The following is a 41,165-nucleotide window of genomic DNA, read 5'->3' on the forward strand; positions in this document are numbered from 1 at the left end:
TATAGCGTAAGTCAATAAATCCAATTCAGTATTAATTTAAAAATACAGGTATGAAAAAATTTACACTAATGCTATGTTTTTGGTTATTTCTACTTTCTGTTTACGCTCAAGAAAAGTTCGGTTCTGATGATTATAATTCCGATCTCACAAGTCTTGAGTACAAAATACAAAGTCCAATTGCCAATTTGGCGGTTATTCCACTTCATTATAATCTTTCTATTTCTAATGAGAATATGAATGTTTTAAAATTACAAACCACAATTCCTACGGCAATAGCCCAAAAATGGCTCCTTATAAATAACGTTAAAATACCAGTGATAAATGCGCCTTCAATTAGAGGTTATTCAAATGGTTTTGGAAATATCCAAATTATGTCCGTCATAACACCTTCAAAAATCAGCAATTTTACTTGGGGATTTGGCCCCGCTATTCTGTTTCCATCGATAAATAAATCTTTAGGGTTTGATAAGCTTTCTGTAAGTCCAACAGTTGTCATTATAAAACAAGCAAATACTTTTACCTACGGGGTTAGGCTACAAAACTTTCTGTCGATTGCGGGAAATAGTAATACAGAAAAGGTTAATTTTTTGAATTCTGAAATTATACTATCAAAGAATTTAAAAAACGGTTGGTATGTCTATTCTAGCCCCAATATTACTGCAAACTGGAATGCGGAGAGCAATAAGCAATGGACTATTCCATTAGGAGCTGGAGTAGGAAAATTAATTACCCAAAACCGCTATTTACCACTTAATTTAAAGGGGAGTGTTTATAAATATGTTGCAAATTCTTTGGATGCTGATTGGTTGATTCAAGTAGAAGCCAGCTTTATTATAAATTCGAAGTAGTACGCGACGCGTGATGCGTTTTCTTCATTGCAATTCAAATATAAGCATGTTCCCAAGTTTTTCCGTTAAAATGAAAAACGAATGTTTTTCTAAATGATTATCAGGTAACAACAAGCTGTTTAAAACGTTTTCTTATTTCTTTAACTCTAATTTTTCTGCAAAATAATCGCAAAAATCCTTCATAGTTGCGGTCATTTTCTCATCTTGAGTAGCCCGATTAAACGTATCACTCATAGCAACTAAAGTTTGATGAAAAAACAATTTCATTTCGTCTACAGGCATATCTTTAGTCCACAAATCAATACGCAATGTTTCTTGGTTTTTACTGTCCCAAACAGACAGTAGCATTGCTTTTGCCTCTTCATTATCTATACCTCCATCTTGGGCTGTCCATGTTAAATGTTCGGGCACACGATTTTCATCTAATTCAACTGTTAGCTCTATCGTTGATTTCAAATTAGCCATTATCTTTTGGTTTATATTTACTATTATTAAAAATTTCTAAAGGTTCTGCTGTTAACAAACTTTTTATTGTTACGTCATTATTCGCCATATAGGATTTAACTATTTGCCAGCCTATAAATTGACCAACTCTACCTGGTGACTCATTATCAACTTGCTCCAAATAAAACTTGGAAAAAGGCGCAGGATTAATAAATCTGGATGGTAATTTGGCATTGGTATCATACAGCAATTCTTCGCCAATAAAATAATTCCAAATAAACCATTCGTTCTCAACGGCCCATTCTAATTGCGTTTCTGTGTAGCCTATTTTATCAGCATCTGAAACAAAGGGAATCATCATATCTTTAAAATACAGCTGTTTACCATAATAAATCATTTCGTCCAACAAGGTTTTTCTCGCGGTTTGATAGGCCTGTTTTTCAGCATAAGCTGCAGCCAAATCTACCACCATTTGATTCCTTTCAAAATTAGCTTTTAGATAAGTTGAAATTCCATCATAAAACTTATGATCCTTCCCCAAATAGGTATCGATAGAAATTAATACCAAGGTATCTGTTACAATTACTTTGTTTCTATAATCTACAGATGATGTGGCTGTAATAACGCGCGGTATTCTAAATTCTGGGAAATAGTATTTTACATGCTTAAAAAGTCTGGTAATGTCATCTTTCTCTTGACTGAAATCATCAAAAATCTGACTACTTTCTGTCATTAATTGTTGTTGCAAAGTATCTTGCATTCGTGCCTCCCAAAACTCATCAGGATACTGCTTTGGAAACATAAATGGAAAAGCAGCTTTAAGTTTTGGCAATTCATCAGGGGTTGCATTTCCAAAAGCTTTATCAAAACGTTCTACTGTAAAATCAACCTCTATCTTTTCTATATCCTGTTCAACTTGACTTTCTTGTTGGCAAGAAAAGAGGCAGAAAACTAAAAGGAAACTTACTAAATACTTCATAAAAAACTTATAGGTTGTTAATTTTTATTAGTCCAACGATTGCCATATTTTTGTGAGGCAAAGGTACATCACTTTGTTTAAAAAATCCATTAAATGCAAACAGAAAAAATTATCGATTATATTGTAACATGGCTTACCAATTATGCTACAAACGCTAAAGTTAATGGTTTTGTTGTGGGTATTTCAGGTGGAATAGATTCGGCAGTGACCTCAACCCTTTGTGCCAAAACAGGTTTGGATGTTTTGTGTATTGAAATGCCAATCCATCAAGCACAAAGTCATGTATCGCGTGGACAAGAGCACATAGCCTTTCTTAAAAAAAACTATCCAAACGTACGCGATACCCAAACCGATTTAACGCCCGTTTTTGAAGAATTTAAAACCGAAGTTTCTTTAGAAGGCAATCAAGACATTGTAGATATGGCTCTAGCAAATACGCGCGCACGATTACGCATGACGACCTTGTACTATTATGCTGGACTGCAAAAATTATTGGTTGCAGGTACTGGAAATAAAGTTGAAGATTTTGGCGTTGGTTTTTACACCAAGTATGGTGATGGTGGTGTGGATTTAAGCCCCATTGCCGATTTAATGAAATCTGAAGTTTATACTATAGGTGAATTTTTAAACGTACCCGCTTCCATTATGAAGGCAGCACCAAGTGATGGATTATTTGGCGATTCCCGAAGTGATGAAGACCAAATTGGCGCCTCCTATCCCGAGTTAGAATGGGCTATGACCATGGATGAAGCCGGAAGAAACGAAACTGAATTTGATGGACGGAAGCACACAGTTTTCAAAATATATAAGCGCCTGAACAATGCTAATAAGCATAAAATGAATCCAATACCAATTTGTGAAATTCCAAATAATTTAAAATAATAATTAAAAATGTATCAGATATTTCCTATCTTTATGATATACTTTCAACAAATAGCAACGCCTCATTAGTATTAATTTTATAATTTAATAATTATGATCAAATTGTTGGTGGTAGATAATCACCCTATTGTTAGAAAAGGGCTCGAACTATTATTTGTAACATCACCACAGATTCAAGTTGTAGGAGGTGTCAATAATGGAGAAGCTATTTTTGACTTCCTAAAACAACACCCTGTTGATATTATTTTAAGTGAAATAGATTTACCAAAACTAAATGGTATTACGGCTTTGCGACGTTTAAGGAAAGAATTCCCGAAAGTTAAAACCATCATGTTTAGTGCACAACCAGAAGAAATTTATGCCATAAATACTATTAAGTCTGGTGCTGAAGGCTACCTGATGAAGAGTGTAGATATCATGACAATTAAAGAAGCTATTTTAAAGGTTCATGACGGAAGTGTTTATTTAAGCAATGATATTGCCGAGCAAATGTCCTCAAAAAAACGCGGTTCTAGATCGGGCAGTTATTACAAAAAACTCTCCATGCGGGAGATTGAAGTTTTAAAACTATTAGCTTCAGGCCGTAAAAACAAAGAAATAGCGCAAGAATTGAACATTAATGAAAAAACCGTGAGTACTTATAAAGCACGACTCATGAAAAAATTAAATGTCAGTAATATTGTTGATTTAATTAGTCGCGCTAAATTATTAGAGCTATAAAACGCGATTAAGTTTTCTTGAAAGCAGCATTTTTAAACTCGAATAATCCTTGACTTCTTCTAATATGTTTCGGTTTGTTTCCTGCTTATTACTTAACGTTTCTTGTTGAAATTCACGCACTTTTAAATCTATTAAATAGCAGCGTAAGCTTAAAATAGTTTCACTAACTAATTGTGCAATAGTCGTGTTTTTAGCTTTAGGGAAAATATTTTTACGTTCCCAATCAGACAATGAATGACGCTCGTCTTCCATTAAAATTGTAGTGATTTCTGACGCCATTAAAGGTTCAACTGTATTGACTATGTTCTCAATCTGTAAATCTGGGTTTTGATTTAAACTTTCAATAATGGTATAATATAAGTCCTTGAAGGTGTCATTGGTAAATTGCATTTCATCTTCCTGTAAGTCTAAATATATTTTTTCAAACACTTTAGCTTGATGCTTTACAGGTTCTAAAACCAATTCATTCGTATCGTTTTCCTTCAGAATTAAATCTTCAAAATCTTCCGTTTTATTCCCATAAAGTAAGAGTATTTGAATAATTTTCCGTTCTAATTCATATTGAACATCCACTTTTTTAGCAGACTGTTGTTCATTCTTAATAACATCAAAAGCTTTTTGCTCTTGCTTAAGCTGTTTATTAGTTTCTTGGGTTTCCTTTTTCGTTATTTGTGCCAAAGTGCTAAACAAAACCGATTCACTGATGTCCATTATTCGGGCACATTCCTGAATGTAAATCTCCGTTTTTATCCGATCTGGAATTTTTGCAATACTGTTTACAATATCACGGATGGTTTCGGCCTTTTTTATAGGATCGTTTTTTGCTTCTTTTACCAAAAGCGATGCTTTAAACTGAATAAAATCTTGGGCTTTATCTTCTAAATACGTGGTAATTTCCTCCAATGTATTTTGTTTGGCAAAACTATCTGGATCATCACCAGCAGGAAACGTACAAATCTTAACATTCATACCTTGTTCCAAAATTAAATCTATCCCTCGCAAGGAAGCCCGTAAACCTGCAGCATCACCATCAAATAAGACGGTTATGTTTTTGGTAAGCCTATTTATTAATCGAATTTGCTCTGGCGATAAAGCCGTTCCAGATGAAGACACAACATTTTTAATACCACGTTGATGAAACTGAATAACATCCGTATACCCTTCTACCAAATAACAATTATCCTCTTTGGCAATACTTTGCTTGGCGTGAAAAATACCATATAACACTTTACTCTTGTGGTACAAATCACTTTCTGGCGAGTTTAAATATTTGGCTGCTTTTTTATCACTGGTTAAAATACGGCCTCCAAATCCTAAAACGCGACCACTCATACTCTGAATAGGAAACATTACGCGACCCTTAAATCGATCGAATTGTTTTTCGCCTTTTACAATGGTTAAACCCGTTTTTTCTAAAAACTCTAATTGATAACCTTTTTTTAAAGCGTCGTCTGTAAAAGCCTGCCATTCATCTAAAGAATAGCCTAAATTGAAGGTTTTAATGGTCTCTTCTGTAAAACCACGTTCCTTAAAATAACTTAATCCTATGGCTTTTCCTTGATCTGTTTTATGTAAGATGTTTTGAAAATACTTGCTCGCATATTCGCTTACTAAATACAAACTTTCTCGCGCATCAGCCTGTTCCTTTTCCTCATTAGATTGCTGCGTTTCTTCAATTTCAATATTGTATTTATTCGCTAAATATTTTATAGCTTCCGGATAGGTAAAATGTTCATGTTCCATTAAGAAAGCCACGGCATTTCCGCCTTTCCCACTTGAAAAATCTTTCCAAATTTGTTTTACTGGCGACACCATAAAGCTTGGTGAACGTTCATCACTAAACGGACTTAAACCTTTGTAGTTACTACCCGATTTTTTCAATTGTACAAAATCGCCAATAACCTCCTCTACACGAGAAGTTTCAAATACTTGATCTATGGTGGATTTTGAAATCAAAAAGAAAGGGTTTTAGTTTAAAAAATTTAACGTGCTACAAATATAGTTTTAATACTGAAAATATGTTAAATCATTCTAAAAGAAAGGTCAAATAATAAGGCATTTGGTTATCTTAAATTTTTAAATTCTAAAAATGACTCCAAAAAATAAAAAGCCGGTTTATCGTAGAAAGCGTTATACTATTCCCATTATAATAATTGTCCTTTTAGTCGCTTTTCGCATGTATTTGCCTACGTTGGTTAAAAACCATGTTAATTCCATACTTAAAGATTTACCGGGATATTATGGTCACGTTGAAGACATAGACATTGCACTTATTCGCGGCGCCTATGTTATTGATGGTTTGTATTTGAATAAAGTAAACGCAGAAACCGAAATACCGTTTTTAAAATTTCCTAAAAGCGATATTTCTATCGAATGGAAATCCTTATTCAAAGGTAAAATAGTGACGGAAGTTATCATGTCTAACCCTGCAATTAGTTATGTTTTTGAGGATCAAGAATCGGAAGCAGGCACACCGGAGGCTGATGCAGACGATTGGACTAAAGCATTAACTGAAATTATTCCAATCGATATTAACCATTTTGAAATTCACAATGGAAAATTTTCATTTTTGCAAATGCAAGCAGAGCCACAAATTGATTTGAATTTCACAGAAGTTGAATTTACTGCTGATAATTTACGCAATGTGGTTTCTAAAGAAAAAACACTACCATCGCCCATTCATGCTACCGGAAGATCTATTGGTGCTGGAAACATGACATTGGATGGTAAAGTCAACTTAATTAAAGAAGTTCCAGATTTGGATATTGCCTTTTCTTTGGAAAATGTAGATATGACAGCTTTAAATGATTTTACCAAACATTATGCAAACATCAATTTTGAACGTGGAAATTTTGGTCTATTTAGCGAAATTGCTATAGCTGACGGGTATTTAAAGGGGTATATGAAACCGCTTTTAACAGACTCTGTGCTAATTGGTAAAGACGATAATTTTATTGAAACATTATGGGAAGGATTTATAGGATTCTTTAAATTCGCATTAAAAAATCAGAAAACCGATACCTTAGCAACCAAAATTCCTATTGAAGGAGATTTAAATAACGTAGGGACTAAAGTGTGGCCCACAATTACCAGTATTTTTAAAAATGCCTGGATTGAAGCTTTTAAAGGTGTCGTTGATGATGATATTGAATTTCAAGATGCCTTTCAAGAATCTAATGATGAATAACCTAATTTTGATGTGCCAATTAAAATACTAAATTGGTTACTCTATTTTTTTTAAATAATTAAACGCATTTTTATTATGAAACAACACGTTCAATGGTTTGTATATAGTATACTCTCCTTATTTAGTATTTCCTTGGTGAGTGCACAAGAAAAAGCCATCCCTGTTTTTGAAAATGGCGAAGCGCAAATAGTTGAAGCCTTTAGTAATACAGAGGATTGGATTCGTCATGACTTATGGGTTGAAACTACTTTTGACACGGATGGCGATGGTAAGATGGACCGGATGCACGTAGCAGTTACACGACCTAAACAAACCGACACTGAAGGTTTAAAGCTACCTATTGTATATGAATCTAGTCCATATTATGCTGGTGTTGCTGGCGAAGTTGACGGCTTATTCTGGAATGTAAATCATGAACTTGGTGAGGAAGAAAAGCCAAGAACCAAAGTAGAAGTAAAACGTACTGGTGAACGCCCTATAATTTCCAATTCGCAAATTCGGACGTGGGTTCCACGTGGTTACATTGTGGTGCATTCCTCATCGCCAGGAACGGGATTATCACAGGGTGCACCTACCGTTGGCGGCATCAATGAGTCTTTAGCACCAAAAGCGGTTATTGACTGGTTAAATGGTCGTGCAAAAGGTTATACAACACCGGATGGTAACGAAACTGTAGAGGCCTTTTGGAGTACTGGAAAAGTAGGTATGACTGGAACCAGTTATAATGGAACTATTCCATTGGCAGCGGCTACAACAGGTGTTGAAGGTTTGGAAGCTATAATTCCTGTAGCACCAAACACATCATACTATCATTATTACCGTTCTAATGGTTTGGTACGCTCACCAGGTGGTTATCTTGGTGAAGATATTGATGTGTTATATGATTTTATTCATAGTGGTGACGAATCCAAACGTGCTTATAATAATAGGACTGTTCGCGATACGGAGATGAAAAATGGTATGGATCGAGTGACTGGCGATTATAATGACTTTTGGGCTGGACGTGATTATTTAAATCAGATGAAGCCAATGACAGCTGCTTTATTAATGTCTCACGGTTTTAATGATTGGAATGTGATGCCAGAACATAGCTACCGTATTTATCAAGCCGCTAAAGACATGGGATTACCGGTACAAATTTATTATCACCAGTTTGGTCATGGAGGTCCACCTCCAATGTCTATGATGAATCGTTGGTTTACGCATTATTTACATGGTGTTAATAATGGTGTAGAAAATGATGCGAAAGCATGGATTGTTCGTGAAAATGACGACAGACTAAAACCTACGGCTTATGAAGATTATCCAAATCCTGATGCCAAACATATAACACTTCATTTAGGAAAAGGTGGCAAGACAGCAGGTCGTTTAACACCAATACCAGCAAAAAAACAAGGACAGGAAACCTTGGTTGATGATGCCACAGTTTCCGGAATAGATTTAGCACAAGCATCAGAATCTAAAAACAGGTTATTATATACATTACCAACTTTAACCGAAGACCTGCATATTTCTGGTTTAGCCAAAATATCCGTTACACTTGCTAGCAGTAAACCAGCTGCCAACTTATCTGTTTGGTTAGTGTCTTTACCGTGGAATGGAGAAAAAGGTGCCAAAATTACAGACAATATTATAACGCGTGGTTGGGCAGATCCTCAAAACCATAAATCTATTTCCGAGAGCGAACCATTAAAACCCGGCAAGTTTTATACAGTTAATTTCGATTTACAACCAGATGACCAAGTTATTCCTAAAGGGCAACACATTGGGTTAATGATTTTTTCTAGTGATAATCAATACACCATATTGCCAAAACCTGGAACGGAATTAACCATTGATTTGGATAAAACGACTTTACAACTTCCAATTGTAGGTGGTAAAATTGCTTTGGAAAAATCGATAAAATAAAGAGGTAATAAATTGGAGTTTTGTAAATTAAAAAGTATCGAATTTATCATGCATTATTGTCTTATTAGTTTTTTTGTAACATTTCCGAAACAACCTAATAATATGTTTTAGAGTAAATTAAGGAAAATTCACCTTAATGCTAATAAGGGTTAACGTTTGTTTAATATTTAAGTTTTATCGAGATTAATTAATTGATATAAAAAATAAATTATATAATTCGTAAATTATTAAAAAATTCCAATCCTGATTTTTTTTCCTTGACTGTTAAAGAACGTGAATTAATATTTACAACTGAAGTTGATAACCAAATTAACCAAAGGCTTGATACAGGTACTGGTTCTGGATCTGGATCTGGATCTGGAAGTGGAGATGGCTCAATTTGCGCAACCAATCGTGGGAAAACTGAAAACAGATGTTTAAGAAATTATTCTATTGCTACAGGAGCAGCTGCTATTCCTGGTGCTATATCTTTTGGAATAGGCACTCTAATAGGAATGGGTGCGGCAACAGGAGTATTTATTTGGTGCTTAGAGGATGCTCAAAATGATTCCGAGGCATGCATAGCCAATGGAGGATAGATAATAAAATTTTAACAATGAAAAAACAATACATTTACATACCGTTAGTAATAATATTAATTATTCAAATTTTTGATAAAGAAGATATTTTTTACCCAGTTCAGATTCTTCTGCTGGTAATTACTTTACTCTACGCAATCATTTTTTCCTATAAAAAAAATAAAGAAAAAAATTGATTTCGCTATTTATGATTAGATTTCAAATTCTACTTATTAAACATATATTATTAAACAAAAAAGGCTTCAATTAAATTGAAGCCTTTTTTATAATAACTAATTCAAATAACACTTAATATTAATCCATATCTAAGCGCAATCCTAGTGAAATATTGTTTTGGTCAATGGCTTGATCTTTAAATATGGTTGACAAATCATATTTAGCGTAAATACCAACATTTCCCCAAGACACATAACTACTTAAACCGTAAACAAAATTATTGGTGTTATAATCCTTAAATTTATCTTTTTGCTTACTGCCATTTTCATCATACTTTAATTTTTGTAAGGACTGCATGACAATGCCACCATAACCTCCTATTCCGAATTTGAATTTTTTGTACGTCGAGTACCTAAAATAATCATCACGCTCAATTTTTTTAGATGGCCCAAATTCAAAATGTAAAGGGACGACCAAATTGGTAGTTCTAAATTTAGATTTATTTAAGTTTAGTGGGTGTTCTTCCAATGTAACCACGTCATTTTCTTCCGTGAAATACAAATTATCTTTAATGTCTAATTTGTTCCATTGCACAGATAAACCGTATTTAAAACGAACGGCATTCGTGTTTTCAAAGATACGTGTCTTCCAAGCCCAACCTAATTCCACAAATCCTGAACCTCCTATTTTGTAAGGTGAATCGTTTAAGGATTGCCCTTCAATAATAGCATTATTAAACCCGATGGCAAAAACTAAATCACTCGTGGTTCTCCGGTCATAAACAACAGGCTTCTTTTTTGTTTTTGGTCCAATATAAATACTCTTCACGTCGTACTCATCAGAATCCTTGTTTTTGCCAATTTCCAATGTAAAACCGTCTAAATTAGCACCCGTATCCTGTGTAACATGCGCATTGCGTTCTAATAATGCGATACGATTTTCAATAATTGTTAAACGATTTTCAATATTTAATGCGTGCTTTTCCGCTGCAGCCGATTTTAATTTGGAGGCTTCTTCATAAGAAATTTCCTTATTATCCAAGCGGACATTAATAGCTTCCACAGCCTGTTTTAACTGTTCTTTTTCTTCATTTTGAACTAGCGTTTTCTGGTTCTCGAGCTGTTCAATTTTTTCGCTGTTATTTACTTCTTGTGCGTAATTAGCATATACGACACAGGTGAGCATAAAGCCTACTAAATATTTAATACTGTTTTGCATAACTGTTTGATTTGAAATTGATGAATTATTAATTATTACGGTCGGCCACCGCTGTTTTTACAATGGTGAAGTTTGTTTTTATGGTTTCAAAAACTTTATCTCGAAAGGATTTTTCCAAATCCATTTCCACGTCTTCTAATAAATTATTGGGGTTAATAGTATAATTTGTTTCATCTGAACCTGACACAGACGAAACCTTGGATGTTGCTTGTTTCAACAAGGCTTCTACTTCCAAATTTAAATCGGAATCAATAATCCCATTGGCAGTTTCGTTTTGGACAATCATATTTTCAGTCGCTTGGTTGTTAATTATTTGTTTGGCCTCTTCAGAGGTTTTCTCCACATCAGACGTATTGTTGGAAGTCACTTCACGCGACTCATCTTTATCCACAGCGGCATAACGTTTTGCTGATACTTTTTGTCTTTTTAAGGTTTGATTTTTAGCAGAACTCTTCGTAGCTAAATCTTCAACTAGACTACTGTTTTCTTTATCAGAACTAGTAACCATTTTTGGTGTTTCTACTTTGGAATCAATCTCCAGATTATTTTCAGAAGATGTTTCGACTACCACTGGATTTGATGTCTTTTCTATTTCCTGAAAAGGTTGAAAAGTATTCACTACAAACAACAAACCAATAATACTTGCAGCAATACCGATAAACCAGATATATGTATTTGATGATTTTTTATCTTGCTTATCCAATGATTCCGATAACTGATTCCAAGCATTAGACGACGGTTGAATTTGACGTTCCTCCAATGTTTTCTTTATATTATTTTCAAATTTATTTGGTGCCATATTGCGATGAATTAAGTACTTGTAATTGTTGTTGAAGCTGCTTTCGCGCTTTAAATAATTGCGATTTAGAGGTGCCTTCCGTAATGTTAAGCATATCTGCAATTTCTTGATGTTTGTAGCCTTCAATAGCATACATAACAAAAACTATTTTATAACCTTCGGGAAGCTGATCAATTAATTGTTGAATTTGCGCCACATCCATATTACTATGCACATTATTATAACTCTCTTGGTATTGATTTGATTCTATATCATCTACAGGAAATTCAATTTTTTTAGCTTGACGCAAATAAGAAATAGCTTCGCGAACCATAATTTTTCGCAACCACCCTTCAAAACTTCCCGTATCCTGAAATTGTTTTAAATGTGTAAATGCTTTAAGGAAACCGTTAAGCATGACTTCTTCGGCTTTTTGGAAATCTTTTACATAAAACCGGCAAACGCTTAACATTTTAGGCGCATGTGTATCAAAAAGCACCTGTTGGGCTTCGCGATTATTTTTAGCTGCCTTTTTAATAAGATTCGTGTTATTTTTATGTAGTTGAATAACCTTCAAAATTGCTTTCATTAGAGCTTCTATTAATAAAGACGCAAATTTTGTACTAAAGGTTGCCTGACGCTAAAAAAAAATTATTTTTTGCGCTGAATAACGTAATTCACCATAAGTTCTAATGAATCGCGAAAATCGGATTTGGGATAGGTATTAAGTATTTGTAAAGCTTCCTCTTGAAAAGCTTTCATTTTAACAATGGCATAATCTAAACCACCGTTTTCTTTAACAAATGCAATGACTTCGTTTACTCTTTTTTTATCTTTATTATGATTTTTTATGGAATTGATAATCCAATTTTTATCTTTTTTAGAAACGGTATTCAGCACATAAATTAAGGGCAAGGTCATTTTTTGCTCCTTAATATCAATACCTGTTGGTTTACCAATTTTCTCGGTACCATAATCAAACAAATCGTCTTTAATTTGAAACGCCATACCAATAAGCTCTCCAAATTTACGCATACGTTCTACATGATCTGAATCTGGTTTTACGGATGCGGCACCCAAGCTGCAACAAGCTGCAATTAAAGTTGCAGTTTTTTGACGGATAATTTCATAATAAATAGCTTCGGTAATATCGAGTTTTCGAGCTTTTTCTATTTGAAGCAATTCACCTTCACTCATTTCACGTACAGCAATAGAAATGATTTTCAATAAGTCGAAATCATTATTATCAATAGAGAGTAACAAACCTTTGGACAACAGGTAGTCCCCAACTAAAACGGCAATTTTATTTTTCCAAAGTGCATTAATAGAGAAAAAACCACGTCGTCTATTACTATCATCCACCACATCATCGTGCACTAACGTTGCTGTATGAATCAATTCTATAACGGATGCACCCCGATATGTACGCTCACTAACTTCGCCATTGGAAACCATTTTAGCAACCAAAAACACAAACATAGGTCGCATTTGTTTTCCTTTTCTATTAACAAGATAATGGGTAATCCTATTTAGCAGCGCCACTTTAGAAGACATAGCCAACTGAAACTTTTGTTCAAAAAGTTCCATTTCATAATCTACCGGCTGTTTTATTTGTTCTACTATTTTCAAAAGCAAATATGGCTATTGTGGAATGGCGAAATTACTAAAAAAGCCAGTGAAAAACTAACATTGATTCTGGTAGACACATATTTAAAAAAAATTCATAACAATTGTTTGTTAAGGGTGTTTTGAATTTGACGATTAAAACTCACACCTCGAATAAAACCGCCATAACTAACACGAAACCAATGAACTTCTACTTTCCTGATACAGGCCTTTCAATAAAAGGATTCGAGTAGCTTTTTAGAAATTTTTTTTGTAGCCAAAATCTTATGGGTTTTGTGAAAATAAACAATACCTTTGGCGTTAACTTTTTTTTAAAATTAAAATTAACAAACATGAAAAAAATTACTTTATTTTTATTTTTATTGTCTATTTCCTTTTCTTTTGGACAGGTTGTTTTAGACGAAAATTTTGATGCTGGTCTTTCTACACCAACAGGTTGGTCTAACACGGATTTAGCAGCTGGAGGCGTTTGGACTTTTGAAACAGGTGGAGAAGCGCCATTCTTCGGTGCGGCAAATGATGTTTTATACAGTGCGGCTGGATTTTCTGGCAGTTATGCCATGTTCAATAGTGATGCTTATGGTAATGATAGTGCACCAGAAAATGCGGCTTTAATAAGTCCTGCTTTTGATTGTTCAGCATTAACCGTTATAAAATTAACTTTTAATCATCTTATTCTTACGGAATATGGCGGAGAAGGTTATGTAGAAGTGTATAATGGTACATCATGGGTACAAGTTGCTGTTTATGATGAGACTACAGTACCTGCGCCTGACTATTTTACTCTTGGCGCTGTAACAATTGATGTTTCTGCTGAATTGGCTGGTGTAACTAATGCACAAGTTAGATTTAGATGGGTAGGCGACTGGTCTTATTATTGGACATTAGACAATGTAATGGTTCAGCAGCCAACAGGTTCTGCTCCTAATCCAGTAACAACTCCAACACCTGCTGACGGCGCAGTTGATGTATTTGTAGACCCTACAAATGGCGACTATCTTGTAGCTTTTGATTGGAGTCCTGCTACAACTGGCGATGCTGCAACTTCTTATGATGTTTATTTAGGTGATGCTGCCAACAATCTTAACTTATTAGGAAACACACCAAATGATATGGTAAATATTACTGGAATGGATTATTCTACAGAATACTTCTGGCAAATAGTTGCTAAAAATCTTGCTGGAGAAGCTGTGGGATCTAGCACTTGGAGCTTTACAACAGAAGAAGATCCATTATTATCTGTTGACACAAACACGCTTGAATTGTTTTCCATTTATCCAAATCCTGTAAACAATAATGTAACCATCAAGACGACTTTAAACATTAATGCTGTTGAAATAATCAATCAATTAGGTCAGCGTGTGTTACTTGTAAATGAAGCAAATATTGTAAATAATACGATTAATGTTTCTACATTAAGTAATGGTATTTACTTTATGAATATTTCTGCTGAAGGCAAAAAGCAAACAATTAAAATAGTTAAAGAATAACGACTATTTTAATTAAACAAAAAAGCGCTACTTTAATTATAAAGTAGCGCTTTTTTTATGGCTTTTTATCCGCCAACTTCAAACATTTACCATTAAATCAGATAATAAGCTATACCGTGGTTCCCATGTTCTACTAATTGCAAACAGCCATTAGGATTATTGAGAGAATGCGTAATTGAAAGAACTGCAAAAACACTAACATGATATATCTACGGATTAGGTGACATGTTAAAATCGTACGAAAATCGCTTAAATAATTTAAATTTTGTATTTTTATTGATTAATCCCGAAAATTATAACATTATGAAAAAAATTACTTTATTATTAAGCTTATTAATTTGCTACTCATTGAGTGCTCAAACAAATTTGTTTGAAGATGATTTTGAATCTTATACAGATTTTGCTATTACTGGTGTAGGATCATGGACTTTAATTGATGTAGACGGATTACCTACATATGGTTTCAATGGTGTAACGTTTCCTGAAAGCGCAAGTGCAAAATCTTTCCAAGTATTTAATTATACAGCTACCACACCCCCACTAACCTCTTCAGCTACAAGCAACTGGGAAGGGTACAATAGCACCAAAGGAATGGTTTGTTTTGCTGCTGTTCCAGCTGGAGGCGTTTTTAATAATGATTGGCTAATATCTCCACAAGTAACATTAGCAGAAAGCGGCAATAGTATTTCTTTTTGGTATAAAGCATGTGATGCAACGTATTCAGAAGAAATGTTTACAGTTGGAATATCCACTACAGATACAGCACCAGGTAGTTTCACCATTATATCAGCGAATCCAGAAAGTGTTCCACCAAATGACAATACCTGGAGACAGTTCACTGCTAATTTACCTGCCACTTACGATAATGCTTCAGTATATATTGGAATAAACTGTATATCTCAAGATCAATTCGGATTTATGATTGATGATTTTTCGGTTGACACCTCTTTGTTAAGCACTGACGAATTCGCATTAAACTCCATGTTTATTGGTTGTAAAGACAAAGTAGTAACCATTTATAATCTTCAAGGAGAGGCTAATTATCGCATTTTGAATATTGCAGGACAAGAAGTTCTTAACGGAAATACACGTTTAGAATCTCAAAACATTGATGCCGGCAATTTAGCTTCTGGAATTTATATTGTAGAGGTTACAGATGCTAATTCTAACGCACAAAAAAGAAAGAAAATAGTTATTGAATAATTATAAATAACTACTATTAAATTAAAAAGGCTACTTATAATTAAGTAGCCTTTTTTTTATGAACTCTTATTGGCTAACTGCCCGCAAGCGGCATCAATATCTTTACCTCGTGAACGTCTTACGGTAACTGTAATATTATTTTTTTCTAGCATGTTTACATACATATCAATAGCCTCATCATGTGCTTGTTGAAACATACCATCATCAATTGGGTTGTACTCAATTAAATTCACCTTACTAGGCGCAAACTTACAGAATTCTATTAAGGCATCAACATCCTTTTTTTGATCATTAATTCCTTTCCAAACCACATACTCGTAGGTAATTCTATTTTTTGTCCGTGCATACCAATACTCCAAAGCTTCGCGTAAATCCTTTAAGGGAAACGTAGCATTAAAAGGCATAATAGATGTTCGCACCTCATCGATGGCGGAATGTAAGGAAACGGCTAATTTAAATTTAACCTTTTCATCTGCCATTTTTTTTATCATTTTAGGTACACCTGACGTGGATACCACAATGCGTTTTGGCGACATACCTAAACCTTCAGGTGATGTTATTTTATCAATGGCTTTCAGCACATTGTTGTAATTCATAAGCGGCTCACCCATTCCCATAAAGACAATGTTGCTTAAAGGTCTGTCATGATAAAGTCTACTTTCATTGTCAATAGCAACCACCTGATCATAAATTTCATCTGGATTTAAATTACGCATACGCTTTAATCGTGATGTGGCACAAAACTTACAATCCAAACTACAACCAACTTGACTAGATACACACGCTGTTGTGCGCGTTTTAGTAGGTATTAAAACCGATTCCACAACTAACCCATCATGTAGCTTAACCGCATTTTTAATCGTGCCATCACTACTCCTTTGCATATCGTCCACCTTAATATGGTTAATGACAAAGTTATTTTCTAGCATAGCGCGTGTTTCCTTGGACAAGTTTGTCATATCCGCAAAACTATGTGCCGATTTACTCCAAAGCCATTCATAAACCTGATTACCACGAAATGCTTGATCGCCTTCTTTTTCAAAAAAGTCTCGTAATTGGTCTTTGGTTAAAGCACGGATATCTTTTTTATCACTCATATAAGATCTATAAAACGTAAAAAAATAAAATGAAAAAGCCTTGTAAAAACAAGGCTTTAATCATGTTTATTATATAATTAGCATGGCATCACCATAACTATAAAATTTGTACTTTTCTTTAACAGCCTCATCATACGCTTTCTTGATAAAGTCATGACCAGCAAAAGCGGAAGCCATCATTAAAAGTGTTGATTTTGGTGTATGGAAATTAGTAATCATGCAATTGGCTATACTAAAATCGTAAGGTGGGAAAATAAATTTATTGGACCAGCCATCAAACTCATTCAAGGTTCCACTGGACGAAACAGCACTTTCTACAGATCGCATTGCTGTTGTACCAACGGCACAAATGCGTTTTTTATCTTTAATTGCTTTATTAATTATATCTGTTGTTGGTTTCTTAATAATGATTTCTTCACTATCCATTTTATGCTTGGATAAATCTTCAACCTCAACAGGATTAAATGTTCCTAAACCAACATGCAAGGTTACATCCGCAAACTTAACGCCTTTAATTTCTAGGCGCTTTAATAGATGTCTCGAGAAATGTAAACCAGCTGTTGGAGCTGCAACGGCACCTTCATTTTTTGCAAAAATAGTTTGGTAACGCTCTTCATCTTCTGGTTCCACTTCACGCTTGATGTATTTAGGCAGTGGCGTTTCTCCAAGTTCGGTTAATTTTACGCGGAAATCTCTGTAAGAACCATCATATAAAAAACGAAGTGTTCTACCTCTAGATGTGGTATTGTCAATAACTTCAGCGACTAAAGATTCGCCTTCACCGAAATACAATTTATTACCAATACGGATTTTTCTAGCTGGATCTACCAACACATCCCAAAGACGCTGTTCTTCATTTAACTCACGTAATAAAAATACTTCAATACGCGCACCTGTTTTCTCCTTATTCCCGTATAATCTTGCTGGAAAAACTTTGGTGTCGTTTAAAATCATGACATCATCTTCATCAAAATAATCGATAATATCTTTAAACATTTTGTGTTCAATTGTTTGATCTTTTCTGTTTAATACCATTAAACGTGACTCATCCCTGTTTTCAGAAGGATATTCCGCTAATAACTCCTCTGGTAACTCGAAGTTAAAATGCGATAATTTCATTTTTTTGATAGACGTATATGTTTTAGAAGTTAATAATTTTACTCGCAAAGATTGCAAATATACAACCTGAAAGTAGGCGTTGTCAAGTATTTAGCCATTTATTATTCAGATAGCCTAATTCCAGTGGCTTTCAAGTCGTTCCAAAATGACGGATATGATTTTGAAACCACGCCAGCATCATGAATAACCAGGTCTGTTTTTAATGCTAATGGCGCAAAAGCCATAGCCATTCTATGATCGTTGTAGGTATCTATGGCAATATCTTTTTTTATGGTGGTCGTTGCTTTTAATTGCAAACTATCTTCCGTAATAATTACAGTAGCGCCTAATTTTTCTAATTCTGTTTTTAAAGCCACTAACCGATCCGTTTCTTTAATTTTGAGCGTATGTAAACCTGTTAAGTGACACGCTATTCCTAAACCGAAGCAGGAAACAGCAATGGTTTGAGCAATGTCTGGCGCGTTAACTAAATCTAATTTTATTTCTACAGAAGAATTTATTTTAGCTACTTTTTTTAGTGTGATGCTTTTCTCCTGAAATGATGTTGAGACTCCAAATTGTTTGTAAATTTTAGCTAAAACAGAATCGCCTTGTAAACTATCCATGTTATAGGATGTTAACGAAATTTCAGTTTCCATACGGCTTAAAGCTATCAAGCTGTAAAAATAGGAAGCTGAAGACCAATCGCTTTCAACGGTTAATTCGCTGTTTTTTATTTTTTTTAATGGTTTAATTTCAATAATATTATTTTCAAAAAAGGTTTCCACACCAATCTGATTGAGTAACTGAAGGGTCATTTTTATATATGGAATGGACGTGATTTCGCCATCTAACGTTACATATAATCCATTTTCCAATTTAGATCCAATAAGTAATAAAGCCGAAATATATTGACTACTTACAGCTGCTTTAACAGTCACTTGATTGTTAGTTAGTTTCCGACCTTCTATTTGCAAAGGTGGAAATCCAAGGTTTTCAAGATAAGAAACATCTGCTCCTAATTGATTTAAAGCATCAACCAGAATTTGAATGGGACGTTCTTTCATGCGCTTGGAACCTGTTATGGTCACCGTTCGGTTTTCTTGAACCGCAAAATAAGCCGTTAAAAATCGCATGGCGGTTCCAGCATGATGCACATCTATAGTATTTAAATCTGAAGACAACGCTTTTGCCATAAAAACCGTGTCGTCAGAATTGGATAGATTATGAATCTGAATTTCAGGATACAAGGCTTGCAGCAATAACAATCTGTTGGATTCACTTTTAGAACCCGTAATATTGATTGGATATTGCTGGTTTTTGATTACTGACTTTTGGAGTTTGAGATTCATAATCTACTTCAACTTCGGGTTATTCTGATGACGCTCATGGTCGCGTTTGGTTTTAATATCTAATTTTTTATCAAAAGCAGCTTGCAAGTCAATACCCGTTTGGTTTGCTAAACATAACACCACAAAAACAACATCGGCTAACTCTTCGCCTAGATCCTTTTTTTTATCGCTTTCTTTTTCGCTTTGTTCGCCATAACGACGAGCAATAATTCGAGCAACTTCCCCAACTTCTTCAGTTAGTTGTGCCATATTGGTCAACTCGTTAAAATACCGAACACCATGTTCTTTTATCCATTCATCAACGGCTAATTGTGCATTTTCAATATTCATTAGTCTTTGTTTTTAGTATCTATAATAATCGTAACAGGGCCATCATTAATTAATGCCACTTGCATATCGGCACCAAACTCACCCGTTTGAATCTGTTTTCCTAAAACCGTCTCCATTTGCTTAATAAAATCCTGATACAACGGAATAGCCACATCTGGCTTTGCCGCTTTTATATAACTGGGTCTGTTACCTTTTTTTGTATTGGCATGTAACGTAAATTGACTGACTACAACAATATCACCTTGATTATCTAATATGGAATTGTTCATGACGCCTTCTGTATCTGGAAAAATACGCATATTCACAATTTTATTGGAAAGCCACGTAATATCTTCGGCTGCATCGTCATTTACAATGCCTAATAACACCACTAAACCAGAATTTATAGACGCTACTTTATCATCATTAATTGTAACACTTGCTTGAGAAACCCTTTGAATAACTGCTTTCATGTAAATAAGAAATTAATTTTTGGGGAATAATAGTGATTGGTTTTTAAATATTATTTCATCCATTCTTCCGTTCGGAAATGATCTTCATCACCTTCTAGGATTTGTAGATAACTTCGGTAACGCGATGCGGCAATATCATTAGCTTCCAAGGCATCTTTAACAGCACAATGTGGTTCTTCTACATGAATACAATTATTAAACTTGCAGTCTTGTTTTAAGGCGAAAAACTCTGGAAAATAATCACTAACTTCTTCCTTATCCATATCTACCACACCAAAACCTTTAATGCCTGGCGTATCAATAATTTTGGCATCAAAACTTAAGTCGAACATTTCAGCAAAAGTTGTTGTGTGTTGCCCTTGCGAATGTTGCGCTGAAATAGCTTTTGTTTTCAAATCCAATTCCGGCTCAATGGCATTGACTAAAGTAGATTTTCCAACTCCTGAATGTCCAGCAAACATGCTAACCTTCCCGGTCATTAAACCTTTAACCTTTTCAATATTTTTTCCAGTTGTTGCCGAAATACCAATACAATCATAGCCAATTTTCCGATATACATGTGCTAGATATTTCACCTCATTCAACGTGTCTTCGTCATAGGTATCTACTTTATTAAAAAGCAGAATCGTTTTGATGGAATACGCTTCAGCCGTCACCAAAAACCGGTCGATAAAGCTTGTAAATGTTGGTGGATTATCAATGGTTATTAATAAAAAAACCTGATCAATATTGGCAGCAATTATATGGGTTTGTTTGGATAGGTTAACCGATTTTCGAACAATATAATTTTTCCGATCATGAATTAGGGTTATCACACCAACAGGCTCTTCGTTATTGTCATAATCCAGATCAAAATCCACACGATCACCAACAGCTACCGGATTGGTACTCTTGATTCCTTTCATTCGAAACTTACCCTTAATACGACATGGGTAAACGGCACCTAAATCCGTTTTTACGGTGTACCAACTTCCTGTAGATTTATAAACGATTCCTGTCATTATTACAAAGATGCGATATTAATTTTTAGCGAAAAATTAATCGGTAAAAAAACACATGATTTACTTATTGATAATTTTTTCCTGATGGTTTATCGATTCTTGGTGTACGGCTTTAAAAACTCGTAAAATAAACTCTTCGCTTAAATTCTTTTCTTCGCCTTGGAGAATCATTTTACCTAAAATTTCATTCCAACGTTTAGTTTGTAAAACAGCAACGTTATGCGCTTTTTTAAGCGCTCCAATATCATCAGCTACTTTCATACGCTTGCCGAACATATCAATTAATTGATGGTCAATTACATCAATTTGCGTTCGCATGGTATTGATTTTATTTTTGAATTCGGTGGCTTCACCTGTTTCTTTTCTAATCTTTAAATCGTCCATAAACTGAACCAGCGTTGCTGGTGTAATTTGCTGGGCAGCATCACTCCACGCATTGTCTGGATCAAAATGGGTTTCTACCATTAAACCATCATAATTTAAATCGAGGGCCGTTTGGCATAAATCGAAAATAATATCACGACGCCCAGCAATATGCGATGGATCTAAAACTAGCGGTAAATCTGGAAACCGATTTTGCAAATCGATTGGTAATTGCCATTCTGGATTGTTTCTGTAACGTGTTTTTTCATAGGTTGAAAACCCGCGATGTATAACACCCAAATTTTTAATATCAGCCGTATAAAAACGCTCCACAGCGCCAAGCCATAAAGCCAAATCAGGATTCACAGGGTTTTTTACCAAAACAGGTTTATCCGTTCCTTTTAGAGCATCTGCAATTTCTTGAACAATAAACGGACTAACGGTTGTGCGTGCACCAATCCATAGTACATCAACATCATGTTTTAACGCTAATTCCACGTGATTGGCATTAGCTACTTCCGTTGCAATTAACATCCCCGTTTCTTCTTTAGCTTTTTGCAACCAATTTAAACCTAAAGCACCAACACCTTCAAAATTCCCAGGTCTTGTGCGTGGCTTCCAAATTCCTGCCCTTAAAACTGTAGCATCTGTATCTTTTAATTGGTGGGCTATTTTTAAAACTTGTTCTTCTGTTTCTGCACTGCAAGGCCCAGCTATTACTAACGGATGATCTAATCCGAAGTTATGTAACCAGGTTCCTAATTCTTTTTTATTTTCCATAATCTTCTTTTTTTATTTCGAAAAAACAAACTCCAATTGCTTTTAAAGTAAATCCGTTTTGGATTTTAGTTTTTGGAATTTGATTTTAGCTTATTGTATTCCGTTTAATATATCTTTAATGTAATTTGTAACCGACATTTCTTTGTGAATTTCCTCAAAACGATCCGTTTCTAAATAGGTTTTAAACGTGGTTAAGTTTTGAATATATTCGTCTAAAGTTTCTATAACATTGGTTTTATTTTGCTTAAAAATGGGTGTCCACATGTCTGGCGAACTTTTTGCCAATCGCACTGTAGATGCAAACCCACTTCCTGCCATATCAAAAATATCGCGTTCATTTTTTTCTTTTTCAATAACCGTTTTCCCTAACATAAACGCACTAATATGGGATAAATGCGATACATAAGCAATATGTTTATCATGTGCCTCCGGATTCATATACCGAATGCGCATACCCATAATTTTGAAAATACTTAATGCACGCTCTTGCAATTGAAACGCTGTTTTTTCTACTTCGCAAATAATATTTGTTTTTCCTTGAAATAAACCAGCTAATGCTGCTTTTGGGCCTGAAAATTCCGTTCCTGCAATAGGATGGGTTGCTAAAAAGTTTCGCCGTTTTGGATGATTTTCAACAGCCTTACAAATAGCCACTTTAGTAGAGCCTGCTTCCATAACCAAAGCATTATCATGCACTAAATCCAATACTTTTGGTAAAACCGTTACGGCTGCATCTACAGGAATGGTTAAAATAACGGCATCTGCATGTTTTACATCTTCAAACTCTGCTTTCTCATCAATTATTTTTAATGCTAAAGCGTCATTTAAATGGTCTTCATTTGTATCGATTCCAAAAATGGTAATTTCAGGATTCAAATACTTGATATCTTTGGCTATACTTCCGCCAATTAATCCAACACCAATAATATATATGTTTTTCATAGTATTAAATTCTAGCTAACGCTTCTTCAATTATTTCGGTACTTGCACATAATGAAAAACGCACATAACCTTCACCATTACTTCCAAAAACGGTTCCTGGTGCTATAAAAATGTTTTTCTCTTTTAATAATAAATCTACAAACTCTTCCGATTTCATAAAAGGTGGTAATTTGGCCCAAACAAACATGCCACTCGTGTTTTTATTATAGGTACAATTTAGTGCATCAGCCAATTTCCAAATAAGTTGCCGTCGTTCTTCATAAACCTGATTCAGACTTACATGCCATAATTTAGAGCAATTTAAAGCTTGAATAGCTGCTTTCTGAATGCCAAATAACATACCAGAATCCATATTACTTTTCACCTTTAAAATAGCGTTTATATATTCTGCTCTTCCAAGCACCATTCCTACGCGCCAACCAGACATATTAAAGGTTTTGCTCAACGAGTTTAACTCCAAACACACGTCTTTAGCGCCTGCAATTTGAAGCATACTTTTTGGTTCCTTGTTTAAAACAAAACTGTATGGATTATCATTAATTATTAAAATAGTATGCCGTTTAGCAAATGCAATAAGTCGCGTAAAAAAAGCATCACTTGCATTCGTTCCTGTTGGCATGTGGGGATAATTAACCCACATAATTTTTACTTTAGATAAATCCTGTTCTTCCAACGCCTCAATATCTATAAGCCAATTTGAAGATTCCGTTAAATCGTAAAAAACAGGTTTCGCTCCTACTAATTTAGTGACCGATGTATAGGTTGGATAACCTGGATTAGGAATCAATACTTGATCTCCCGGGTTTAAAAATGCCATAGAAATATGCATGATACCTTCTTTACTTCCCATTAATGGAAGGACTTCTGTGGAAGGACTTAAATACACATCATACTGATCTCTGTAAAAAGACACAATGGCTTCACGAAATTCTGGCAACCCTTGATAGCTTTGATATTGATTAGCTTTAGGATGTTTAAAACTATCCGTTAAAGTATCTATAACTTTTTGGGGTGGATTTAAATCTGGACTTCCAATACCTAAATTAATTATAGGCTTTCCGTTTGCCATGAGTAATGCGACTTCTCGCAATTTTTTCGAAAAGTAGTATTCCTCCACAGTTTGTAAGCGATTGGCTAATTCAATCATTATTTTGCGTGTTTATATTGTCCTAAAACTTTGAAGTCTTCGGCCATAATTTGTAATAGAGTGCGTGCTTTTTGAAAATTGCTATAGGAATCAAAAGTGACATCCACAAAAAAAGCATACTTCCAAGGAGTTTCAATTTTTGGAAGCGATTGTATTTTGGTTAAATTTAATTGGCAATCGCTCATCACATTTAAAAGAGTTGCTAAACTGCCACGTTTGTGTTCTAATTCGAATTTTAAAGACGCTTTATTGGTTTCTTCATTCGAAAAGTCTGCATTATCACGTTTTACAATCACAAAACGAGTTTCGTTATGCTGAATGGTTTGAATACTTTTAGCTAAAATTTCTAACTTGAATAAATCGGCTGCTAATTGACTTGCAATAGCTGCAACACCTTTTAATTGCTGGGTTTGAATGCGTTGAGCCACTTCAGCTGTATCTTTATCTTCAATTAACTTTATATGTGGATGTGTTTTAAAAAATGCTTTACACTGCAACAAAGCCATAGGATGCGAATACACCTCTTTAATATCCTGAATTTCTTGTTTTGGCAAAGCCATTAAATGGTGTTGAATATCCAAATACTGCTCGCCTACAATATGTAAATCATGCGTATCAATTAATGCATAATTGGGAATAATAGATCCCGCAATAGAGTTTTCAAGCGCCATAACAACGGCATCTGTTTTCTTGTTTAATAAGGAGTTTACAGCTTCATCAAATGATAAACACTCCAATAATAGGACTGAATCTCCAAAATATTGCTGTGCAACAATATGATGAAATGACCCTTGTATTCCTTGTATGGCTACTGCCTTTGTCATGTTGTTTTCTTTATTACATTTCAAAACCAAACTAGTATAAACAAAAAAAGTCCCGATTAACATCGAGACTTTAAATAGTTTAATTTTATGATTAAAAATTACACATACAGCGTCTCGTTCCTTTTGTTAAAAAAGAAATAATACCAATTGTAATATGTGTTATTCGTACTTGTGTTCATAATTCGAAAGGCTAAAGTAGTTAATAAAATGAAAAAACAAAATCTTTTTTATTTATTTTAAGAATATAAGGTTTTCGTTGTACGTTCCATTTCATATTTATATGTTATTTTTGAAAAAACGTAATTACTTTATGTCTATTGAAGTTGAAAACATCAGCAAATTATACGGCTCTCAAAAAGCGTTAAATCAAGTTTCTTTTAAAGTTAATAAATCGGAAATTGTGGGTTTTTTAGGACCTAATGGTGCTGGAAAATCTACCATGATGAAAATTTTAACCACCTTTATTGAGGCCTCGGAAGGCAACGCCAAAGTAAATGGTTTTGATGTTAATTCTGAAAAACAAAACGTTCAGCAAAGTGTTGGGTATTTACCTGAGCACAATCCGTTGTATTTGGACCAATATGTGAAGGAATATTTGGCATTTAATGCAGCAGTCTACGGTGTGGATAAAAAGCGTATTCAAGACGTAGTTGAATTAACAGGATTAACGCCTGAAGCCCATAAAAAAATTGGTCAACTTTCCAAAGGATATAGGCAACGTGTGGGTTTAGCAAATGCCTTATTACACAATCCGGATGTGTTGATTTTAGATGAACCTACAACGGGTCTGGATCCAAACCAATTGGTGGATATTCGGGATTTAATTAAATCGTTAGGTAAAGAAAAAACGGTGTTCTTGTCTACACATATTATGCAAGAAGTGGAAGCCATGTGCGACCGCGTTATTATTATCAATAAAGGTGAAATTGTAGCAAATAAAACATTAAAAGAACTGCGCGACGATAAAGAACAGATAGTAATCGTGGAATTTGATTATCGTGTAGAAACCGTTTTTCTAGAAAAATTACCGCATGTAAAAGACGTTGTGAATGTGCATGATTTTTTTTATGAAATTACTTTTGCAACCGCTGAAGATATGCGTTCTCATGTGTTTGATTTTGCTCATGATAACGAATTGAAAATTCTGCAATTAAATCAGAAAAATGCGAGTTTGGAAAGTTTGTTTCGGGAGTTAACAGCCAATAAATAATACTACTCCAAAATAAGACGACCCTGATAATGCTGTGTAACTTCAAGCGTTGGCGGCGTATTTACGGAAATAAGATTTCCTGTTCCATACAAATCACCTTTAAGTTCTTGTATAGGATTCACAATGACATCGTTACTACCACGATGATATACACGCATTTTTTGAGCCATTAAATTGCGACCTTCAAAACGGCCTATTCCAGAATAGAATCCAATAATAACATCTTCAGCGGTTCCAGATATATAAAAGGAGGATAAGTTATTGGACGTCACTATTAAATCTGTGGTGTTTAGCGTCATTCTGAAATTACCTATAGTAAACGCATCGGGTTCTTTAAAATTTTCAGAAATAAGTTTTAATTCAGGATAATTCAATACCCCATTTGATGATACATCAAACTGTGAGGAATTTCTAATTTCCTTAATATTTGGAGCCGACACATAAATTTTAGTTGTACCAAAATCTCGAACCATATTACAGGTGTTATTGTCGATTAATTGTAGTTGATTACCAACAACAATTGCTTCCACATCGTTTAATAAATTTTCACCCGTTTCAATAATTACGGAAAAATCTGGAGCTTCGTTTAAAATAAGTTCCACATCACGATTAACTAAAATGCGTTCAAAATCTGAAACGAGCACTGTTTGCTGGATCGTTGTTCCTGTGTTTTGAAAACAATCGTTTGCATCTTCACTACTGCATGAAGAAAGTACAAATAATACAACGAGATATGTGAGTTTTTTAATCATAAATTACAATCGGATTCCGACACCAAATTCAACAGCTTCGGCTTTAGCACCATGAGATTTTAAGGTTAATGCGCCAAACCATTTTTTGCCAAAATAGCGTTTCAACCCAATACGAATATAGGTTTGTCCTTCAAAATCATACGGATAATACACATAATAGCCCAATTGGGTTTCAATGGACATTTTATTAATAAATAATTCGTGACCTACAAATAATCCAACCCGCTTCCAATCTTCATCACCTGTAACATTCTCTTCAGGAAATGAAACGGATTTATAATAAATTAATTCCTCTAGAAATTTGGAAAAAAACACATCTGCACCAAACTGAATGGCACTTTTATGTCCTAAACGTTTATCAGCATAAGCCGAAACAATGTAAAATGGAAATTGACCACTTCCTACGACATCACTTTCATTAATTCCGCTTCTAAAAGCAATGTTATACTTAATGCGTTCCGTAAATTTTTCTTTGGTAATGGTGTTTTGGTATTCAGAATCTTCTTCATCTAAATTATAAGTAACACCTAGATTAAATGTAATGGAGTTAACACTGGTATTGGGCGCTTTCACGTTTGCGTTGGAATAATGAATTAAACTAAAACCAGCTTGTAAACCGAACTTATCAAAAATCCGTTCGCGTTTATAGTTCAACATTAAATAGGTACTACTTAAAAGGGATGTTCCAAAGGCATTATTTCTGGGATTTTCTATTTTGTCATACGGATTGGTTGTATAACCCAAACCCTGTCCAATACGCAACATTAAATTTCGTTTTAAAAAATAGAAATTATAATGTGCATACAATGAGTAATTGGTTCCTAAAACATCATTCTTTAAATTCTGGTAGGCGAATGACACACCATAATCTGGATAACCATAGCGTTGTTCCCAATCTTCATTACCAAAAGTTTTTTTGTTCCAACTTAATATAAAACCTTCTGGATGTCCTTTAATAAGGTGTAAAATATCATTATTATGAAGGGCTATATTTCCTTTAAAATAATTTAAGTCGAAATAGGAATTCGTCGGTTTATCTTGTGCAAAAAGCGCAGCAAAACCAATACAACATAAAAAAGTAAACAGGTGCTTCATTCTAAAACTTGTGGCGCAAATGTATGTAATTTCTTAAAAGCATCTTATTTTAATTTCTGAAGTGCATTTTCTAGCAGTTCAAAAACCGTTTCAATATCTTCTTTTCTCGCTGTTCCTACTGATAATCTGAACCAATTGGAATCTGTAGAAGTCCCAAAAGCATAAAAAGGGACAATAGCTAATTTTGCTTCATGCAGTAGAAAACTTGTTACTTCTTGAATGCTTTTAAGGGTTGTCCCTTCTTGCGTTGTTTTTCCTATTAAATCAAACTGAACCGTTAAATACAAAGCAGCTTCGGGTTGAATGGCACGCACAGGAAATCCCTTAATTTGTAGTGCGTTAAAACCTTGGTAGTAGGAAATTAATCTATTGTTCAATTCGGATTTAATATGTGTTAAATAATCTTGAACTACTTCCGTCTGATTTAAATACGAGGCCGTTGCCAATTGTTCTGCTTTGGGTGCCCAAGCACCAATATGGCTCAATAAGGCTTTCATTTTATTAATAACATGCACAGGACCAAAAGCCCAACCAACACGGACACCTGTTGCCGCAAATGCTTTAGAAATTCCATCAATAAAAATGGTAAAATCCCGCATGGCAGGCACCAATTCTACAGGGTTGTAATGTATAGTTTCGCCATAAGTTAACTGCCAGTAAATTTGGTCGTATAATATGTAAAGTGGTTTTTCATCCTGGCTGGCTCGACGTTTGTTTTCTTCAATAACGAGTTCTGAAATTTCTAATAGCGCTTCTTTAGTAAACGTTGTTCCTGTAGGATTTAAAGGCGAACATAAAGCAATTAAATTAACCTGTTGAATATGCGGTTTTATATCAGAAACTGTTGGCATAAAATTATTTTCAACCTTGGTTTCGACAACCACAGCTTTATTACGAGCTAAATAGGAATAGGCATCATTATTCCAAGAAGGCACAGGATACAGAACCGTATCCTCCAAATCTAAAATAGTTTGATAAACTGCGTAGATTAAAGGTCTTGCTCCTCCTGAAATTAAGATTTCATCTTTTGAATGGTCTAATTTTAAATTTCGCAACAAGTAATTAGAAACGCTAACACGCAAGGCTTCCATACCATTGGCCTGCGGATAATTGGTTTGGTTATCATTGTAGGCCGTAACAATTTCAGCTTTCAACTCATCAGGAATGGGAAAAATACCTGAATCAAAATCGCCAATAGTTTGATTGTAAACCACTTCCCCTTGAGCTTTTAAAGCATTGACTTCACCAGCAATTTTAATAATCTCCGAACCTTTTAAACCTTCGGCTAATTTTGATATTTTCATAAATACGTCATGTTTCGTCAAAAATAAGGATTCTTAATCATATTAATACACATTATTTTTTCTGCTTATAAATTTGACTTATTAATTAAAAAATCAGTTTAATTTCCCTTTTTGGTAATTAATTCAATTCTGTTAGTTGCTGTTTTTAGCCAATCGTAAAATATCTCCAAAGACACCTCTAGCCGTAACTGCCTTTCCAGCACCAGCACCTTGAATAACTAGAGGCCTTTCGCCATATGACTCGGTGAATATTTCGAAAATAGCATCCGAACCTTTTAATGCTCCCAAAGGTGAAATTTTTGGCACAGAAACCAATTGCACGTCTAGCTGCCCTTTACTTTTAAATAAATCTCCCGACAAATCACCAATATATCTCAAGACGTGATCTGATTTTTGTGACTCTTTTTTATTTTGAAAAACTGTGTTTAAAGCATCCAAATTTCCTAAAAATTGTGAAGCAGGAATATCCCTAAATTCTTGAGGAATTAAGTTCTCTATTTGAATATCTTCAAATTCATTTTCTAAATCCAACTCACGAGCTAGGATTAATAACTTTCTAGCCACATCATTTCCACATAAATCTTCTCTTGAATCTGGCTCCGTGTATCCTTCATCAATGGCTTCCTGAAGAATTTCTGAAAAAGGTCTACTTTCAGATGAAAATGTATTGAACAAATAACTTAAGGAACCAGAAAAAACACCTCTTACTCTTGTAATGTTTTCACCAGATTCATGTAATAATTTAATGGTATCTATTAAAGGCAATCCTGCACCTACATTAGTTTCATATAGATATTCTTTTTTGTTTTCGGCTAATTTAGCTCTTAAGGTTTTATAGAAATTATGAGAAACCGTATTGGCAATTTTATTAGAAGACACCAAATCGAAACCAGCTTCCACTAATGGGATGTAATTATCAATAAAATCAGTATTTGCTGTATTATCTACGGCAATTAAATTTTCTAAATGATGTTTTTTCGCGTAATCGATAATGGTTTCTACCTGTGTACTAGTAAGACCTTCAGACTCTAAATCTTGTTTCCAATTTCCACTAATTCCTGAAGCATTCAACAGCACTTGTTTTGAGTTTGCAATGGCAAATATCTTTAACTGAATGTTCCTTCGCTTTAAAATAGACGCTGTATTTTCTAATAGTTGTTCAATAAGTGTTCCTCCAACCAAGCCTTTACCGAAGATGGCGATATTTATTTTTTTTGCTACGCCAAATACCTGCCCGTGAATAACATTTAAAGCTTTATGCAATTGATTTTTTTTAACCACCAAACTCACATTTTTACCAGAAATGGTATTGTTGAATAGTAAAGGCACAATTTGGTTTTTTATAAGCGCATTATAGGGTTGATGAAATTTACTTAAATCCAATCCAATAATTGAAATAACGGAAACATCGTCTATAATTGAAATTTTATGCACGTCATTCGTTTGAAATTCATGCTCAAACTCATGTTCCAAAGCAACAACCGCATCTTTTGCTCTATTTGCGGAAACAATAAAACCAATTCCACGTTCTGACGAGCCTTGAGCAATAATACTGACGCTAATACGATGTGTACTTAAGGTTTTAAATATTCTAGCATCCACACCTACTTTTCCCAAAAGTCCTCGGCCTTCAAAATTTATTAAAGACACATGATCTAAAACTGAAAGCGATTTAATGCCATCCACTGTTGATTTAGATGTTATTAAAGTTCCTTGGCCTTCCGAATTAAACGTATTTAAAATTCGAAGATTGATGTTTTTTTCAATTAAAGGTACAATTGTTTTCGCATGTAAAATTGTGGCTCCAAACGTGGCAAGCTCATTTGCCTCCTCATAAGATAATTGACTAATTGTTTTAGCATCGGCGACTAATTCAGGATTAGCCGTATAAATTCCATTTACATGTGTGTAGCTTTCCAATTCCTCGGCATCTAAATAATTAGCGAGTAAGGACGCTGTATAATTACTACCGTTCCGACCTAAAGTAGTTGTTTGATTTTTTAAATTGGAAGCAATAAACCCGGAAACAATATGAACAGTATCACCATTATATTTTTCAAAATGCGCTTTTACATTTTGTTCAGAAACAGCTAAAATAGGCTGCGCATCCCCAAAGTTAGCATCGGTTTTTATTAAAGTTCTAGCGTCTGTTGCATGTGCTTTTATGTGTCGCTCCTGTAATAATTGTGTAACAATTTTTGTTGCGAGTAATTCACCATGTGCTAATACCTCATCCTTAATTTTTTCGCTATAATCTTCAAGTAGGCTTACGCCTTCTAAAAGTGTATCTATTTTGGAAAATTCTTCAGAAAAATCAATAGACTTTAAAGGTTCTATTTGGTAGCTTTTAAATGCTTCCAATTCTGGTTTATATATTTGTTTGGCAGCTGCTTTTTCTAGAATAACTTCTAATTGGTTGGTGGCATTTCCTCTAGCAGAAACAACAACGGCTATATTCTGCTTGTTTTTTACTTTAGCTTCAATAATGGAAAGCACGGTTTCTAATCCGTTGCCATTTGCTAAAGATTTCCCTCCAAATTTTAATACTTTCATTCTATTTCTTTTTGTTTCAGGTTTAAAAATTCCTAAAATAATTTTTTCTAACTGTTCGAACTCTATTAAAAACGCATCGTGTCCGTGAATGGAATGGATTTCATTATAAGTCACATTAGGATGTGTTAAGGCTAGATATTTTTGTGTTTCGCGGTTTTCTTCAGCTGTAAAAAACAAATCCGAATTGACACCTATAATATAGATATTGGCCTGAATGTCATCTAAAATTTTTAAACTATACTCTCCTCCTTTAGTAACATCAATTGTTTTTAGTAATTGGTTCATTAATTTATAAGATGCCAGCTGATAGCGTTCTTGCAATTTTTTACCGTGGTGCAACAACCAACTTTCGACATTAAACATCTGTAAATCGGTATTTTTAGTTCGCTGAAACCGCTCCTTAAATGAGGCTGGCGTTCTATAGCATAACATGGCATGCATGCGCGCATCGTGTACCGGATTGCTAGAATTAACTAAAAACTGTTCTTGGATTTGACAATTGGCAATAAGCCAGTCCGTTGCTTTCCAATCGGTAGCTATTGGAATAAAATGTGATGCTAAATCTGGTTTCAGTACTAACATTTCCCAAGCAATACCACCACCTAAGGAGCCGCCAATAATGGCAAATAACTTATGGATTTTAAGTGCTTTTAACCCCACTAAAAATAGTGCTGCAATATCTTTGGCAACAAAACTCTTATAGTCTTCAATGATAAAATTATCATAACCATTACCCGGAATATTAAACGCTAAAACCGTATATACCTGCGTATCGATAACTCTAGCTGTTCCAATAAGATCTTTCCACCAACCATCGGCTCCAGACACATTACTATTTCCCGTAAGCGCATGGTTAACAAGCACAATTGGGGCTGACCCTAATGGTTTTCCAAATAATTGGTAAGACAATTTTAAAGTAACTGTCTTACCAATCTCTAATTTGAAATGTGGAATTTGGATGTGTTCTAATTTTGACATGCTTTAAATGGCATATTGTTTTTCAACCTCCAGACTTACTGGCGTCGCGTTCAATAAATTATCCTTAACAGGACAGCGCTCTTGAACTATTTTCAACCAAGTTACCAATGTTTCAATGGACGCTTCTGTATCTGGAATTAGCTTTAAACTAATTTGTTTAAATCCTGCTCTTTCAGCATTAGACCTTCCAAAAAGTTTATTCGGATTTATACTTCCTTCAACTTCTATTTTTAAGGTATTAATTGTAAACCCTAATTCTTTAGCCACCAAGTGTCCAACTACGTTTACACATCCAGATAAACCCGCTAAAACATATTCAACAGGATTGGCATTTTCATCGGTACCACCTAAATCTTCTGACTCGTCTATTATTAGTCTAAAATTCCTTGTTTTGGCAATGAATTTCGCAGGAGAAGCACTTTCTCCGTGTACTTTAAATATTAAATCGCTCATAATTAGTATCTATAAAAATTTAATTAATCTTGTAAAACGGCTTCGTTAATTATTTTAAAAGCAGCTTTTAAATCTTCTTTTAAATCCTCTAGATCTTCAATACCAACTGACAACCTAATTAAATCTTGACTTACGCCTGCCTTTGCTTGTTGCGCTGCATCTAATTGCTGATGGGTTGTACTCGCTGGGTGAATTATCAATGATTTTGTATCTCCAATATTGGCTAATAATGAAAATAATTTCGTGTTGTCTGCAATAGTTTTTGCCGACTCAAATCCGCCCTTAACACCAAAAGTCACTAAACCACTCTGCCCGTTTGGCAAATATTTATCTGCCAAAGATTTGTATTTACTACTTTCTAAACCTGGGTAATTTACCCAACTTACTTCTTCTTGGTCTTCTAACCATTTAGCCAATGCTAATGCATTTTGAGAATGTTGTTTAATTCTTATGGGCAATGTTTCCAAACCTTGAATAATATTAAAAGCATTGGTTGGACTTAATGCACCACCAAAATCACGCAAACCTTCTAAAATTAATTTAAAAGTATAGGAAGCAGCTCCTAGAGTTTCATAATACTTTAAACCATGATATCCTGCTGAAGGCTCTGTAAATTCAGGGAATTTTCCATTTGCCCAATTAAAAGTGCCCGCATCAATTATGGCGCCTCCTAGGGAAGTTCCTTGACCACCAATGTATTTTGTAAGGGAGTGAATAACAATATCTGCACCATGCTCTATGGGTTTTACTAATACGGAAGTTGCCACAGTATTGTCAACAATAAAAGGAACTTCAGCTGCTTTTGCATGTACGGAAATAGCATTTAAATCTAAAACATCAAGCTTTGGGTTCCCTAAAGACTCAACAAAGAAAGCTCTTGTATTATCTTGCACGGCTGCTGCAAAGTTGTCGGGATTATCCGCATTTACAAAAGTGGTTGTAATCCCTAATCTTGGTAAAGTAACATTTAGCAAATTAAATGTGCCACCATACAAACTACTAGAAGCTACAATATGATCTCCAGCTTTTAAAAGGGTTAATAGCCCTGTAGAAATTGCTGATGTTCCCGACGCGAAAACCACAGCGCCAACACCACCTTCTACGGCAGCCAAACGATCTTGTAGGATTTGATTCGTAGGGTTATTTAAACGGGTATAAATAAACCCTAATTCTTTTAATGAAAAAAGATTAGCTGCATGTTCTGAATTGTTAAAAACATAAGATGTCGTTTGATAAATAGGAACGGCTTTGGTTCCTCCATGTTGCTGAACATCATGTCCAGCATGCAACGCTTTTGTTGCGAAATTTTGAATACTCATTTTTCTAGTTTTTTTGAGTTAATAAATAAATTAAACCAAAAGTCAAATAAGCCTCGTTAGAAGCGTACCTATTAGAAAAATGTTAAAAAGAAAATTGAAATCACAGATGAGTAATTTCGTTTGAGTTATCTATCCAATATTTCGATAAATGAATCGAAAATTAAGTAGAATTTAGCACCTTCATAGTATAGAACTAAGGGTTGCTAAGGCTTCAACGGGTCTAATCCCTCCACCTTTCTTGATAACATTTCAGTAAGTTTTTGAACTTTGTGAGCGCAAATATTGCAATACAAATTCATAATAACCAAATTAAATGTGAAAAAAAGTCTAAAAAAATTTTGTTCCATTTAAATTTCTTATTTTTGCAGCGTAATAATTAAGAGGAAAAATTTGTCTGATTGCAACCTCATAAAAAAATGCTAAAGCAGTTCAATTCTACTACTCTAGCAGGCCACAGCAATCACATAATTTTTCACAGTGTTTAACGCATAAATAAGTGAAACTATGCCATATTTATTTACTTCGGAAAGTGTTTCTGAAGGACATCCAGATAAAGTTGCCGACCAGATAAGTGACGCATTAATTGATAATTTTTTAGCTTTTGATCCCGAATCAAAGGTAGCCTGTGAAACATTAGTAACAACGGGGCAAGTTGTTTTAGCAGGCGAAGTAAAATCCAACACCTACCTAGACGTTCAGAAAATTGCACGTGATACCATTAATAAAATTGGATACACCAAAGGCGCGTATATGTTTGATGGTAGTTCGTGTGGTGTGTTTTCTGCCATTCATGAACAGTCAGAAGACATTAATCGAGGTGTAGATCGCGCGAGTAAAGAAGAACAAGGTGCAGGAGATCAAGGTATGATGTTCGGTTATGCGACAAGCGAAACCGAAAACTATATGCCATTGGCTTTAGATTTATCGCACAGATTGTTATTAGAATTAGCAGAATTACGTCGTGAAGAAAAAGACATCACCTATTTACGTCCTGACTCTAAAAGTCAGGTAACTATAGAGTATAGTGATGACAATGTACCACAACGTATTGAAGCTATTGTCATTTCAACACAACACGATGAATTTGTATTACCAAAATCCAAATCTGCTGAAGATAAAAATGCAGCTGAAGAGGAAATGATAGCACGAATAAACAAGGACATTAAAGAGGTGCTAATTCCACGCGTGGTTGCAAAACTTCCGGAGCATATTCAGGAATTATTTAATGACGATATCACCTATCATATCAACCCAACAGGGAAGTTTGTTATTGGAGGACCACATGGTGACACCGGTTTAACGGGTCGTAAAATTATTGTGGATACCTATGGAGGAAAAGGTGCCCATGGTGGTGGTGCGTTTTCAGGCAAAGACCCAAGTAAGGTAGATAGAAGTGCTGCTTATGCAACACGACACATTGCCAAAAACTTGGTTGCCGCTGGTATTGCAGATGAAATTTTAGTACAAGTTAGTTATGCTATTGGTGTGGTAAAACCAACCTCTATTTATATTGACACATATGGAACCTGTCCGTTTAATTTAACAGATGGTGAGATAGCACAGAAAGTGACTGAAATTTTTGATATGAGACCATTTGCTATTGAAAGCAGATTGAAATTACGCCAACCTATGTATAGTGAAACGGCTGCCTATGGGCATATGGGACGAAAGAACGAAACTATTACCAAGACATTTGAACAATTAAATGGTGAATCCATTACCTTGGATGTTGAATTATTTACATGGGAAAAATTAGACTATGTGGATAAAGTAAAAGCCGCATTCGACCTATAATATCACCCTTAAAAATCTCTAAAAGCCTTACATTTTTTTGTGAGGCTTTTTTTGTGTTAAGTCGTTTTAAGCATACGGCCGTATAAGGTTTTTAATTTTTCGGGCTTATAGCCACATTTGAATAAAACAACCATTAATAAATTACACAAGTTAACTTTTAGGTAAGAATTGTTTTGATACTTTCTCGCCGAAACAATTAAGTCGTTATTTACAATGGTGTAGGGTGTTTTGGCCTTCTTCATTCGTTTAAAAAACTCGAAATCTTCCATTAGAACTTGATCTTCATCAAAAGTACCTAAAATTTCAAAAACGCACTTTTTAATAAATAAACATTGATCACCACCCCCAGTAAATATGCCGTCAGTTTTGGTGAAATGCGCATTTATTTTCAACCAGAAATTATCCGAATCAAATGTATAAGAGAAAAAACCAGCATCCATACCTGATGCAACTGTTTCTTGAATATTCTTAAAAAAACTTAATGGCGGTAAAACATCTGCATGAAGGAAAACTAGAATATCTCCCATAGCACTTTTAGCTGCTTGATTCATTTGAACGGCGCGACCTTTTTTTGCACACCTAAGTATAGAAACCTCATTCCACCGAAAATCTTTAGCACTTATACTCTGGGATTCCGCTGATAAGGCGATAATAATTTCAACATTAAATCCTTGAGAAATAGCTACTAAATGTGGTACTAAAACGAATAAGTTATCTCGTTCGTTATGCGCCGGAATAATCACTGAAATACTTTTAACTAAAACCATATATAAGAAATATACGTAAATTTATAGGATGTGGATTTATAACTAACTTACTTTTGCAGCTAAAATCCCATCGTAAAAACAAATTCATGAAAACAACAATTTTAAAACAAGTCATCCTATTTCTTTCCGTTCTATTAATCTCTGTTCAGGGCGAAGCACAAACAGATACAAGTGAACCAACGAACTTTAATGCGCTTTCCGAACAACTGTTGACAAAAATAAAAAGTGGACAAAACACACAGGACATTCAGGGTATTTTAAAGAATACCTCATTAGAAACGTTAAGCACAGCATTAAAAACGGATACTGAAAAACTAGCGTTTTGGGTGAATATATACAATGCCTATATTCAAATTATATTAACCGATAAACCAGAATTGTTTGAGGATCGAGGTGCTTTTTTCAAGAAAAAACAAATTGCTATTGCTGGCAACATGGTGTCTTTTGACAAAATTGAACATGGTATAATTAGAAAATCGCAATGGAAATTAGGACTGGGTAAAATTAGAAAATGGTTTCCTAATAAATTTGAGCGCACATTGCGTGTTGACGAACGCGATTTCAGAATTCATTTTGTTTTAAATTGTGGTGCTAAAAATTGTCCACCTGTCGCTATTTATACGCCAGATAAGCTAGAAGCACAGTTTGATATGAGCTCTAGAAATTATTTAATAAAAACAACCACCTATGATAACGAAAAGAAAATTGTAACCATTTCACCTTTGTTTAAATGGTTTCGAGGCGATTTTGGCTCTAAAAATGACATAAAAGATATACTGAAATCTTATGCTATATTAGCGACCACTGAAAAATTCTCGATAGATTACGGCGATTATGATTGGACATTAGATTTAGATAATTGGGCAGATTTTAATTAAAACTTTTATATAAAAGGCAGGATTAGCTGCGCTGATCTTGAAGGTTTGGTTCTGATAATAAAAAAAATCAAACCTTAAATTACAGGATTAGCTACGCTGATCCTGAAAGCCACTCCTTGAAAACATAAAAAGACACAAAACAGAAAAGTAAGCGTTACATTACAGGATTAGCTGCGCTGATCCTGCTTAACTCTTTTGGAAATTGAAAAATCAAACTGCAAAAGCAGTTTATTTTTTTGTGTTATAAAATACGCTTGTGAGTAAACTCACGCGCATTTTATAACACAAAAAAATCCACACGGCCGTGTGGATTTTTCGAGTTAAAGTGGGGAGAGCAGGATTCGAACCTGCGAAGACGTAGTCAGCAGATTTACAGTCTGCCCTCGTTGGCCGCTTGAGTATCTCCCCAAAACCGAGCGTAAATATATTATAGTTTTTATTTCTTTTTGCAAAAAACGGCTCCTTTTTTTCTCTAATGTCCACATTAAAACACAAAAAACTCATAATGAATCCATTAGTTATTCATTATGAGTTCTTGTTACAATTTCCCTTAATACATTAAGAGGAAAATTGTTTTAAACTCGGCGTTTAATTAATCATAAAGACCGCCTTTACGCTGTGGTGAACGTGGCTCTGGCCAAGTACGTTGCTCACCTGTTCTCGAGTTAACTGGTAGTATTATTTTTTCGGAAGATGCTCTATTTGGATCTTCGCAAGCCATATAAACTAAAATAGCCGTTAAAATAGCATTACTTCTTACGTCGTCAAAGACAATTTTGTCATAGGTTTTTCTATTTGTATGCCATGTATAATTCCAGTAAGACCAACTTAATGAGCTCAAGTTAAATGATGGCGCGCCAGCGGCTAAAAACGGTGCATTATCTGATCCACCTCCACTAGGCGAACCTGGAAAATTAGTTTCAATATGCTTTGAAATATCGTTTGGAACTGGCTCTAACCAACGTGATAAATACTCATAAGCATGCAAAAAACCAGCACCAGAAAGATTCACAACACGACCTGTTCCGTTATCTTGATTAAATACGGCTTGAATGTTTTTCACAATTTCAGGATGGTCCTCCACAAAAGCCCGAGACCCATTTAAACCTTGCTCCTCACTTCCCCAATGACCAACTAAAATAGTACGTTTTGGATTTGGATATACCTTTTTTAGAATGCGCATAGCTTCCATCATAACTAATGTTCCAGTACCATTATCGGTAGCTCCCGTTCCACCATCCCAAGAATCGAAATGGGCCGACATAATAACATACTCGTCTGGTTTTTCAGAACCTTTTATTTCAGCTATAGTATTATAATTTGTAGCTACACCTAAATCTTTAGATTCCGCTACAATTTTCACACGTGGTTTACTACCGTATTTTGCTAAACGATATAACATGGTATAATCTTCCAGCTCAATATCTACGGTTGGAATTTTTTCAGTTCTTGCGCTAAAAATTTTGTTAGAACCAAATGCTTTAGACCAGTAGGACGTAATAATTCCGGCTGCTCCAGCCGTTTCTAATGCTTGATTAATATTTCTTGAATTATAACCCATTCTCTTCAAGTTGGCATACCATTCTGTTGAGAGCGAATCGCGTTCTTTTTTCATTTTTTCGAATGATTCTTCTGTTGCGAACTCTTCCCAGTTATAATCTGGACGCCCCGTAGTTTGATACATAGATGTCATAACGAATTTGCCTTTTACACTTTTCATCCAATTATTAAACTCCAAAGAATCTTTAACCGTTGGGAGTATTATTACTTCTGCTGTAACTCCTTTGAATCCCGTGCTTGGACTCCAAGCTAATTGCATACCATCTAACGATTGGATTCTTGGGTGCACCATATCAATATGTGTGATACCACGATCCCATGCACGCCATTCTCCCCATTTTTCATTTCTAGCTGAAATATCCCATTTCCCATATTGAGCAACAGCCCAATCATTGGCCTGTTTCATTTGTGGTGTTCCCACTAAACGCGGACCAATTGCATCTAACATTTCGTGTGCTAAACGTTCTAATTGTGAATTTTCAGTAGCTTCTTTTACAATACTTTCAACAACAGCATCCGTATTTTGTGCATGAATAAAACCTACGGAAACCATAATTAAAGTAGCCAAACCGTGTTTAAAAATGTTTCTCATAATTCTAATTTTAGTTAATAAATTGTGACCTATCAAAACACAACATTTCTATAAGACAGACCGTATAATAAGCTGGAAAAACAGAAGTGAAATACCCAAAAAAGAAAGCTGCCTGAAAAGTGAATTTTTATTCTAAATATTAGAATAATAACTTGTCAGACAGCCTAATTAATTGTGTTGTACTGATTAATTATAAGTTGTATATAACGCGCAATGTTACAAAGCGCGGTTGAATATAATAATCGTTAGTGCTTACAGATAAAGAACCTGCATTTGTTTGACTTTGCGATTTGGTATTTAGCAAGTTAGTTGCCTTCATTTCAAATTCCCATTTGGCATCTGCATCTTTTCGGTAGGCTAATGATGCATCCCAGAAATCAAAACTATTAATTTTACCAGCTTCATCACTTAACACGTTATACTCGTAACTGGATTTTAAGGTAAAGGCTTTCCAAATTAAGGCATCAAACTCTAATTTTGGCGCATTGGTATAAAACTTGGTTCGTC

Annotated in this window: 36 protein-coding genes, 1 tRNA gene, 1 pseudogene and 1 riboswitch; of the genes and pseudogenes, 11 read left to right on the forward strand and 27 right to left on the reverse strand. The window is 34.6% G+C overall.

Annotated features, from left to right (window positions below):
- Window positions 1-50 precede the first annotated feature (50 nt).
- Window positions 51-848, forward strand: a complete 798-nt coding sequence (locus tag ACN0QX_RS11335) for a neuromedin U (protein WP_417197087.1) — start codon at window positions 51-53, stop codon at window positions 846-848.
- Window positions 849-980: 132 nt separating this feature from the next.
- Here the strand turns inward: ACN0QX_RS11335 and gldC are convergent, their stop codons facing one another.
- Entirely contained in the window at window positions 981-1,313 is a 333-nt protein-coding gene (gene gldC / locus ACN0QX_RS11340) for a gliding motility protein GldC (protein WP_248397850.1), read from the reverse strand.
- Entirely contained in the window at window positions 1,306-2,271 is a 966-nt protein-coding gene (gldB, locus tag ACN0QX_RS11345; protein ID WP_417197089.1) for a gliding motility lipoprotein GldB, read from the reverse strand. Before gldB ends, gldC begins: the two co-directional genes overlap by 8 nt.
- A gap of 93 nt (window positions 2,272-2,364) precedes the next feature.
- Here gldB and nadE point away from each other — a divergent pair, with 93 nt between their 5' ends.
- Window positions 2,365-3,153 (forward strand): NAD(+) synthase, encoded by a 789-nt coding sequence (gene nadE, locus ACN0QX_RS11350; protein ID WP_417197091.1) that lies wholly within the window; start codon window positions 2,365-2,367, stop codon window positions 3,151-3,153.
- Between the two features lie 93 nt (window positions 3,154-3,246).
- Entirely contained in the window at window positions 3,247-3,873 is a 627-nt protein-coding gene (locus ACN0QX_RS11355; RefSeq protein ID WP_417197093.1) for a response regulator, read from the forward strand.
- Here the strand turns inward: ACN0QX_RS11355 and dnaG are convergent.
- On the reverse strand, window positions 3,868-5,829 hold the full coding sequence (dnaG, locus tag ACN0QX_RS11360; RefSeq protein ID WP_248397839.1) for a DNA primase: 1,962 nt from the start codon (window positions 5,827-5,829) through the stop codon (window positions 3,868-3,870). The two genes, ACN0QX_RS11355 and dnaG, sit on opposite strands and share 6 nt — an antisense overlap.
- A 133-nt stretch (window positions 5,830-5,962) precedes the next feature.
- Between dnaG and ACN0QX_RS11365 the strand changes: the two genes are divergently transcribed.
- The 3 genes from ACN0QX_RS11365 (at window position 5,963) to ACN0QX_RS11375 (ending at window position 9,546) form a co-directional block, all read left to right on the forward strand.
- Window positions 5,963-7,060 carry a DUF748 domain-containing protein gene (locus ACN0QX_RS11365; RefSeq protein ID WP_417197095.1) on the forward strand — a complete coding sequence of 366 codons (1,098 nt, stop codon included), beginning with the start codon at window positions 5,963-5,965 and terminating at the stop codon, window positions 7,058-7,060.
- Between the two features lie 75 nt (window positions 7,061-7,135).
- The gene (locus ACN0QX_RS11370) at window positions 7,136-8,968 is read left to right on the forward strand and encodes a Xaa-Pro dipeptidyl-peptidase (RefSeq protein ID WP_417197097.1); all 1,833 of its coding nucleotides are present in this window, start codon (window positions 7,136-7,138) and stop codon (window positions 8,966-8,968) included.
- A gap of 257 nt (window positions 8,969-9,225) precedes the next feature.
- Window positions 9,226-9,546, forward strand: coding sequence for a hypothetical protein (locus ACN0QX_RS11375; protein WP_417197099.1), 321 nt, complete (start codon window positions 9,226-9,228; stop codon window positions 9,544-9,546).
- A gap of 294 nt (window positions 9,547-9,840) precedes the next feature.
- Here the strand turns inward: ACN0QX_RS11375 and ACN0QX_RS11380 are convergent, their stop codons facing one another.
- The 4 genes from ACN0QX_RS11380 to ACN0QX_RS11395 all read right to left on the reverse strand — a co-directional run bounded on the left by ACN0QX_RS11380 (window position 9,841) and on the right by ACN0QX_RS11395 (window position 13,327).
- Window positions 9,841-10,920, reverse strand: coding sequence for a hypothetical protein (locus tag ACN0QX_RS11380; RefSeq protein WP_417197101.1), 1,080 nt, complete (start codon window positions 10,918-10,920; stop codon window positions 9,841-9,843).
- A 28-nt stretch (window positions 10,921-10,948) separates the two neighbouring features.
- Window positions 10,949-11,719 carry a hypothetical protein gene (locus ACN0QX_RS11385; RefSeq protein ID WP_417197103.1) on the reverse strand — a complete coding sequence of 257 codons (771 nt, stop codon included), beginning with the start codon at window positions 11,717-11,719 and terminating at the stop codon, window positions 10,949-10,951.
- Window positions 11,706-12,287 (reverse strand): RNA polymerase sigma factor, encoded by a 582-nt coding sequence (locus tag ACN0QX_RS11390; protein ID WP_248397826.1) that lies wholly within the window; start codon window positions 12,285-12,287, stop codon window positions 11,706-11,708. The genes ACN0QX_RS11385 and ACN0QX_RS11390 overlap by 14 nt, the downstream gene beginning before the upstream one ends.
- 62 nt (window positions 12,288-12,349) lie before the next feature.
- Window positions 12,350-13,327 (reverse strand): polyprenyl synthetase family protein, encoded by a 978-nt coding sequence (locus ACN0QX_RS11395; RefSeq protein ID WP_248397823.1) that lies wholly within the window; start codon window positions 13,325-13,327, stop codon window positions 12,350-12,352.
- Between the two features lie 329 nt (window positions 13,328-13,656).
- Here ACN0QX_RS11395 and ACN0QX_RS11400 point away from each other — a divergent pair, with 329 nt between their 5' ends.
- A complete protein-coding gene (locus tag ACN0QX_RS11400) occupies window positions 13,657-14,814 on the forward strand; it encodes a T9SS type A sorting domain-containing protein (RefSeq protein ID WP_417197105.1) in 1,158 nt (385 codons plus the stop codon).
- 303 nt (window positions 14,815-15,117) lie between these two features.
- On the forward strand, window positions 15,118-16,017 hold the full coding sequence (locus tag ACN0QX_RS11405) for a choice-of-anchor J domain-containing protein (RefSeq protein ID WP_417197107.1): 900 nt from the start codon (window positions 15,118-15,120) through the stop codon (window positions 16,015-16,017).
- 56 nt (window positions 16,018-16,073) lie between these two features.
- On the opposite strand, the gene rlmN is transcribed toward ACN0QX_RS11405, so the two are convergent.
- From rlmN to ACN0QX_RS11455, 10 genes are all read right to left on the reverse strand, one after another.
- Complete coding sequence (rlmN, locus tag ACN0QX_RS11410; RefSeq protein ID WP_248397816.1) at window positions 16,074-17,114, reverse strand: 23S rRNA (adenine(2503)-C(2))-methyltransferase RlmN; 1,041 nt, start codon at window positions 17,112-17,114, stop codon at window positions 16,074-16,076.
- A gap of 69 nt (window positions 17,115-17,183) precedes the next feature.
- Window positions 17,184-18,233 carry a tRNA preQ1(34) S-adenosylmethionine ribosyltransferase-isomerase QueA gene (gene queA, locus ACN0QX_RS11415; protein ID WP_248397815.1) on the reverse strand — a complete coding sequence of 350 codons (1,050 nt, stop codon included), beginning with the start codon at window positions 18,231-18,233 and terminating at the stop codon, window positions 17,184-17,186.
- Between the two features lie 101 nt (window positions 18,234-18,334).
- Window positions 18,335-19,564: a 3-phosphoshikimate 1-carboxyvinyltransferase gene (locus ACN0QX_RS11420; RefSeq protein ID WP_417197109.1), complete on the reverse strand. Its 1,230-nt coding sequence runs from the start codon at window positions 19,562-19,564 to the stop codon at window positions 18,335-18,337.
- A gap of 3 nt (window positions 19,565-19,567) precedes the next feature.
- Window positions 19,568-19,894, reverse strand: a complete 327-nt coding sequence (locus ACN0QX_RS11425; protein ID WP_417197111.1) for a nucleotide pyrophosphohydrolase — start codon at window positions 19,892-19,894, stop codon at window positions 19,568-19,570.
- Window positions 19,894-20,346: a D-aminoacyl-tRNA deacylase gene (gene dtd / locus ACN0QX_RS11430; RefSeq protein WP_417197113.1), complete on the reverse strand. Its 453-nt coding sequence runs from the start codon at window positions 20,344-20,346 to the stop codon at window positions 19,894-19,896. Before dtd ends, ACN0QX_RS11425 begins: the two co-directional genes overlap by 1 nt.
- 50 nt (window positions 20,347-20,396) lie before the next feature.
- A complete protein-coding gene (rsgA, locus tag ACN0QX_RS11435) occupies window positions 20,397-21,347 on the reverse strand; it encodes a ribosome small subunit-dependent GTPase A (RefSeq protein ID WP_248397807.1) in 951 nt (316 codons plus the stop codon).
- 60 nt (window positions 21,348-21,407) lie between these two features.
- Window positions 21,408-22,490 carry a chorismate mutase gene (locus tag ACN0QX_RS11440; protein WP_417197115.1) on the reverse strand — a complete coding sequence of 361 codons (1,083 nt, stop codon included), beginning with the start codon at window positions 22,488-22,490 and terminating at the stop codon, window positions 21,408-21,410.
- A 90-nt stretch (window positions 22,491-22,580) separates the two neighbouring features.
- Window positions 22,581-23,432 carry a prephenate dehydrogenase gene (locus ACN0QX_RS11445; RefSeq protein ID WP_417197117.1) on the reverse strand — a complete coding sequence of 284 codons (852 nt, stop codon included), beginning with the start codon at window positions 23,430-23,432 and terminating at the stop codon, window positions 22,581-22,583.
- Window positions 23,433-23,436: 4 nt separating this feature from the next.
- Complete coding sequence (locus ACN0QX_RS11450; RefSeq protein WP_417197119.1) at window positions 23,437-24,579, reverse strand: pyridoxal phosphate-dependent aminotransferase; 1,143 nt, start codon at window positions 24,577-24,579, stop codon at window positions 23,437-23,439.
- Window positions 24,579-25,403, reverse strand: coding sequence for a prephenate dehydratase (locus ACN0QX_RS11455; protein ID WP_417197121.1), 825 nt, complete (start codon window positions 25,401-25,403; stop codon window positions 24,579-24,581). The genes ACN0QX_RS11450 and ACN0QX_RS11455 overlap by 1 nt, the downstream gene beginning before the upstream one ends.
- A gap of 310 nt (window positions 25,404-25,713) precedes the next feature.
- Between ACN0QX_RS11455 and gldA the strand changes: the two genes are divergently transcribed.
- Window positions 25,714-26,613, forward strand: coding sequence for a gliding motility-associated ABC transporter ATP-binding subunit GldA (gldA, locus tag ACN0QX_RS11460; RefSeq protein WP_417197122.1), 900 nt, complete (start codon window positions 25,714-25,716; stop codon window positions 26,611-26,613).
- 2 nt (window positions 26,614-26,615) lie between these two features.
- Here the strand turns inward: gldA and ACN0QX_RS11465 are convergent, their stop codons facing one another.
- The 6 genes from ACN0QX_RS11465 to ACN0QX_RS11490 form a co-directional block, all read right to left on the reverse strand.
- Window positions 26,616-27,365 (reverse strand): head GIN domain-containing protein, encoded by a 750-nt coding sequence (locus tag ACN0QX_RS11465; RefSeq protein WP_417197124.1) that lies wholly within the window; start codon window positions 27,363-27,365, stop codon window positions 26,616-26,618.
- 3 nt (window positions 27,366-27,368) lie between these two features.
- A complete protein-coding gene (locus ACN0QX_RS11470) occupies window positions 27,369-28,460 on the reverse strand; it encodes an acyloxyacyl hydrolase (RefSeq protein ID WP_417197126.1) in 1,092 nt (363 codons plus the stop codon).
- Window positions 28,461-28,504: 44 nt separating this feature from the next.
- Window positions 28,505-29,764 (reverse strand): pyridoxal phosphate-dependent aminotransferase, encoded by a 1,260-nt coding sequence (locus ACN0QX_RS11475; protein ID WP_417197128.1) that lies wholly within the window; start codon window positions 29,762-29,764, stop codon window positions 28,505-28,507.
- Between the two features lie 132 nt (window positions 29,765-29,896).
- Window positions 29,897-33,295 (reverse strand): bifunctional aspartate kinase/homoserine dehydrogenase I, encoded by a 3,399-nt coding sequence (thrA, locus tag ACN0QX_RS11480; protein WP_417197130.1) that lies wholly within the window; start codon window positions 33,293-33,295, stop codon window positions 29,897-29,899.
- Between the two features lie 3 nt (window positions 33,296-33,298).
- Window positions 33,299-33,748 carry an OsmC family protein gene (locus tag ACN0QX_RS11485; protein WP_417197131.1) on the reverse strand — a complete coding sequence of 150 codons (450 nt, stop codon included), beginning with the start codon at window positions 33,746-33,748 and terminating at the stop codon, window positions 33,299-33,301.
- 23 nt (window positions 33,749-33,771) lie between these two features.
- Window positions 33,772-35,067: an O-acetylhomoserine aminocarboxypropyltransferase/cysteine synthase family protein gene (locus ACN0QX_RS11490; RefSeq protein WP_417197133.1), complete on the reverse strand. Its 1,296-nt coding sequence runs from the start codon at window positions 35,065-35,067 to the stop codon at window positions 33,772-33,774.
- A 122-nt stretch (window positions 35,068-35,189) separates the two neighbouring features.
- Window positions 35,190-35,315, reverse strand: a riboswitch (SAM riboswitch).
- Between the two features lie 256 nt (window positions 35,316-35,571).
- Between ACN0QX_RS11490 and metK the strand changes: the two genes are divergently transcribed.
- Window positions 35,572-36,861 carry a methionine adenosyltransferase gene (gene metK, locus ACN0QX_RS11495; protein ID WP_376858961.1) on the forward strand — a complete coding sequence of 430 codons (1,290 nt, stop codon included), beginning with the start codon at window positions 35,572-35,574 and terminating at the stop codon, window positions 36,859-36,861.
- A gap of 56 nt (window positions 36,862-36,917) precedes the next feature.
- Here the strand turns inward: metK and ACN0QX_RS11500 are convergent, their stop codons facing one another.
- Window positions 36,918-37,628 (reverse strand): glycosyltransferase, encoded by a 711-nt coding sequence (locus tag ACN0QX_RS11500; protein WP_248397781.1) that lies wholly within the window; start codon window positions 37,626-37,628, stop codon window positions 36,918-36,920.
- Window positions 37,629-37,714: 86 nt separating this feature from the next.
- Between ACN0QX_RS11500 and ACN0QX_RS11505 the strand changes: the two genes are divergently transcribed.
- Window positions 37,715-38,506 (forward strand): DUF547 domain-containing protein, encoded by a 792-nt coding sequence (locus ACN0QX_RS11505; RefSeq protein ID WP_248397779.1) that lies wholly within the window; start codon window positions 37,715-37,717, stop codon window positions 38,504-38,506.
- Between the two features lie 326 nt (window positions 38,507-38,832).
- On the opposite strand, the gene ACN0QX_RS11510 is transcribed toward ACN0QX_RS11505, so the two are convergent.
- The 3 genes and pseudogenes from ACN0QX_RS11510 to ACN0QX_RS11520 form a co-directional block, all read right to left on the reverse strand.
- A tRNA-Tyr gene (locus tag ACN0QX_RS11510) sits at window positions 38,833-38,914 on the reverse strand.
- Window positions 38,915-39,098: 184 nt separating this feature from the next.
- Complete coding sequence (locus tag ACN0QX_RS11515; RefSeq protein ID WP_417197136.1) at window positions 39,099-40,619, reverse strand: M20/M25/M40 family metallo-hydrolase; 1,521 nt, start codon at window positions 40,617-40,619, stop codon at window positions 39,099-39,101.
- A gap of 229 nt (window positions 40,620-40,848) precedes the next feature.
- Window positions 40,849-41,165, reverse strand: a pseudogene (locus ACN0QX_RS11520) (TonB-dependent receptor); the annotation flags it as partial.

Source organism: Bizionia sp. (assembly GCF_048259285.1).
GTDB lineage: Bacteria > Bacteroidota > Bacteroidia > Flavobacteriales > Flavobacteriaceae > Algorimicrobium > Algorimicrobium hallyeonense.

Coding starts and splice junctions, on each gene's coding strand:
- ACN0QX_RS11400 (WP_417197105.1), top strand. CDS start 13,657: ATGAAAAAAATTACTTTATTTTTATTTTTATTGTCTATTTCCTTTTCT.
- ACN0QX_RS11490 (WP_417197133.1), bottom strand. CDS start 35,067: ATGAGTATTCAAAATTTCGCAACAAAAGCGTTGCATGCTGGACATGAT.
- ACN0QX_RS11405 (WP_417197107.1), top strand. CDS start 15,118: ATGAAAAAAATTACTTTATTATTAAGCTTATTAATTTGCTACTCATTG.
- queA (WP_248397815.1), bottom strand. CDS start 18,233: ATGAAATTATCGCATTTTAACTTCGAGTTACCAGAGGAGTTATTAGCG.
- ACN0QX_RS11425 (WP_417197111.1), bottom strand. CDS start 19,894: ATGAATATTGAAAATGCACAATTAGCCGTTGATGAATGGATAAAAGAA.
- ACN0QX_RS11450 (WP_417197119.1), bottom strand. CDS start 24,579: ATGATTGAATTAGCCAATCGCTTACAAACTGTGGAGGAATACTACTTT.
- ACN0QX_RS11335 (WP_417197087.1), top strand. CDS start 51: ATGAAAAAATTTACACTAATGCTATGTTTTTGGTTATTTCTACTTTCT.
- gldC (WP_248397850.1), bottom strand. CDS start 1,313: ATGGCTAATTTGAAATCAACGATAGAGCTAACAGTTGAATTAGATGAA.
- metK (WP_376858961.1), top strand. CDS start 35,572: ATGCCATATTTATTTACTTCGGAAAGTGTTTCTGAAGGACATCCAGAT.
- ACN0QX_RS11470 (WP_417197126.1), bottom strand. CDS start 28,460: ATGAAGCACCTGTTTACTTTTTTATGTTGTATTGGTTTTGCTGCGCTT.
- ACN0QX_RS11440 (WP_417197115.1), bottom strand. CDS start 22,490: ATGGAAAATAAAAAAGAATTAGGAACCTGGTTACATAACTTCGGATTA.
- ACN0QX_RS11475 (WP_417197128.1), bottom strand. CDS start 29,764: ATGAAAATATCAAAATTAGCCGAAGGTTTAAAAGGTTCGGAGATTATT.
- nadE (WP_417197091.1), top strand. CDS start 2,365: ATGCAAACAGAAAAAATTATCGATTATATTGTAACATGGCTTACCAAT.
- ACN0QX_RS11355 (WP_417197093.1), top strand. CDS start 3,247: ATGATCAAATTGTTGGTGGTAGATAATCACCCTATTGTTAGAAAAGGG.
- ACN0QX_RS11515 (WP_417197136.1), bottom strand. CDS start 40,619: ATGGTTTCCGTAGGTTTTATTCATGCACAAAATACGGATGCTGTTGTT.
- ACN0QX_RS11445 (WP_417197117.1), bottom strand. CDS start 23,432: ATGAAAAACATATATATTATTGGTGTTGGATTAATTGGCGGAAGTATA.
- thrA (WP_417197130.1), bottom strand. CDS start 33,295: ATGTCAAAATTAGAACACATCCAAATTCCACATTTCAAATTAGAGATT.
- ACN0QX_RS11485 (WP_417197131.1), bottom strand. CDS start 33,748: ATGAGCGATTTAATATTTAAAGTACACGGAGAAAGTGCTTCTCCTGCG.
- ACN0QX_RS11455 (WP_417197121.1), bottom strand. CDS start 25,403: ATGACAAAGGCAGTAGCCATACAAGGAATACAAGGGTCATTTCATCAT.
- ACN0QX_RS11390 (WP_248397826.1), bottom strand. CDS start 12,287: ATGAAAGCAATTTTGAAGGTTATTCAACTACATAAAAATAACACGAAT.
- ACN0QX_RS11365 (WP_417197095.1), top strand. CDS start 5,963: ATGACTCCAAAAAATAAAAAGCCGGTTTATCGTAGAAAGCGTTATACT.
- gldA (WP_417197122.1), top strand. CDS start 25,714: ATGTCTATTGAAGTTGAAAACATCAGCAAATTATACGGCTCTCAAAAA.
- gldB (WP_417197089.1), bottom strand. CDS start 2,271: ATGAAGTATTTAGTAAGTTTCCTTTTAGTTTTCTGCCTCTTTTCTTGC.
- ACN0QX_RS11385 (WP_417197103.1), bottom strand. CDS start 11,719: ATGGCACCAAATAAATTTGAAAATAATATAAAGAAAACATTGGAGGAA.
- ACN0QX_RS11370 (WP_417197097.1), top strand. CDS start 7,136: ATGAAACAACACGTTCAATGGTTTGTATATAGTATACTCTCCTTATTT.
- ACN0QX_RS11420 (WP_417197109.1), bottom strand. CDS start 19,564: ATGAATCTCAAACTCCAAAAGTCAGTAATCAAAAACCAGCAATATCCA.
- ACN0QX_RS11500 (WP_248397781.1), bottom strand. CDS start 37,628: ATGGTTTTAGTTAAAAGTATTTCAGTGATTATTCCGGCGCATAACGAA.
- rlmN (WP_248397816.1), bottom strand. CDS start 17,114: ATGAGTGATAAAAAAGATATCCGTGCTTTAACCAAAGACCAATTACGA.
- dtd (WP_417197113.1), bottom strand. CDS start 20,346: ATGAAAGCAGTTATTCAAAGGGTTTCTCAAGCAAGTGTTACAATTAAT.
- ACN0QX_RS11505 (WP_248397779.1), top strand. CDS start 37,715: ATGAAAACAACAATTTTAAAACAAGTCATCCTATTTCTTTCCGTTCTA.
- ACN0QX_RS11465 (WP_417197124.1), bottom strand. CDS start 27,365: ATGATTAAAAAACTCACATATCTCGTTGTATTATTTGTACTTTCTTCA.
- rsgA (WP_248397807.1), bottom strand. CDS start 21,347: ATGACAGGAATCGTTTATAAATCTACAGGAAGTTGGTACACCGTAAAA.
- ACN0QX_RS11380 (WP_417197101.1), bottom strand. CDS start 10,920: ATGCAAAACAGTATTAAATATTTAGTAGGCTTTATGCTCACCTGTGTC.